This is a genomic window from Bacillus sp. AR8-1 (assembly GCF_008042345.1).
In the GTDB taxonomy this organism is placed as follows: Bacteria; Bacillota; Bacilli; order Bacillales; family Bacillaceae_G; genus Bacillus_A; species Bacillus_A cereus.
This window is the reverse complement of the sequence record NZ_QNUB01000008.1, coordinates 123,046-180,716: the sequence shown is the minus strand read 5'-3', so window position 1 is coordinate 180,716 and position 57,671 is coordinate 123,046. Positions and strand designations below refer to the sequence as shown.

The window sequence follows — 57,671 nt, the reverse complement described above, 5'->3', positions numbered from 1 at the left end:
TTGATTCTTCGTCTTGTGAATTTAATGAAAGGGAGCTTAAACTTGCTTGAGCGCCCCTTACACTAGCAAGGCAAGTTTTTACGCTAGCGATAACAGTCATATAAACACCTCTTATCCTTTCGGTTTGAATAACAATGCTCCAATGAAGCCGAAAATAATAGCCGCTGATACACCGGCGCTCGTTACTTTAAACATGCCGGTAATAACGCCAACGATGCCATGTTTTGCAGCTTCTTCCATTGCACCATGAACGAGGGCATTACCAAAGCTTGTAATAGGTACAGTTGCCCCGGCTCCAGCGAAATCAATTAATGGCTCATACAAATTAAATCCATCTAATATAGCTCCAGCAACAACGAGTGTTGCCATTGTATGAGCTGGTGTTAACTTGCCGACATCAAACATAAGTTGTCCGATTACGCATATGAGTCCGCCAATGACGAAAGCCCAGAAGAAAATCATTGCGTTGCACCTCCAAATTCAATCGAAACGGCGTGAGCGATACACGGAATCGTTTCTTCTTGTTGGAATGTAAGTGGAGATAGTAAAGCGCCTGTCGCAACGACAAGTATTTTTTTGAACTCTCCTCTTTTCATTCGGTTTAATAAATGACCGTACACGACTGTTGCGGAACATCCAGGTCCGCTAGCACCAGCTATGACAGGTTGTCCTTCTCTATAAATGATAATTCCGCAATCTTGAAATTGTTGGCTCGTTACTTTCGTTCCGTGTTTATGTAGTAAGTCATAAGCAATTTCGCGTCCTACATGTCCAAGGTCGCCTGTTACGATTAAATCGTAGTAAGAGGCATCAATTTGACGTTCACGTAAATGGGCTTCAATTGTATCAACTGCAGCTGGAGCCATTGCGCCTCCCATATTAAACGGATCCGTTAACCCCATATCAACCACTCGGCCGATTGTTGCAGAGGTTACTCTTGGACCGTGTCCAGTATCGCTTAAAATAGCAGCTCCTGCTCCGGTTACTGTCCACTGTGCAGTAGGTGGCTTTTGTCCACCGTATTCGGTAGGGTAGCGGAACTGTTTTTCTACAGCTGTATTATGGCTTGAAGCTCCAGTTAATAAATATTTTGCACCTTTTGCATTTACGATACTTGCCCCAAGTGCTAAACCTTCCATAGAAGTAGAGCAAGCCCCGAATAATCCGAGATAAGGAGTCCCAAGTGTGCGGCAAGCAAAGCTTGTTGGAGTAATTTGATTAATTAAATCTCCTGCGAGTACGAATTGAATATCATCTTTACGAAGCTCTGCTTTTTCAGTAGCGCGACTACAAGCTTCTTCGAATAAAATCTTATGTGCTTTTTCATAGGAATCTTGTCCGAGCCATAAATCTTCATGAAGGATATCGAAGTCTTCTGGGATGTTCCCCTTTGCTTCAAATGGTCCACCGACAACCCCTGTTGAGATAATGACTGGTTTGTTTTCAAATACCCACGTTCGGTGTCCTTGTAACATTTATAGCCCTCCCCATTGAACGAGAATAGTTTTAATAAGTGCGATGACGAAAGCGGAAAATACACCAAATAAAATAACAGAACCAGCTAGTTTAAACATATTGCCGCCAACGCCAAGGACAAATCCTTCCGTTCGATGCTCAATACATGCGGCAATAACAGAGTTACCAAATCCAGTAACAGGTACAGCTGTACCAGCACCGGCAAACTGTCCAAAACGATCGTATATACCAAATCCAGTTAGTAACATGGAGATGAAAATGAGAGTTGCGACTGTTGGATTGCCTGCTGAGCGTTCAGTGAAATCAAAATATGTGATGTAAAAAGTAGAAATGAGTTGTCCGATGAAGCAAATAAAACCACCGACGAAAAAGGCTTTTATACAATTTTTTAAGACAGGTCGTTTCGGTTCGCGTTCTTGTTCGAATTTTTTATACTCCTGTTGTACAGGGGTTAAGTTTTTATCTTTACTAGACATTGCAATCCTTCCTTTTCTTTTAAAAAGCGTTAAGTGTTAGACTCCATTTTTTTACCAATGAATTTTAATTGTTTATTAATTTCATCTTTAGATACTTCTTTCTCCTTAATTTTTCTTTCGAGTTTTTCGAGTAACATAAAGATTTTTTTATCTGTACTGACACGAACATCGAAAGTAGGGTGCTCATCACTTAGTTGCTTTTGAAGTTTGCTGCGCAGCGGCTTTAATCCAAACCTTTCGTGATGCTCAGGTGTAACTGCTATATAGAGATCTAAATTTGAATTCACTGCTGTGCTTTTTATAATTTCATCCATAGCGAGAGCTCTTTTCTTCGCTCCTTGTGATATAGATTGATTAAAGGATTCCGTACTCGTCTTTGTTAACTTTGGACCTTTTTCTTTCTCCGTTCGTTTTGCTTCTTCTTTCACTTTTTTATCTAAAGGACTATTATCACATCCGGTAAAAGAGCTAAATAGAAGTGCAAATAATGCGGTTATGAGGCCGAGTTTTCGCATAATTATCATTCCATTTCTATTGCAATATGTAATGTGATAGAAAAAGGATGACTGCATATCATCCTTTTTCTATTTCACAGCAAGACTGATTCGTTATTGCTGTGAGTATTGTGGTTCTTCTTGTTGGACTTCTTCAACGCGTGGGTTTAAAGAATCGATAATCGTTTGTGTTTGCTGCGCAGCTGTTTGGAAAAGTTGCTTAGCTTGTTGGTTATCCGTATCAAGAGCGAATCCCTCTAAGCTAGCTTGTGCACTTTTTAATCCAGAAACAGTTTGCTTTAATTTTGTAATAACAGTCATTGAATGAAGCCCCCTTTGGAATATCAATTCAAAGATTATAATTTGTGAGTTGGGGTGAATTTATGATTGGAAAATTTAGGGGTGGAATAGATTTTATATGCTTTTAGCTAAGATGCATAAGGTATTACGGGGATATTTTTATTGATTTAGATGGATTTTATTGCTATTATTATGAGAAGAAAATGAAGTGTTTTCTATAATCATGCGCCCATAGCTCAGTCGGATAGAGCGGTGGTTTCCGGTACCACGTCTTATATGACAAAGGAAACCAAATCTGCTTTAGGGTGCGGTATAAAGGTGTTTGTCGGAGTTTTTAACGCTTAACTTGAGCGGGAACAAACCGCAAACGTCCTACGAAGGCATTGGCGAATTATTGTCGCATAGTAAGAAGATGCTACGTGTAACTAAATGAAGATAATGATAGTGTATATGCGGAGAGCTTCCGTCTGAAATTCGTTTCAGATAGGGGGCTCTTTTTTATGTTGAAAAATAAACGAGTGATAAAAAGGCGAAGAGAAGTAGTTGATTCCATTGGTACTGCGGAAGAGCTAAATACAGAAGCAGCAATAACAATTGTTATACAGGCATTTCAAGCGGAAGGTTTTAGGAAACGTACTATAGATGATTACAGTAAGTTCTTTCGATATTTTATGCGGGAGTTAAATATCGAGAAAGTCGAGATTATTACAGCGGCGCATGTGCAAATGTATATTAATAAGCTGCTTAATCGAGAGTTAGCGCCCGCTACCGTAAATATCCGTATATCAGCATTGAAGTCAGTTTTTAAACGACTACATGAACGGGGCTATATTAAAGAAAATCCTGCTGTAGACTTTGTAAAGTTGCGTACCGATGAGGCGCCGATTTTTACGCTAAATCACAATCAGGTAAAGCGAATCTTTCGTGTGGTAGATAAAACAACCTACGCAGGATATAGGGATTACTGCGCCATGCTGCTTATGTTGCACTGCGGGTTACGTGTGAATGAAGTAAACCAGTTAGAGGTTAACGATATAGATTTTGATAACCTTACGATTATGTTAGCGGGCGCTAAGAATAAGAATCGTAAAACGAGGGCTATACCTATGACGAAAAAGGTAGCGGAAGAGTTACGAATGCTTATAGAAGAGAGTAGGGAGTATTTTGAAGGTGTTACAAACGTCTTTCTAACGCAGGAAGGAAAAGTAATAGATAATGATTTACTGCGTAAGCGTATGTATCGCTATGGTACGTTAGCGGGGCTTTTAAAAGAATGCCGCCCATCGCCTCATAGCTTGCGCCATACCTTTGCTACGAACTTCTTACGTAATGGTGGAAGTGTTAATGCATTAATGCGAATTATGGGGCATGCAGACATCACTACAACTATGCGATATGTCCGATTGAACGACGAGGCAGTAAAAGAGCAATATGAAAAAGTAGCCGCTAAGAACGACTACGGAATATAGAGATAAATAAAAAGTCCCCAGCGCCAACTGGAGACTCAAAACAAACTGTTTGCTATCTAATAATTAAATACTAGACAGCCGCTAGCTTCATTCTATCGAAAAAAATCGGAGGGTGCAAGTTGTCTTTAGTAATGCCTTTTTTAGGCAGCTGCGGTAAGTCAAAAAGCGGAAGCCGTACCGCTATAAAAACGTAAAAGGGGAGCTAGACCGCCGCAAACACTAGCGCTACACATTTAACGCATAACCCTTCCGTGCGTGTGTAGGTCTAGCTGGTTACGGGCATAAACGGTAAGGAGTGGACGCATGTTGTTCTTACGGGAATAGGGTGTATCGTTAGATAATCGCATTGTGGGACATGCTGCAATGTAGAAAGACGATATAGGCGAAAGTCTAAAGTCGGAAGGGGCATACTCGGCAACCTCAGCCAACGACTGACGCTAGTATTTGCGCTTTACCTCTTATTCGTATTGATAGCTTTTATCTTTGCGAGTAGGGGTGAAGCCTGTGCCACGTTTCCTAGACCTTCCTCCATCTGCTAGTAAATGCGTCAACCAAAGTCAAGCAGAAAGGCGGAAAAAGAAGCTGTTGATGAAGTGGTGTGGTATGGTGTGAAGTTCATTATCTAAATCAAAAGTTAACCTAAAGTGAACCTTAAATTAGTCAGAGATTGGTCAGAAATTAATCAGAGGTTAGTCAGAGAAGAGGTTTACTAAAAGTAAACTTTTCTTGTAACTGTGCTCTCAGTTAAGCTATAATGTTGCTATAAGGATACAAAAAGTATCGATTTTGATAAAAAAAGTTAGCATAACGATCCTGGCGGCGGTGGGATGACAACTGGTATTGGGAAAACAAAAGTTCACTTAAAGTTAACCTATTAGATTATTCTTTTAATCTTTATGTTGCCTTAGGGACAACAATGAGCTAAATGTTCTCAAAATGAAGACTTTGCATACCTAATTAGTAAGCTACAGGTTTATAAGTAATATTCTGCATTAAATGTGGAATACTATATAAAAAAAGCCTCTCAGTGCTACCAACACTGAAAGACTTTAGATAAAATATTACTTCTTTTCTTTGCTCATGTTAATCATTCCCATAACAACCATGAGTAAAGAGCAAACCGCAGTAACGGTGATTGCATCCATATGTATTCACCACCTTGCGAAGCCTATCGTACTACCAATACGGTGGGCTTTTTTCGTATACTCGTATTATAACCTATCTTGGTTATAGATTCCAAAAGTTATTTTCTATACAAAAAGATATACCTTGTGTCTCATTTTGAAACTATGGCTTACTATACTTCGTATTAGGCATAATGGTATAATATAGGAGTTAACACTTCTACTAGCATTTGTACGTCTAACATAAGCTAGGGTCTGCGTAGTTGTGGAAATTCTGCGTAGGCTAGGGGTTACGTTCCAGCGCTCTCACGTTGGGGATAGCGTAGCTCTTTTTATTTATATTGAACATCGTATAATTCTAATGTAATTATTAATGTAAACTCGTGTAATTTTAGCGATGAAACGGCGAATCCCTTGCGGCTGTAGGATTAAACTTACTTTTTGTTAGTTACATTTGTTTACGGAAGTTTACATATATACGAAAACAGGGGGCTGTACACTTGCTGCGAGGTCGGGCGGGGACGCCTTCCGAAACTCAATAGGTTATGATCTTTACGCAGATACAATAAAAAAGACGCTATCTATTTAGCGCCCCGCTGCTTTTTCTTCGCTCGTATTAATGTACTTTTACTAATCCCTGTTAATTGCTCTACTTGCGTATATGATTGCGTCTCTAGTAATCCTAACGCATGCTCTATCTGCTTCGGCGTGTACTTATTCGGTCTACCTTCTTTAAAGTCGGCACGCTGCTTTGCGATTGCCTTGCCTTCCTGCGTACGTTCTACAATCATATCTCTTTCGAATTCAGCGAATGAACTCATAATATTAAAGATTAATCGCCCCGCTGCTGTATCTTCTACTAATCCCATGTTAAGAATATGAACTCTTACGCCTCTTTCGAATAGCTCCTTAACGGTTTGTATTCCATCTACCGCAGACCTTGCGAATCTATCTAGCTTCGTAACTACCAGCGTATCGCCTGCTTCTAGTTTCGATAGTACTTCTTGGAATTGTGGGCGGTCTGCTTTCGTTCCCGTAAACTTCTCGGAATAAATTGTATCGCAGCCTTCCTTTTCTAACATTTGTATTTGCGCCTCTAAATTCTGCTGTAATGTGCTTACCCTTGCGTACCCGTATTTCATATGTATCCGCTCCTTTTTCGGTGTTCATTTACGACACTAAGTTATGACACCATTCGATATACTGATACTATCACGTTGATAAGTTGGTGTCAATACCTTTGAGTTATGACACTCTAAACCTAAAAGAGAGTAGGGTGCGTTCTGTTTAAACGTGCCCTACTTTCATTCTACGTATTGCAGTAAAGGTAACATGTGTTCAAAATATTGATAGTCTTATTGAATTTACAAGTAAGATTAATCTCTATATTTTCACCATGCTTTTTCATTTTTTATAATTTTAAAGGTTTTTTAGAACAACTTTTCAAATTAAAATGAGTAGACCTTTGCTTTCATGCTAAAAATCTATTCGAATCTTTAGCTATCTTTTTATCAATTGATCATTAACATTTTTTGTTGAATCTTTTCTCTTTCAACTCTATTAATTATAGAGGCTTTTCTTCTTTGATTATTTCTGATATTCGAAGAAGGGTTTTTAGATACTGTTAAGTCTCCAATATAATTTAATAATTTATGCTCCTCGGTTTCGGGTATATCAAAACGATGATAGTATTCAAGTACTTTAAAGAAAATCATATCTTTTAAATAGCTCGTTTTATGATTGGATAATAGATGATCAATGTACTCAAATTTCTTTTTACCCTTTAAATCAGCATATAAAAATATATATGTAAAATGTTCAAGCTCTGATTTCTTATTAAATTTCTCGTTTTCAATGATATTTTCTAAAGCAACAAGTAATTTCCCAGTTCCAATAGTCTGAGTTAATATTACCTGATGTATTAATGGTAATAATTTATACACAACTATATTTTGCTCTTCTGAAGAATATTGTTCTTCATCTTCATTTCGTTTTTTGATTAAAAATAACTTGTATAATGTCGCAAATAATGTTGCTGAAAGAACAATATCATTTAAAGCGTTAATTTTAAAATCCTTTTTCTTTATTTCTTCGCTATTTTTTAACATCTTAGCTGCTAAAACCCAATGTCTTTCTAACTTTTGTACTGGATTTAACGAATCTGGCTTTACCTCAATATTCCTGCTTGTGTGATTTTCTAACTCTCTGTCTTTAGTTTCATAATAATCATCGTTTTCTTTAACCTCTGTAGTTATAACTTCCACTTTTTCTGAAGTTAGTTGGCTAACTATTGTGTGTTTAGTTTCAAAAAAGGTATCTATCCCCGAACTTAAGACTTTTTCTTTTAAATCTTTATAATCTAGATTCATATTATCTACTATATTTTCAACTAAATCTAATTGATTCATTTTTAAACCTGTATAGTAATCTAATTCATCTACAAAATTTAAATAATTTCTATCAGTGAGGATGTATTCTTTAAATTTCTCATTAGAATCAATATTTTTCATCAAATAAAATTGAAAGAAGCAAGAGAACTTAAAGCGGACATATTTAATGCCATCGTCTGTTTCGCATGTGAATATACCTTTATTTAAAAAGTGTTCCAAAATTATATCAGCGTCAAAATCAAACATTTTCTCTTTTAGATTTTGTTCTATATAATCTCTCAAATCCCCATAACTTAATCGATAACGCAAGTATTTTTTCGAATACATTTCGTAAGCTATATCAGTTAATAAAGATTCCTTGTTTTTATAACTAAAATCAGATGAATACACTTCATATATATCTGACTTTGAAAATAGCCGTTCTAAAAAGTTCTCTAACATCTGTGCATTATTTACAGGCGAATAGTTTTCCTGTTTCTCAATAATCCATAAGAACATTGATACCGCTAAGGGAGTTCTTGGAATGTTTAAAGCATTGAAGGTACTAATCACTTTATCTAAATGTTCTCTTTTAGAAGTTACTTCTGACCTACTAGTAAACCACTTATTCATTAAATTTTGAATATCTTTTGTATTAAACTGTTTTATGTATGTAGTACAAAAATACTCAAGAATAGGATTTCCAATAGCTGATAAAGGAAGTTCACCTTCACCATTTGATGTACAAGTCACTATTAACTTTACATTTGGATTATCTATAATAAAACGTTGCAATTTTTTTAATGAAGAAGAATGTTTATTTTCAAATTGAATGTTATCAATTAATAAAATTACATCATCCATATCAAAAGTCTGATCTCTTATTTCACGAATTGAAATAGTAGTAAATCTGGAAATTAAGGTATCTATACTACTCCCATTAATATCTTCAAAATCTAAATAAACTGGTATTTTCCCATACATATTGAAATTATTCAAAAATTCTATCAATATTTTATCCAAGAGAATTGTTTTCCCTGCTTCTTTAACTCCAACAAGCATAATGTTTTCTGTTTTTTTACAAATATCCTGCATTGAAAAGTTTTTATCCGAAACTTTCGAAACATCCTCTTGTACAACATCTTCACTTTTTTGTATGATTTGTGGCATTACAAATAAATCATTTAAATTTTTCGGGGCGATTGTATCTGTATTATATGTCAATAAATGTTCATTTACAGTATCAGGGTAGACAGCTTCAAGTGTGCGAATAATTCTCTCTTTTTTTTTAAAAGTCTCTAATGATTCTTTATTCGGGCAAGAAAAGGTGGTGCTTCCTTCGTCTTTTCCTAACTGGGTATTAGTAACAAAGGCATTCTTTTTTTGAGAATAACACCGATATGTAAAAGTACAAGTATTAGTATATTCATAATCCACTAAAACATATCCATTCAGATATTCATAATCTGAATTATAACGGTTATCAGCCCATGCAGAAGGAGAAATCGAAAATATTGAAGTTCCTGTCATATCTGAAAATTGGTAAGTGTCTGTCGTATGTACATGTCCAAAGAAAAGAAGGTCAAAATTAGCATTTAATCTATTTTGAATAAGTGTTTGTTCAACCTTTGAGATTTCTTTAATTGGATGATGAATAAGTGCTATTTTCACATCGCAATCTTCTATTAACTCTAAAGAATCCATTATCTGTTTTTCACTAATTAATAAATTCCCACTATCATTTTCATCATAACAGCGCCAAGAAGAATTCAATGATGCTATCCCGATATCATATCCGTTTACATTATATCTATGAATTGTTTCAAAGTAATTAACTACGATATTTTCTTTTTCTCCGTATAATTCAGTCTCAAATTTATTATATGCGTGAATCCTTTTAGTAGAGTCTTGACATTGCTCACTGTCCTTCAAGAATTCATTGATAGACTGTAAATTGGTAAAATGTGTTTTTAAACCCATTTCCTGAAATTTATTATCTGCGCTTCTTAAAATATCATGATTACCAGGATTAATAATAAATCTTTCCTTATGTATACCCAATTCTTGAGTTAGATAATCGATAACCTCTACTTCAAAAGTTTTGAAAGCTTCTTCGATTGATTCAAACCCATATCCACCTTTATCTATTAGATCTCCTGTGAAAAAGATAAAATCGATTGGTTTTTGAGAATGTAACTCTTTTAAATCTTTTACTAAAGGCTTAAGTATATAAGTTTTTAATTCTATTAAATCACCTTTTGATATATGAAAATCAGATAAATGAATAGCTCTCATTTCACCACTCCTATTTCTTAATCCTACAGTATTATTCTTAGCTTTGCTTTTTCACAAAAAAATATAATACTGTTAAATTATACAATATTTCTTATTAGTCTACACAATCAAAAAATATTAAGTAAAGCTTTTAATACTTAAATAAATATCCAATGCTACTATCTATACCTAATTTTACGGATTGAAGTGGTATATCTCTTCGCATGGGTGCTACTATTTTATCGATAAGGCTGCATATATTCTTATTTGCTGGTACGGGATACGAAATAGGGCGGATAGGTGGCTGTACAGGGCTTTACACATGGGTTTATATGCGATTAGGTAATATAAATTAGTATTCGAATTTCCTAGGAAGTCTATACGAGTCTTGTGCGGTTTCATATGGTATCTATGCCTTTAGAGGTGGGCGCAGAATCTTATATAGATACGCTGGGGCTACATGTCATGCAGGTGCAGCGTAGGTACTATCAGCTATTACTATGTGTGTAGTCTAGCGTAGCTATAAGTATTCGAGAGTGATTGAATGCGAGGAAAGCAGCAGTGATCCTTTTCGTTACTTCTTTTAATCGCATTACTTTGCGAAGTCTTTTGCGCTGTCTTCGAAGAGTAAAGTAAAGTTAATCCTAAAAAGCAAAGCGATTAAGAAAGTTATTACGAAGCTAAGGGAAGTCTTTTGTCTTTGCATCGAAGTTAAAGCGAAGAAAGAAACGCATTGAAAAATAATTCAAGCGAAACTTATCATTGAAGTGAGGAGCTGCGAAGTCAGTAACGAGGATTTTGCGAAGACAAGTGCAGTGCAGCAATATACCGAGCCGCCAAGCTTCGAAAAAGACCGCCCCCCAAGCCACCACCGACACGCCCCGCAACTGCTGTACAGAAATTACAGATATCATTTTTCGCCTCAAGGGGTTACGCATACCAATTTCGCAAACTACCTGCGCCTAGAGAGGTGAAAGGGCGGCTAATGTTGTCCGCTCAATACAACTTCATATAACACTCTTTTCTTCGGACTGTAGCTTAATTGCTGCGGTCTCTTTTTTTACGCATTATACCAAGCCTTCGAATAATAAGCGCCTAGAGGGATGCATGGGGCATTAATCGTAAAACACTCACGCAAGTTAGCCAAGAAAGGGAAGGACGTTGCGCCTATTTTTTTGTAAGGGTTAAAAGATGGAGCCCTATATCGTACGCTATCGCTTCGAGTGTTCGCAGGCTCTCACATTAACTATTACCGCTTATGTTCTTTTTAATTAAACGCATTACTCAACACCGTTAATCGGCAACGTTAAGGAAGCCGTGACGCTATGTAGTTGCTGCGTCAAAGATGTTTCTTTATTCACACAGATAACAGAGTACTTTGATAGGTAAATCTGTTTACATCGCTTGCGGCTCTAAGGCTGAAGTCGATTTTCGGAGGTGTCAAATAAGTGACAAATTCAGTGGAGAAGGTGTCAAATAAGTGACAAGTTTATATCCAATTACACCAAATAAGGGGGAAACACAATGAAGAAAACAGGCAATCTATTCGAAGAAATCAGCGCCATTGTACACGGTGGCTCAATCGAAGGACTAACAGAGGCACAACAAACAGCATTAAAACAGGCGGTAGCAATCGCAGAGGCTCAAAGGGTACGAACCCCAGCCGAACTAGATGCGATTCGATACAAAGAGTCACGCAAGGAAGATACACGCCGTTTCGTAATGGTTAATGGTAACGAAGGAGAGCGATACAGCCACGTAACACTTAATCAGCTAGGCGTATTCTTCAAACTATCGTTATACCTGCAAATGAATGCGGGCGGTTTATTAATGCACGACACGGGGCGAGGTAAGTATGGTATTCGACCGCTAACAACGAAGGATATGCAGAAACTACTAAAGCGTGGGAAGAAATCGACCCTTAAAGCGCTAGAAGAATTAGAAAAGATCGGTGCGGTGATTCGTGATAATTCGCAGCGCCCAACGCTCTACTATATCAACGAGGATTTAGTAAGATGCGGAAACACTGGCGGCGCATTCGATAACTTTACGAAGGTATACAAAGAAGAGGCGAAACAACTTCTTTCTAAATTATCAGACCGCCAAGCAGGTGCTATTTTCAAACTAATGCCATATGCGCACAAGGATACATATGTATTATGTGCAAATCCGCAGGAGTTCGAGCCGTCAAACGTAGAGATTCTAAGTTCTCGTGATATAGCGAAGATTTTAAGAATCGCAAGCAACTCGACACGCAATCTATTATCAATGCTTATCAATGAAGGGGCAATGATATCCGTTAGTGGTGCGAAGACTGGTGTTAAGGGGCGTGGCTACGTAATCAGCCCGTATGTATGTGATAGAGGCGTATTAAATAACCCGTACGAGGTGGGTATAACAAAGCTATTCGACCAAATCACGAACAAACTAGAAAAAGACTCGCTAAGATGTGCGTAACTATACCAAAGATCATAAAGTGCTGCGTAAAAAATAAAAAAGTTTCGTATCACTATACACGAAACACATCGTCAGCCATACATATAGGTGAGGAAGTAGTTTCCGCTACTTCTTATATCCCTGTAATTTCGCAGTTCCGAAAGGCACTGGCTAACACTGGAACATATTATGTTCTATCTTCCAGTAAGAAGCGCTACCTACTACGGCGCTTTTTATTTTGGGGTAGGTGATGTATTTACATAGCGAAAAAAACGAAAGGATTTGGGAAAAGATGAAAGCTGATACTATCCGATACATTCGTACCGCTCTCGAATTAACGCAAGAGCAATTCGCACAGAGAATCGGCGTTACTGTACTTAGCGTTAATAGATACGAGAATAAAGTATGTACTCCAAGCGTAGACACATTAAAACGTATGCGAGGTGTATTAAACCTAACAGACGAAGATATTACGGACATCGAGCAACTTGTACGGGACGAGCAGCACCGCAAGTTAAAAGAGACTATTCGAAAGAAAGCGAAACTAAACTAACAAACAAAAGGGAGATAGGACAAAATGACAAATACTAAGACAGCAGTAGAGCTAATCCACGAGGCACGAGATATTCAAGCAAGTACAGCAAGCTACGTAATCCAGCTACTAAATGGAAGTAATGGTAATGGACTTAATGAAGAGTTACGTAAAGTAGGGGCAAATCAAGAATTAACATTCAAAGGCAAACAGGCGAGAAAAGAGCGCATTAAGCAAGTAGCAACACACATATTCTTAGAAGAAATGAAAGAGCGTCGAGATAAGTATAATGCGTCATTAGACAAAGCCGAGCAACAAACAATGGCATTATTAACGCCGCAGTTCGAGGAATTAAGCGAATCAGACCGTATTTTATATGATGCGGAAATCAGCGACTTAAAAACAAAAATGTTACTATCGCCTAATCAACAAACAGCTATTCAACACCTAGAGAAAATGGTAGAACTAGCGAGCAAGAACGGAAAGACGGCGCACGAATTACAAGGATATTTCACGGGGCAACTAGCGGAATTAGTCGGCAAAGGTAACAACTTGGCGCACATTCGCCCAGCTCTATTAGGAATGAGTCAGAAGTTAGCGAAGGCATCGCAAGTACCGAACTTCGACGAAATCAAAGGGCGACTAGATTACATTAATGAAATACGTTCAGCATCATTCGCAGTAGGACAGGTGCACACGGCAATCACGGAAAACCTCGGATATGTTGCTGGGGAATACGTAAACAAGCCTGCTGATTACTTTAAAGATCATACGGAGACTGCGCAGTTAGTAGAAAAGAAAATCGAGAATCATAACCGATTCGGTCATGACCTGTTTAGCGAATAATATAGCTGAAGTGTAGGCGTGGACTTAGTGTCTGCGTCTTTTTTTTATGCCTATGAACGAAGAAGGTTACGCCGAGATTAGCTCTACAAGGCTACTAGAAGTGAAGGAACGTACGGGTATGCGTCTAAGTTCGTTCTATACCGTTTTGCGCAGAGTACGAAGACCACGAAGAAAGCGAGAGAAGGCGCATTATATATAGGATAGAAGAGATTTTTATACTTGCGTATTAGGTAGACGACAGGCTATAATATCCATATGTAAAGAAGCGAACACCTAAGCGATGGAGTTCGTGTCCTACGTTAAACTTTCGGTAAGAACAAATCGAAACGAGACGGAGGCTAAACGTTGATATTATCATAATCTTCATGCGCCCATAGCTCAGTCGGATAGAGCGGTGGTTTCCGGTACCACGTCTGCCGGGGGTTCGAATCCCTCTGGGCGCGTTAAAAAGTCCTAACTTACGTTTTGTAGGTTAGGACTTTTTTTATTTATCTCATTATTTAAGGGTTAAACAAAACAAACTGATGGAAGTTTCATTTTATATGTGTACTTTCAAAATGCCTTGTCTCATTGCTTCTGTTAAAGCTTCGGAGCGTGATCCTACTTTTAATTTTTTGAAGATTTTTGTTAGGTTGTATTCTACAGCTCTTGAACTCATGTACAGTTCATCAGCAATTTGTTTATTGCTACTTCCTTTAGAGACGGATTCTAAGATTTCTAATTCTTTTTGTGTAAGAAGAGCGGTTTTATTTTCAAGTTGTTGAGTCGTTATATCGTCTGTACGTAGTTGACGTAATAAAGAAATAGGAAGTAAAGTATATCCATTTACAGCTGCACGAATTGCCATTAATAGCTCTTGCTGAGAAGCTGATTTACTAATAATTCCGCTGATACCAGAGTTTATTAATAAATTAAATTGGGATACGTATTCAAAACCTGTGTATAAAATGATTTTTGCATCTGTTTGAATATGTAATATTTTCTGGGCGAGTTCAATACCACTACAATTGGGCATATTCATATCCAAGAGATATACGTCAAAAGGTGTAGCGTCACTTTTTATAAGTGCTTCCTGTTCATTTAAAATATATTCTGCTTGCATATCTTCTTCTAATTCAATCATGTTCTTTGTTCCTTCACCTACAATTTGATGATCATCTACGATTAATACTCGAATCATTATTTACCACCTCGGAACTGTAATGTTTATTTGAAGTCCTTTTTTAGCTTCGGATACTATATGTATTTCTCCACCAATTGATTGAAGCCTTCCTTTTATGCCGGAAAGCCCCATATGCTGCTTAGGAGAGTAGGGAGTGTCTATATTAAAACCTTTGCCGTTGTCTCGGTAGTCTAGGAAAATACAGTTATTCTCTTCCCATAAAAAAATCGATACGATGGTTGCCTCGGAATGTTTATCTGCGTTTGTTAGTAGTTCTTGAATGATACGATATAAAGATAAAATTTTGTCAAAATCGTAATGATGTTCTTGAATTGATTCGTGATCAAATTGAATTTGAAACTGCACACGTAATTGTGTTTGGGCTAACAATTCTCTTAATGCACCAATTAAACCAGCATCTGATAAAAGTGATGGACGCAATTCATTACATGTGTCGCGAATTTGTTGTATTACATCGTGCATACCGAAGTGGATTTTTTTTAGTTCATTTTTTAATTCTAGTGGAACGGATTTGTTTTTTAGTAAAGAGTCTAGTTTGCGGTACCATACGATTTGATCTTGTAATGCAGAGTCGTGTAAATCTGAAGCGAGTCGGCGCCTTTCTTGTTCAGAAATTTGAAAGAGTAGGCGTGATAAGCTTGCAGAATTTGTTTTGGATTCTAAACTCTCCTGCTCTAGAGAATGAATAATTTCATTAATGGTATACAAGTTTTCGTAAATAAGACGGACGTATGTCGTGACAGTGATGAACCATGATTTTTCATGCGTATTATATTTAATATTATTCACTTTTGTTCCAATCCAGATGTAGTGTTTTATATGTTTAGTAGAGTATAAGTAAATACCGATGCATCCATCATCCTCTAATAAATCATTAATTAGTAATGCTGCCATACTCCATTTTTTCTTTTTAGAAAGTGTGAAATCTTTCGTTTGTCGATATCCGTTACAGAGTGTATATGTGTTGTCTTTCATATCATATTGAACAAATTGAATAAAAGAAGGTTTCAACATCGAAACGATTTCATTAGTGAATTTTTTCTCTAACTCTTCTGTTTTCATAATAGATGATAGCTGTGCGGTAAACTGTTCAATGTTTACGTATAAGTTTGTTTTAGTCCGAAAGAGGTGATTACGGAATGTAAAATCTAATCTTTCTTTTAATATGAGAAATAGAATGTTTAACGGAAAAATAATAATAAAACTTTGCAGTAGTCGAGAGAGAAAATTGTCTTTGTAATAAATGCTCCAGCTCGTAATGATTGCAATTAATAGAGTTGGAATTAGTGACAGAAATGCGTAATACCGTAAACGATCAAATACAAACTCTATATCAAAAATCTGCTTCGTCGCTACTAAATAAAAATACCCGATTGGAAGAGCGATTAGGAACATAGCGCCAATATCTGCTGAGAGAATAGGTGTTTTGAATATTGCATCTGGAAGAGCATAGAGTGTAACGAACGGAAAGAAGGCAATGGAATGAATCGTGAGCATTAATTTTAAAAATGGTTTATGTACTGTACTGTGATATTTGATATAGGCACGGATTAAAAAATATATACAAAAGATAATATTTATTGAAAGGTAAATTAGTTCTAATCCATCGGTATTAACTATTGGACATGGAATGAACATCGTTAAAATAGAGAGTAATAGTAAAATAATGCCGATTGTAATATCGATTTTTAGAAATCTCATAGAAATAACGTATAGTTGCTTTTTCTTGAATAATTCATTCAACAATAAAATGAGAGACATAGGTGTACCTTGAAATACAATACTTAAAATAATGAGAGCGATAAAATCACCTTTACCAGATTCAACTGCGATTAGAAGACTTGAGGAAGTCATGAATAGAAACGTGATCAAAAAGAATGTTTCCCGGTTCAAAGGCTTCTTTGTATAAAGAAAAATAGATAACCCTAAACAAATAAAAGCGAGTAGGAAGGGAAAGTATACAGAAATAATTTTGTCAAGAGAATCAATAAAATGTTGTGTTCCTTTATAAGTTTGGGTGATATCGTCTTTTTTAATTTGTATTTCAGATGCATTTAGTGATTGGTTTTGGTATCCAGGAAGTATTCCTAAATGAGGCTTTTCTTTATTTATCGAATAGATTATATCTCCTTCTTTTAAGTCCGTATGAAAAGCCCAACCGGAGGATTTAATTTTTGCTATTGTGTATGTAGTTGAGTCTGTTTTAGAAATAAGAACTCCACTATATGGTTGGTTTATTTTATATAAGATATAGCCTTGTAAACAAAAATACAGGATAGTTACACATAAAATGAAAACGAAGTTACGTTGTATCTGCAACGGTTTGAACACCTCTCTTTGTAGGTATATCGTTTAATTTCTGAATATTTTTATAATAACATTTAAGAAGTTTTCATACAATCAATGTCATCTGTTGAAATTGCGGTGAACCACATAAGAGTGGTTCGCCTTTTTTACGGTAAATACAGTACGGATTGCGGACAATAGCATCAGAAAGAAGTCTATGATAAAGATACAACTTAACAAGTAAATGAAGGAGGCAATAGTGATGAAAAAGTTTTTTTGATGATAGGCGGGATTGCATTAGGAATGGCGGTTATTTATTTCGTAAAAAGCTAAAAGGGGATGTTATATATGGCATTTGAAATTCAAGGATTAAATAAAACATTTGGTGAATATAAAGCCGTTAATGATTTAAATATACGTGTAGAAGAAGGTGGAATTTTAGGGATGCTGGGCCGAAATGGTGCTGGTAAGACGACAACGATTCGTATGATCTTAGATTTAATCAAACCGGATAGCGGCCAAATTCTATGGAATAATCGCCCTTTTTCAAAGAAAGACCTATCTATTGGCTATTTACCAGAAGAGCGTGGATTATACCCGAAAATGAATGTAGTGGAGCAATTGGTGTATTTCGGCAAGTTAGAAGGAATGCCAGCTAATCTTGCAAAAAGGCATGCGTTACAGTGGCTAGAAAAATTAGAAATGACACCACATTTAAAGAAGAAAACAGAGGAATTGTCAAAGGGAAATCAACAAAAAATTCAATTGATTTCAGCGATATTGCATAATCCAGAATTCATCATACTAGATGAACCATTTAGTGGCTTGGATCCTGTAAATGCAGAGATGTTAAAAAATGTTGTGCTCGAGTTAATCGCGCAAAGAAAAACGATTATCTTCTGTAGTCATCAAATGGACAGTGTAGAAACGTTCTGTGAGGAAATTTGTATTATGAAAAATGGTCAACTTGTATTATCGGGTGCCTTGTCAGATATTAAGAAAAGTTATCAATACAAATATATGACGTTGCAAACGGAAGGGGATATTGAACCTATTCTTAAGAAGAAAAATTTCAATTTTGAAAAAGTTAATCGTACGTTCATGATTAAAGTTAATGATGGAGAGGATGCATTTTCGCTGCTTGAAGACATTAAAACTAAACAATATATCCGAGATGTTTCTATTAAAGAACCTTCTTTACATCAAATCTTTGTTGAAAAGGCGGGTGCATAAGTAATGAGGAATTTCTGGATTGTTTTAGGGCAAACGTATTGGGATCGTGTGAGGACGAAAATATTTATTGGGATGACATTGTTATTAATAGGGGGAGGGATATTCTTATTCTCCTTTCCAACTTTAGTACAAAAGTTTTCTGGAGAGAAAGAAAAAGCAAAAGTTGTATTTATTTCCGAAGCACCTAATGTTACTTTGGATCAATCTAATCTTAGTAAAGCTCTTCCAGAATGGGATTGGTCTTTAGGTGATAAAACAAAATTAAATCAATATAAGCAAGATTTGTTAGATAAGAAAGTCGAAGCGCTCTTTATATTAAAAGAGGGTGCGGGTGCTGAACCAGTATTAGATTACTTTATGAAGGTGGATAATCCTAAGTTGATTCAAAGTGCGCAGGTATTTGTACAAAATCAGTATTTTCAAAGTGCGGTAGTTAAACAACAGTTATCAGAAGAGGCTGTGAAATCACTGACGATGAACGTGCAAGCGAAAAAGCAAAACTTAAATAACGAAGAAACAAGCTCATTCTTACTGGTGTATTTATTAGTAGCGATTATGTACTTAGCAATTACTTCGTATGGAAATGCGATTGCTACAGCGGTAGCGTCAGAGAAGGCGTCGCGTGTTATGGAAGTGATGGTAACGAAGGTGTCGCCTGTTCACATGGTCTTTGGGAAGATATTAGGAGTCGGTCTTGCTAGTTTGACACAGTTATTTATTTTCTTCCTTAGTATGGCGCTATATATTAAATCTGGAATTTTCAAGGTATCGGATTCGTTTTTTGGAGTGAATATTGATGTAAATATGATTACAGGTGAGCATGCTGCATATTTCTTGTTATATTTTGTTCTCGGTTACTTCGTTTATGCGGCACTTTTCGCAGTGTTTGGTTCTATGGTAAGCAGGCCAGAAGAATTATCCGGAACAACGATGCCGATTACTCTTATATTGATGGGAAGCTTAGTGGTGGAGTTATTAGTAGTACTTGATAACCCTGAAGGGCTAGTATCAAGGGTGACATCATATGTTCCGTTTACAGCTCCAATTAGTATGGTAGTTAGGATTATTAATGGATCCGTTGGGAGTTTAGAAATTATTACATCTATGGTTGTATTACTGGCTAGCATTAGCTTAATTGCTATGTTTGCAGCGAAGGTCTATCCGAAAGGTGTATTAAGAAGTGGTAAGAGCCTTAAATTCATTCAATTGTTAAAAAATAATTAATTGCAGGGGGGAATAAATTATGGGATTTTTTTCGAAAAGAAAACAAAAAATGATGGATAGTAATAACGAGAGAAGCGTGAAAAAAATAGTTGAGTTGTCTATGGAAGAGATGAGAGGAATTCAAGGAGCGTCTAGTGAATCGAACGATTATCTCTATGATTCCTATGTAATTAGGAATCAAAGTTCCTTAGCTTTAAATAAGAGGTTTCTTTCTTAATTAAGAATCGTAAAAGAGTAGTTAGGCATAGTGAAGTGTCACTATACCTAAACTGCTCTTTTTATTTTGGAATTGAACAGAGATAAATTTAATGTTGTTATATATAAAATTAAGGGTTACTATTAGTATGTGGTAACAAATAATTGAGTTTATTATTTTCTTTCAATATTATTCAAATTTAGGTTGTAAGTTGTAAATCTCATTAATACATATAAATTAATAATATTTTGGAATGGGTGTCTGTGATAGCATTCTCCTTTTACCAAACTTATTGTACAATAGAAACAAGGGGGAGATTAGTTTGAAGGCAAGTCTTTTACAAGAACAAAGCTTACGTTTGGCAATGACACAAGAGTTAAGGCAAGCGATTACAATGCTCCAGTATAATGTACAAGAATTATCGGAGTTTTTGTATGAGCAATCGTTAGAGAATCCCCTTATTGAGTTAGGTGGTTTTGAGAGGGAGAAGAAAAAGAGCTCTAACAACAGTAAAAGTACCAGCAAACAAGTCGAGAATCAGATGGAGATCTACAGTGTGGATTCTACAACGATTCAGCAACATTTATTAAATCAAATACAGTATTATAAAATAGATGAAGAAGAGCGAAAAGTAGCTTCTTTCATTATTATGAACATGGATGGAAATGGATATTTACAAGAAACGAATGAAGAGTTAGCAGAGCTCCTTTCTGCGCATATTCATGTAGTCGACCGCTCTGTAGAGCTTGTCCAATCACTGGAACCAGCAGGGGTAGGGGCGCGTAATATTCAGGAATGTCTAACCTTGCAATTGAAGCGCTTACAAAGACGGAATGGATTAGCAGAAGAGGTTGTAGAAGATCATTTCGCTTATTTTGTGAAGAAAGATTGGCGAAAGCTCGTTCAAGTGTTGAAATGTAGTAATGAGGAATTACAGAGTGCGGTAAATTGTATAACGTCATTACAACCAAAACCAGGTCTTGCGTTTTCTTCAGATAAACCACTTTATATTGTGCCTGATATGGCGGTGAAAAAAGATGGCGATCGCCTCGTTTTACAAATGAATGAGAGAAATATGCCGAGAATTGAAATTCATTCTGAATATAGTGCGCTTCTTAATAATAGTGAAAGTGAAGTAGCATCTTACGTATCAGAAAAGTATCAGCATGTGCAGTGGATTATGCGCAGTTTGAAGCAGAGAAAACAGACGCTGCTGCAAGTGATGAATATTATTATGGAAAAACAACGTGATTTCTTCTGGAAAGGTCCAGAGTATTTAAGACCTCTCGCTTTAAAAGAGGTAGCGGAAGAGTTAAGTGTGCATGAATCAACAATTAGTCGTGCGACGCGAAATAAATATGTGCAAACACCACACGGTTTATTTGAGATGAAATCGTTCTTTAGCAATGCCGTTTCGACGACTGAAGATGAAGCAGTTTCTACAAAACGTGTAAAACAATTTATTCAAACGCTAATTGGGGCAGAGGATAAGAAAAAGCCACTTTCAGATCAAAAGATTTCAAAATTATTAGAAGAAGAGCATGAAATTGTTATTTCTCGAAGAACAGTGGCGAAGTATAGAGAACAAATGCATATCCCAGCTTCGTCATTACGAAAAACGATCGGATAGGTGAAGAAGATGAAAGTTGTACTGTATACTAAAAAAGATTGTGGCCTTTGCGTGAAGGCGAAACAAGTTTTACAGGAAGTACAATGTGAATATTCTTTTCAAATCGAGGAAATAGATATATATGAAGATAATGACCTTTTAGAAAAATATCACTTAATGATTCCGGTTGTAGAAATGGACGGAAAACAAGTAGAATATGGTAACATTCACAAAGGTGTCATAATAAACTATATAAAGAATGCAGTTAAGAGTTGAATAAGTTTCTATCTCCTGTTACAATAATACACGTAGCAGGGATTATTTTTTTAACCTATGTGGGACACAAAATGTCACTACGGGACGTAAAGTGACCACGAAGGAAAAATGAACCAATGTAGTGAGGAGAAAAGATATGCGCTCATGGATTCAGAACACAAAAAAATTATTACCTGATCTGCTACCTGTTATGCAAACGAGAATGCAAATTCTTCAATACATTAGGCTCATGCAGCCGATTGGAAGAAGAAACTTATCAGCAAGCCTCGGTATGACAGAACGAGTATTGCGAAGTGAAGTTCAAGTTTTGAAAGAACAAAACTTAGTTCACGTCGCTTCTTCTGGAATGACTTTGACAGAAGAAGGAACAGCTTTAGTTCTTGCTTTGGAAGACTTTATGAAAGAAATTTCCGGGTTAAAGGTTTTAGAAAAGCAACTTAAGGAAACATTAGACTTGGATGAAGTTTTCGTTGTCCCTGGTGATAGTGATGAATCACCTTGGGTCAAACTGGAGATGGGCCGTGCTTGTGTGACTTGTATAAAAGACCGTCTGACAGCGAATAATATCGTTGCTGTGGCTGGAGGAACTACGCTAGCTGCTGCTGCGGACATGATGCAACTGGATTGCAAAGATTTACATATGCTATTTGTCCCAGCACGTGGTGGAATTGGAGAAGGTGTTGAATTAGAAGCCAATACCATTTGTGCCAAGATGGCGCAAAATACGATGAGTAATTATCGCTTATTGTATGTTCCAGACCATGTTAGTAGCGAAGCATATGCGTCTATTGTGACAGAGCCTTCCGTGAAAGAAGTTCTTGAGTTGATTCGATCTTCCAATATCGTCATTCATGGAATAGGTGATGCGTTAACAATGGCACGTCGCAGAAGTACTTCAGAAGCAGATTGGTTAAAGATTCAGACAAGCGAAGCAGTTGGCGAAGCTTTCGGTTACTACTTTAATGAAGAAGGAAATGTTGTTCATAAAGTAAGAACAGTTGGTATGCAACTTGAGGATTTACAAAATGTATCTCACGTTGTTGCAGTCGCTGGAGGGTCTTCAAAGGCAAAAGCAATACAGGCTGTAATAAAGCAAGGGCACACTTCAATTCTAATTACAGATGAAGGTGCAGCAAAACAATTAACAAAGGGTTTTACCCTTTAATATAATCCCCCAAGGAGGAAATTCAAATGACTAAAATTGGTATTAATGGATTTGGACGTATCGGACGTAACGTATTCCGCGCAGCTCTTAACAACTCTGAGGTAGAAGTAGTAGCAATCAACGACTTAACAGATGCTAAAACATTAGCTCACCTTTTAAAATATGACACAGTTCACGGAACTTTAAATGCAGAAGTATCTGCTAACGAAAACAGCATCGTTGTTAACGGTAAAGAAATTAAAGTTATCGCTGAGCGTGACCCAGCTCAATTACCATGGAGCGACTACGGAGTAGAAGTAGTAGTAGAATCTACTGGCCGTTTCACTAAAAAATCAGACGCTGAAAAACACTTAGGTGGATCAGTTAAGAAAGTTATCATCTCAGCTCCAGCTTCTGACGAAGATATCACTGTAGTTATGGGTGTTAACCATGAACAATACGATGCAGCTAACCACAACGTAGTATCTAACGCTTCTTGTACTACAAACTGTCTAGCTCCATTCGCTAAAGTATTAAACGAAAAATTCGGCGTAAAACGCGGAATGATGACAACAATTCACTCTTACACTAACGACCAACAAATCTTAGACTTACCACACAAAGATTTACGTCGTGCTCGTGCAGCAGCTGAAAACATGATCCCAACATCTACTGGTGCAGCTAAAGCTGTAGCATTAGTATTACCAGAACTTAAAGGTAAATTAAACGGTGGCGCTGTACGTGTTCCAACTGCTAACGTTTCTCTTGTTGACTTAGTTGTTGAACTTGACAAAGAAGTAACAGTTGAAGATGTAAACGCAGCATTCAAAGCAGCAGCTGAAGGCGAATTAAAAGGTATCCTTGGATACAGCGAAGAGCCATTAGTATCTATCGACTATAACGGATGTACAGCTTCTTCTACAATCGATGCATTATCTACAATGGTAATGGAAGGTAACATGGTTAAAGTACTTTCTTGGTACGATAACGAAACTGGTTACTCTAACCGCGTAGTAGACTTAGCAGCTTACATGACTTCAAAAGGTCTTTAATTCTTAATTATATAAGTTATCAATGACAAAACGAGGGAGAGGGTTTGTTCCCTCTCTCTCTTCTTTCGTTTTAAAAGCAAATGTGTTAAGCTTTTGAATGGGTTTTGTCAATCCTAACTAGTAGTCGGAGGGAAATCCAATGAACAAAAAATCAATTCGTGACGTAGATTTAAAAGGTAAGCGTGTATTTTGCCGCGTTGATTTCAACGTACCTATGAAAGAAGGCAAAATTACAGATGAAACTCGTATCCGTGCAGCTCTTCCTACAATTCAATATTTAGTAGAGCAAGGTGCGAAAGTTATTTTAGCAAGCCACTTAGGCCGTCCAAAAGGTCAAGCAGTAGAAGAATTACGTCTTACTCCAGTAGCAGCACGTTTAGGCGAGCTTCTTGGTAAAGATGTTAAAAAAGCGGACGAAGCATTCGGACCAGTTGCACAAGAAATGGTTGCAGCAATGAACGAAGGCGACGTATTAGTTCTTGAAAACGTACGTTTCTATGCGGGCGAAGAAAAGAACGATGCAGAACTTGCGAAAGAATTTGCAGCACTTGCTGACATCTTCGTAAACGATGCATTCGGTGCAGCTCACCGTGCTCATGCTTCTACAGCAGGTATCGCAGACTACCTACCAGCAGTATCTGGTCTATTAATGGAAAAAGAGTTAGATGTACTTGGTAAAGCACTTTCTAACCCAGAACGTCCATTTACAGCTATCATCGGTGGTGCGAAAGTAAAAGATAAAATCGGTGTAATTCGTCATCTATTAGACAAAGTAGATAACTTAATCATCGGTGGCGGACTTGCTTACACATTTGTTAAAGCTTTAGGTCATGAAATTGGTCTATCTCTATGTGAAGACGACAAGATTGAACTAGCTAAAGAATTTATGCAACTTGCAAAAGAAAAAGGCGTAAACTTCTACATGCCAGTTGATGTTGTAATCACTGAGGAATTCTCTGAAACTGCAACAACTAAAATTGTTGGTATCGACTCTATCCCTTCTAACTGGGAAGGCGTGGACATCGGTCCTAAAACACGTGAAATTTATGCAGATGTAATTAAAAATTCTAAGCTTGTTGTATGGAATGGACCAATGGGTGTATTCGAAATGACTCCATTCGCAGAAGGTACAAAAGCAGTAGGACAAGCATTAGCAGATGCAGAAGATACATACTCTGTTATCGGCGGTGGTGACTCTGCAGCAGCTGTTGAAAAATTCGGTATGGCTGATAAAATGAGCCACATTTCTACTGGCGGCGGTGCGTCATTAGAATTCATGGAAGGTAAAGAGCTTCCAGGTGTAGTTTGTCTTAACGACAAATAAGTAGCAGCCAAAGAAAAAGGACGGTGCAAAGCATGCGTAAACCAATTATCGCAGGTAACTGGAAAATGAATAAAACTCTATCTGAAGCAGTTAGCTTCGTAGAGGAAGTTAAAGGTCAAATCCCAGCAGCTTCAGCTGTTGATGCAGTAGTTTGCTCTCCAGCTCTATTCTTAGAGCGCCTTGTAGCAGCAACTGAAGGAACTGACTTACAAGTAGGTGCACAAAACATGCACTTCGAAAAAAATGGTGCATTCACTGGCGAAATTAGCCCAGTAGCACTTAGCGACTTAAAAGTTGGCTATGTAGTACTTGGCCACTCTGAGCGTCGTGAAATGTTTGCTGAAACAGATGAGTCAGTAAACAAAAAGACTATCGCAGCATTTGAACATGGTTTAACACCAATCGTATGTTGTGGTGAGACTTTAGAAGAGCGCGAAAGCGGAAAAACATTTGATCTAGTAGCAGGTCAAGTGACAAAAGCACTTGCAGGTTTAACAGAAGAGCAAGTTAAAGCAACTGTTATCGCTTATGAGCCAATCTGGGCTATCGGTACAGGTAAATCTTCTTCTTCTGCAGACGCAAACGAAGTATGTGCGCACATCCGTAAAGTTGTTGCAGAAGCTGTTTCTCCAGAAGCTGCAGAAGCTGTTCGTATCCAATACGGCGGTAGCGTAAAACCAGAAAACATTAAAGAGTATATGGCACAATCTGACATCGACGGCGCTTTAGTTGGCGGTGCTAGCTTAGAGCCTGCTTCGTTCTTAGGTCTTCTGGGGGCGGTAAAATGAGAAAGCCAACAGCTTTAATCATTCTTGACGGTTTCGGACTTCGTGAAGAAACTTACGGGAATGCTGTAGCACAAGCTAAGAAACCTAATTTTGATGGTTACTGGAACAAATTCCCTCATACAACGCTTACAGCTTGTGGTGAGGCGGTAGGTCTTCCAGAAGGTCAAATGGGTAACTCTGAGGTTGGTCACTTAAATATCGGTGCTGGCCGCGTAGTATATCAAAGCTTAACGCGCGTTAACGTTGCAATTCGTGAAGGTGAGTTCGATAAGAACGAAACTTTCCAAAATGCAATTAAAAGCGTAAAAGAAAAAGGTACTGCACTTCATTTATTCGGTTTACTTTCTGACGGTGGTGTGCACAGTCACATGAACCATATGTTTGCTCTTCTTCGCTTAGCAGCAAAAGAAGGCGTGGAGAAAGTTTATATCCATGCATTCTTAGACGGCCGCGATGTTGGACCACAAACAGCAAAAGGTTATATTGATGCAACGAATGAAGTAATTAAAGAAACAGGAGTAGGACAATTCGCGACTATCTCTGGTCGTTATTACTCTATGGACCGTGACAAGCGTTGGGATCGCGTAGAAAAATGTTACAGTGCTATGGTGAATGGTGAAGGCCCTACTTATAAATCAGCAGAAGAGTGTGTAGAAGACTCTTATGCGAACGGTATCTATGATGAATTCGTATTGCCGTCTGTAATTGTTAACGAAGATAACACGCCAGTTGCAACAATCAATGATGATGATGCAGTTATCTTCTATAACTTCCGTCCAGACCGTGCAATTCAAATTGCTCGTGTATTTACAAACGAAGACTTCCGTGAGTTCGATCGTGGTGAAAAAGTACCTCACATTCCAGAATTCGTATGTATGACACACTTCAGTGAAACTGTAGATGGTTACGTGGCATTCAAGCCAATGAACCTTGATAACACTTTAGGTGAAGTTGTTGCGCAAGCGGGATTAAAGCAACTTCGCATCGCGGAAACTGAAAAGTATCCGCACGTTACATTCTTCTTTAGCGGTGGTCGTGAGGCTGAATTCCCAGGAGAAGAGCGTATCTTAATTAACTCACCAAAGGTTGCAACGTATGACTTGAAACCTGAAATGAGCATTTACGAAGTAACGGACGCTTTAGTAAATGAAATCGAAAATGATAAACATGATGTTATCATTCTTAACTTTGCAAACTGTGATATGGTTGGCCATTCTGGGATGATGGAACCAACAATTAAAGCAGTAGAAGCAACTGACGAATGTTTAGGAAAAGTTGTAGAAGCAATTCTTGCAAAAGATGGTGTAGCACTTATTACTGCTGACCATGGTAATGCTGATCAGGAGTTAACTGCTGATGGCGGTCCTATGACAGCTCATACAACTAACCCGGTTCCTTTCATCGTTACAAAAAATGATGTAGAGCTTCGTGAAGGTGGTATTTTAGGAGATATCGCTCCAACAATGCTTACACTTTTAAATGTGGAACAACCGAAAGAAATGACAGGTAAAACAATTATTAAATAATTTGCTTATATAAAAAGGAGAGAATTTATTATGTCAACAATTATTGATGTTTATGCTCGCGAAGTCCTTGACTCTCGTGGTAACCCAACTGTAGAAGTAGAAGTTTACACAGAAAGCGGCGCTTTCGGACGCGCTATCGTACCAAGTGGTGCATCTACTGGTGAGCACGAAGCAGTAGAATTACGTGACGGTGACAAATCTCGTTACCTTGGTAAAGGTGTTGTTAACGCAGTAAACAACGTTAACGAAATTATCGCTCCAGAAATCGCTGGTTTCGATGTAACTGACCAAGCTGGTATCGACCGTGCTATGATCGAATTAGATGGCACTCCAAACAAAGGTAAACTAGGCGCTAACGCTATCCTTGGTGTATCTATGGCAGTAGCTCACGCAGCAGCTGACTTCGTAGGTCTTCCATTATACCGTTACCTTGGTGGATTCAATGCAAAACAATTACCAACTCCAATGATGAACATCATCAACGGTGGTTCTCACGCTGATAACAACGTTGACTTCCAAGAGTTCATGATCTTACCAGTTGGTGCTCCAACATTCAAAGAATCAATCCGTATGGGTGCTGAAGTATTCCATGCACTTAAAGCTGTATTACATGACAAAGGTCTTAACACTGCAGTAGGTGACGAAGGTGGATTCGCTCCAAACCTTGGTTCTAACCGTGAAGCTCTAGAAGTAATCATCGAAGCTATCGAAAAAGCTGGTTACAAAGCTGGCGAGAACGTATTCTTAGGAATGGACGTTGCTTCTTCTGAGTTCTACAACAAAGAAACTGGTAAATATGACCTTGCAGGCGAAGGCCGTACTGGCTTAACTTCTGCAGAAATGGTTGATTTCTACGAAGAGCTTTGCAAAGACTTCCCAATCATCTCTATCGAAGATGGTTTAGACGAAAACGACTGGGATGGTCACAAATTATTAACTGAGCGTATCGGTGATAAAGTACAATTAGTTGGTGACGATTTATTCGTAACTAACACTCAAAAACTTGCTGAAGGTATCGAAAAAGGTATCTCTAACTCAATCTTAATTAAAGTTAACCAAATCGGTACTTTAACTGAGACTTTCGAAGCTATCGAAATGGCTAAACGTGCTGGTTACACAGCAGTTGTATCTCACCGTTCTGGTGAAACTGAAGATGCTACAATCGCTGACATCGCAGTTGCAACTAACGCTGGCCAAATCAAAACTGGTTCTATGAGCCGTACTGACCGTATTGCTAAGTACAACCAATTATTACGCATCGAAGACGAACTAGGCGAAATCGCTGTTTACGATGGTATCAAATCTTTCTATAACATCAAACGATAATTGTAGAAAATAAACGACAGACCGTGAGAAATCACGGTCTGTTTTTTTATGTTAAAATTGTTCACCTGTCATAAGTGACATGAAATGTTTGAAGAAGCGGTTATAATCAAAATCAATTGCTATTTGATGACTCGGCCAATCAATAAATGGTTTAGGTTCTCCTAAAGAGCGAAATTCTCCAATGCTTGCCCCTTGTGCATAAGATTCTGTCATGACAACGATAGGTGATTTGTGATAGGTAAACATAGAGTTATCAAGTAAAGCGAGTATTGGCATTGTGTCATGGAAGGGGCTGCCCTTTAAATGTGGTAGGGCTTCTTTATAATATCCGTAGTAATAATGCTCGAATAACGGTTTGACAAGTGGGGCTTTTCCTTTTGCCTCAATGTATTCGGCCATTTCTGGTGTAATGATGGAATATTGGGTAACGTTTAATGGGTATATGTACATGTTAGCTGCGGATTGAAGGACTATATTAGCTGCAGTAGGGTCGCCATAAAAGTTTGCTTCGGAAATAGGGGTAACATTACCAGGATGTAAAAAGGCACCGCCCATTACGTAGTAGGATTTAACTTGCTCCATTAATTGTTTACATACGATAAATAAAATTGCTAGGGAGGTAAGTCTTCCTAAGCTCACAATAATTAATTCATCTTTATACTGTTCAATAAGAGGAATAACTTCAAAAAAATTCTCCATTTCTTCGTTAGTTACATTCACCTTTGGAATAATTGGCCCGAGCCCTTGTTTCCCGTGTACATCTGTAAAAAAAGCAGGAGGAGCACCAGTAATTGGACGTTCTGATCCACCAAAGATTTTGATATTTCTACCCTTTACTTCGCTTGTAAGAAAATGAGCATTTTCTAAGGCCATTTTTTTTGGAACATTGCCGTAATCAGCAACGATACCGACGATTTCTATTTCATTGATAAAGAATGCTAAGAGGAGAGCCATCGTATCATCAATCCCAGGATCACAAAAAATAAGAACTTTTTTGGGCATATGTTCACCACCTATATTGTTTATCCCGTACAAACCCGCTTGGTGAAGGCTAATAATCAATGGGGATGAGGAAACCCTCAATGATTAAAGTTTCACTTTATATATATGTAAGTTTAAGGATAAAAAGATTATTTTATTGAAATAACAGTCTTGTAAATTCAGAAAATAAAAACTTTTTATATTAGGTCAAGGTTTTTGACGTAATTTTTGTTTGAAAATGCAGTCATATCAAGGTTGTAAGCGTATAACATAGGCTGTTTTTGCTGTCAAGTTGATAAATTGCAGCTTTTTACAATTTATACTATGATAAAGATATTAACAGAAGATCGTATAAACATGAGGGATGATGAACATGAAATTTACAAAGATTCTTGTCCAAATTGCTGCTCTTTACGTGTTTTATATGGTTGGAACTTGGGTGCAAGAAATGTTAAACATTCCAATTCCAGGAAGTTTGATAGGGATGTTCCTCTTACTTGTTTTACTTAGCCTAAAAGTTCTTCCAGTGAAATGGTTCGATTTAGGAGCAGAAACACTCGTTGCTATTATGCCGTTTTTATTAATTCCGCCAACGCTTGGCCTAATGAATTACGGTGCTTTTTTTATGAGTAAAGGAATTTCTCTTTTCATTACAGTTGTAGCGAGTACATTTTTAATTATTATTGTCGCAGGACATACAGGACAATATCTTGCGAATAGGAAGGAAAGAGAGTCGCGATGAGCCAAATATTAATCGGAATCGGTTGGGTTCTTTTTACGTTGCTATTATATCAATTATCTAAAAAAATCTATAAATTATTTCCAACACCATTCACCATTCCAATGCTTGTAGCAACAGGATTAATGGCTTTCCTATTTATCGTGCTTGATATACCATATCAACATTATATGGAAAGTGGTGGTGGCTGGATTGCAAAGCTACTTGGACCCGGTGTTGTAGCATTTGCAATTCCTCTTTATAAACAACGTCATGTTCTGCAAAAATATGTTGTACCGATTGCTGGCGGGGTATTAGTAGGTACAACAGTCGCAATCGCTAGTGATTTTGCTATTGCTTCACTTATGGGAACAGATAAAAGCTTAATCTTATCGTCTTTACCAAAATCGGTGACAATGCCAGTTGCGATGAGCGTTTCTGAACAAGTTGGTGGTGTACCTTCCTTAACAGCAGCTTTCGTTGTTATCGCAGGTATTACTGGAACAATTACAGGACCTCTCTTATTAAAATGGAGCCGTGTTACAAACTCAGTTGGTAAAGGTATCGGATTTGGATGTGCTTCTCATATTATGGGTGTTATGAGAGCGATGAAAAATAACGAACATGAAGGTGTTATTGGATCGGTAACAATGACATTAACAGCAATTTTGACATGTTTACTTGGACCGTTATTTGCAATGATGTTTATGTAATAGAAGAAAAGCGAGAGCGACTCTATAGCTCTCGCTTTTCTATAGGATTTATGCTACAGTTACAATAACTGAATCTTTGTAGGAGGTACGCCAAGTGCATACGTTATTATCCGTTTTACTTATTACTGTATCGATTTTAATGATTGTTATGGTACTTATGCAGTCTAGTAATAGCTCAGGCCTTTCAGGTGCAATTTCAGGCGGTGCAGAGCAATTATTTGGTAAGCAAAAAGCACGTGGAATTGAAGCAGTATTAAACCGTATTACAATTGTTTTAGCTGTATTGTTCTTTGTATTAACAATTGCTGTTACGTACTTAAACTTATAGAATTGAAAGAAGAAGCGTTAGTAAGATGTACTAATGGTTCTTCTTTTTTGTTTTGCCATTTGAAAGATGTTTCTAATTAGATTATAGAAATGTAAATATGGTACACTAGATATAGAAAGAATACGACTAGATTACAGAAGAGAAAGAGGAGAAGTACATGATGAAATTAGCATCTCCGAAACCATTTACATTTGAGGGTGGAGACCGCGCTGTTTTATTACTACATGGATTCACAGGGAACTCAGCTGATGTACGTATGTTAGGGCGTTTCTTAGAAAAGAAAGGCTATACTTGTCATGCGCCAATTTATAAAGGGCACGGTGTACCACCAGAAGAGCTTGTTCATACAGGCCCTACAGATTGGTGGCAAGATGTAACGGAGGCATATCAGCTTTTAAAAGATAAAGGTTTTGAGAAAATTGCTGTTGTTGGATTGTCACTTGGCGGCGTATTTTCTTTAAAATTAGGTTATACAGTACCGGTTTTAGGTGTAGTACCAATGTGTGCACCGATGTATATTAAGAGCGAAGAAACGATGTACCAAGGTATATTGGCATATGCCCGCGAATATAAAAAACGTGAGCAAAAATCACCAGAACAAATTGAACAAGAAATGTTGGAATTCCAAAAGAAACCGATGAATACATTAAAAGCATTACAACAATTAATTGCTGACGTACGTAACAATGTGGATATGATTTATGCACCAACATTTGTTGTACAAGCACGTCATGACGAAATGATTAATACAGATAGTGCTAACATTATTTATAACGGTGTAGAATCTACGTTAAAAGACATTAAATGGTATGAAGACTCTACGCATGTCATTACACTTGATAAACAACGTGACGAGCTACATGAGGATGTATATAACTTCTTGGAGCAACTAGATTGGTAAGATCTAGTTGCCTCTTTTTTTCATAAGGAATTTTTTGTGAAAACTGTAAAAATCATAAGGGGAGTATTGAAGTTTCGCTTTATACATCCCCTATCTTTCGGATACACTAAATAATATAAGGTTTTAAAGGAGGTATTTTTGCTTGGAAGAAATTACACAAGAACATATTGATAAGTTGTTATTATTTATGAGAGAAGAAGCGTATAAACCGCTAACGATACAAGAGTTAGAAGAGGCATTTGGAATTGAAGGTTCTGAGGGCTTTAAAGATTTTGTAAAGGCACTTGTAATGATGGAAGAGAAGGGACTTGTTATTCGTACACGTAGCAACCGTTACGGTCTTCCTGAAAAGATGAATTTAGTAAGAGGTAAGTTAATTGGACATGCACGTGGTTTTGCATTCGTTGTACCAGACGAGAAGAAAACGGGAGACGATGATCTTTTCATCCCTCCTACAGAATTAAACGGTGCACTTCATGGCGATACAGTATTAGCACGACTTAGTTCTCAATCGAGCGGTTCACGTCAAGAAGGTTCAATTGTACGCATTTTAGAGCGTGGAACGAAAGAACTTGTTGGTACATATACAGAATCGAAAAACTTTGGCTTTGTTATACCTGACAATAAGCGCTGGACGAGTGATATCTTTATCTTGAAAAGTGCATCAATGGGTGCTGTAGAAGGTCATAAAGTAGTTGTGAAAATTACGAGCTACCCAGAAAACCGTTTAAGTGCAGAAGGTGAAGTTATTCAAATTCTAGGTCATAAAAATGATCCAGGAGTAGATATTTTATCTGTCATTCATAAACATCATTTACCTTTAGCATTCCCTGAAGAAGTGATGGAGCATGCAAACAGTGTACCAGAAACGATTTCAGAAGAAGATTTAAAAGATCGCCGTGATTTACGTGATCAAATGATCGTAACGATTGATGGTGCAGATGCGAAAGATTTAGATGACGCTGTTACAGTAACGAAGCTTGAGAACGGCAATTACAAGCTAGGCGTTCACATTGCGGATGTAAGTCATTACGTTCAAGAAGGTTCTCCAATTGATGTAGAAGCAGCGGAAAGAGCGACAAGTGTGTATCTTGTTGACCGTGTAATTCCGATGATTCCACATCGTCTATCTAACGGTATTTGCTCATTAAATCCGAAAGTAGACCGTCTGACATTATCTTGTGAAATGGAAATCAACAACTTAGGTGATGTTGTTAAACACGAGATTTTCCAAAGTGTGATTAAAACGACAGAGCGTATGACGTATGCTGACGTAAGAAGCATTTTAGAAGATGAGGACGAAGAGTTAATTAAGCGTTATGAGCCATTAGTACCGATGTTTAAAGAGATGGGGCAATTGGCACAAATTCTACGTGAAAAACGTATGCGCCGTGGTGCAATTGACTTTGACTTTAAAGAAGCGAAAGTATTAGTAGATGAAGAAGGAAAACCGACTGATGTTGTTATGCGCGATCGCTCTGTATCAGAGAAGTTAATTGAAGAATTTATGCTTGTTGCGAATGAAACAGTAGCAGAGCACTTCCACTGGATGAACGTACCGTTTATGTACCGTGTCCATGAAGATCCGAAAGAAGATAAGCTTGAGCGTTTCTTCGAGTTTGTAACGAACTTCGGATATGCGGTAAAAGGACGTGCGAATGAAGTGCACCCTCGTGCGCTGCAACAAATTCTTGAAATGGTTCAAGGACAGCCAGAAGAAGTAGTTATTTCAACAGTTATGCTTCGTTCTATGAAGCAAGCTCGTTACGATGCGGATAGTTTAGGACATTTCGGTTTATCAACTGAGTTCTACACACATTTCACATCACCAATTCGTCGTTACCCAGATACAATTGTTCATAGATTAATTCGTGAATACATTATTAATGGTAAAGTCGACAATGAAACGCAAGCAAAATGGCGTGAAAAATTACCTGAGATTGCAGAGCACTCTTCTAATATGGAACGCCGTGCTGTTGAAGCAGAGCGTGAAACAGATGAGATGAAAAAAGCAGAGTATATGGTTGATAAGATCGGTGAAGAGTATGACGGTATGATTAGCTCTGTAACAAACTTCGGTTTATTCGTAGAGCTTCCAAATACAATTGAAGGTCTTGTACACGTTAGTTATTTAACGGATGATTACTACCGTTATGACGAGCAACATTTCGCTATGATCGGAGAGCGTACAGGAAACGTATTCCGCATCGGTGACGAAATTACAATTCGCGTTATTAACGTAAACAAAGACGAGCGTGCAATCGACTTTGAAATCGTTGGCATGAAAGGTACACCTCGCCGTAAGTTCAAAGATCGTCCAGTCGTTATCGAGCAGCCAAGAACAGGCAGAAAGAAACGCGGTGGACGTAGCGAGCGCAGTAATGAGCGCGGCGGTGAACGTGGCACAGGTAGAAAATTTGACCGTGGTGGCAAAGGAAAAGGAAGAGGATCCGCATCTGCATCCACATCCACATCCGCAAGTCAGCCAGGGAAAAAAGATGGTAACGGCAAGAAGAAAAAAGGATTTTTCGAAAACGTACCAGGATTCAAGAAGAAAAAGAAAAAGCGTAAGTAAGAAAAGGATGGCTTCGCTTTGATGAAAAGCGGGGCTTTTTCTTTTTTCTTGGTGGCTTGAGAGCGAGCCACTTTCGCTTTTTATGGAATCCAGCTACAGTGGCTAGAATGTTCGGCGGCTTCACTTCTTCCCGAGAGGCAAAGAGCGCCTCAAGGTCAGAAGCTCCATCCACCTCACATTCTGAACGAGCCACTTTCGCTTTTTGTTTACATTTGTTACAATAGTAAAAATAGAGGAGGGACGTTATATGCCAAAAGGTACAGGTAAGGTTATTGCACAAAATAAAAAAGCGTTTCATGATTATTTCATTGAAGAAACATACGAAGCAGGGCTTGTCCTTCAAGGAACGGAAATTAAGTCGATTCGCGCTGGTCGCGTGAACTTGAAAGATGCGTTTGCACGTGTACATAATGGTGAAGTATGGGTTCATAATATGCACATTAATACGTACGAACAAGGGAATCGTTTCAACCATGATCCACTTCGTACGAGAAAATTACTTCTTCATAAAAAAGAAATTGATAAGCTAGCAGGCGCTGCAAAAGAAACAGGTTACGCATTAGTTCCACTTAGAATCTATTTGAAAAATGGATTTGCAAAAATGGCACTTGGTTTAGCAAAAGGTAAGAAACAATACGATAAACGTCACGATTTAAAAGAGAAAGAAGCGAAACGTGAAATTGCACGCGTGTTCCGTGATCGCCAAAAGATGTAATACAGATATTTACATTTGTAAAACGGCGCGCGTATGATATAATAACTTATGTAAGGTTGTTGCACATTGAAAAACAGCTCTTAGTAGCTATCACGATATTTTCTTCGTATGCTCCATTTTTATCATGGGGACGTTACGGATTCGACAGGGATAGTTCGAGCTTAGGTTGCGAGTCGAGGGGATCGGCCTCGTTAAAACGTCAAAGCCTATAATTGGCAAACAAAACAATCTTTCTTTAGCTGCTTAATTGCACTAAAGGTTCCTCCCTCCATCGTCCATGTGGTAGGGTAAGGGACTCAAACTAAGTGGACTACGCCGGAGTTCGCCGTCTGAGGACAAAGGAAGAGAACAACCAGACTAGCAACTTGGAAGCCTGTCGATAGGCCGAAGAGTTCGCGAAATGCTAATATATCGACTACACTCGTAGAAGCTTAAGTGCCGATATTTTTGGACGTGGGTTCGACTCCCACCGTCTCCACCAATACATATTTGGTGGTTTTTTTATTTTGTATAACAAGAAGCATAAGATGGCCGTTTTGGCCAACTTATGCTTCTTTTAGTTTACGGCCAACTTATGTTTCCAGGATTTGAAGAATATTTTTAATGTCGCCTTTAAATAAAGTCGCGACTTTTAGGGATAGCATCACATCATCATCAATCTAAGAATAGCAAATACCCCAAAACGAAAAAAATGTACATTTTTTTCGTTTTGGGGCGTTATAAAATCCTTAAGTTGATGGGCATATGGCGACTCATTTCTAGAATTGTTTTCATGTGTCAATGATAGAAATATATTTTTAATTATGGCTACTTTTCAACTAGTACGATATCATCAAGATAGGCATCACCGATGTTAACATATCCATTAATTTGTAAGATGACCTTATATGGATTATTAGTATTTAGAGTAGTAAATTCAACCGATTTTTGTTCATACTGTGTGGAAGTAAACGTCATAACAAATGTGTTTTCTCCCCCAGGAGACTGTGCTCCTACAAATAAGGTTTTTTCAGGACCCGATACTTTTCCAGATGCGGACATGATGTATGTAGTATTAGGCTTCAAAGTTACGTCTCCCTTAAGATGACCAGCTCCTGAACTAAAATGAAGTCCTTTAGAATTATTTACTCCTGCATGCTCTTCAATATTGTAAATTAAAGAGCCATATGCTGGTTTAAAAGGTTCTAAACTTGAATTGTGGTCAAAATCAATATTTAAAATATAAGGGTTCTCCTTCTCCTTTAATTGTACATTATCAAACTTAACCCTCCCATTTGCTGTAGAAGCAAGTTTGACAGCAAAGTTTGACACATCTTCCCCTGTTTTAAACTTCATCTCATGATGTTCCGGCTTAAATCCTGAATATTGCTTTTTTGTTAATGGAACGATTTCTTGATGGGCATTCAGATTACCTACTGTTACTTCTGATGGAGAACCTATACTTCCCGCTATATCAAATGTTAATGTATATTCTGTATTCGGCTTTACAGTAACAGGCTGATAGGCTGTGTCTGCATGTATTAATTTGAGATAATGATTGGCTGGTTCAGAAGTGCCGATATTCTCGGTAGAAGAATTAGGATTAGATAAAATCCAGTTATTTAGCCCATCCTCAAAATCTCCATTCTTAACTTGTTCATTTGCAGATGAACTATCTGCTGATACAATACCTGAAAAACCTATACTGGCACTTAATACAATTGCTGTAGAAAAGACTCCTATACCGACTTTTTTTAACAATTTCTTCATCTCCTTTGGTCAGATTAAAATTTACTTTTTCATATTTCTATATATGTTTGGATAAACCTGCCAAAGAACAACTTTAACAATAAATAATTTATGTATCCGAGATTTAGGTTATTTTCATTTGAAGGGGTAGAGGGAGCAACCGTGCCGTGAAGTGTAAAGTAACTTACAGAAAATGTAATACACGATGCGTCGACAGTTGCAAAAATTAACATTTATGCAACACTCCACTTGGGCTTGATTTTTATGGCGCCATAACGTTGCATATATTGTGTTGCAAATTAATTTTCGATAATACGGTGATATTCGTAGCGAAATAGAAAATAGATATTTGCAACACTATGAATACCTTAACGTACTGCAAAATGATTACCAAAAACCTTTTTAAAAAGTGCACCGTACACTTTTTATCCTTTTACTGAAATCTACTTTGCACTTCCCAGCACAGGTGCCCCTTCTAGCCCTTGAAAGATCTTCAATATATATAAGGACACCTCGCTCAAATTGAACGGGTAAAGAAAGCATATCAAGAGAGCAAAGTGACCTATTAACTAACGAAAGCGTCACTTCCACTTGCTCGTTTATTAAGGTTATTAGTATCAATTTGGCCAAACATTATTCCAAAGCTACATTAATAAAACACACGGCAAGCTTATGGTTTTTTTTGTTTATGGAAAAGTTATGGTTCTAAAAATAGAATGTATCTAATTTCTTGGTTCTTTCAATTGCATCCTCAATGTACCTTGTGTGTTATCCCTTAAATATCACAATTTTATCCAGTCAAAGCTCGATTGGTGAGGACTGATATTCAGTGGGGGATGAACATCTCCGCTCATTTAATTATAAATTCGTTTTATTCGAATATTCATATGTTTTGTGTTTTTAACCATACCTATTGTAAGATTATATAGAGTTCTCCTAATAAGCTGTTTTAATGGATTATTTAGGGATTTTTAATTTATAAATCTTAAATTGTTTTTTCAGGATAATTTTTTATCTAAATAAGTTATATTGAAGTAGAGGTGAACCATCGGTGAAGCAGGTGTTGGTGATTAAAAATGAACGGTCTTCAGCAAAGAAAATTGTAAGCGGTCTAACGCAAGAAGGCTATTTCATTTTAAAACTTCACAATGAAAACCAAGGTTTAAATATAATATATGAACAAGATTGGGATATTATCATATTGGATTGGGACTCATTAAGTATATCGGGACCAGAAATTTGCAGACAAATACGACTTGTTAAAACGACACCGATCATTATTGTGACCGACAATATTTCTAGTAAGGATTGCATAGCAGGGCTACAAGCAGGAGCAGATGATTATATAAGGAAACCATTTGTGAAAGAAGAATTAGTAGCAAGGGTTCAAGCGATTTTAAGGAGAAGTGACTATATCCAGCAAAATGAGATGAAATTTTTTCAGTTTAAAGATCTCTTTGTTGATGCATCTAGCAATATTGTGAAAAAAGGTGGCGAAAATCTCTCACTTACTAAGCGCGAGTATGATTTACTTGTATTTTTAATCAAAAACAAAAACACAATATTGAGCCGTGAAATGCTTTTGAATCAAGTATGGGGATATAACGTAGTAGTAAATCCAAATGTAGTAGACTTATATATTGGGTATGTAAGAAAAAAGTTAAAGTGCGAGAAGAAAGACAGATATATTCAAACGATACATGGCAGAGGCTATTCAATGATTGACTGATAAAAATAAGATAATAAAAAAATGAGTAAAACTATTTCATTCAGTTTTACTCGTTTTTTTATTAAATGTGATAATCAAATAGTTTCTGAGAAGTATTAAAAGATGTAAAAAAATATTTCTATCAGGTAATGGATTATGAAAACATTAGCTATTAATGAGCATTTTTTGCAGGGGAAATTATGGTTTATAAGGTGCTCATCTTTTGGGTATTGTGTAGGGGACGATTCTAGCGCGCATTAGTTGAGACCGGATCTAATGAAAGTGTCTACTCGAAAAAAATCGACACGCTCTGAAGAATAAAGGTTAATCAACACGCCCGACTTCATATATTACTTTGTTTGCCTGATTTTATGAATTCACACCATTCACAAGATTTTCACAGAATTAATGACTATACTAATTAACAGGATGTTCAAATGAAAATGATTATCAATAGCGATTCAATTGAATAAAAGTTACCTTCTAATTCAATCTATGGATGTCATCATTTTCGAAATAAATCACACTATAAGGAGTATACATATGAAAAAATCTATGCTTTTAAAATTAGTGAGTATTCTAGCAATTTTCACTTTAATGTTAGTAGCTTGCTCAGATTCAAGTAAAGAAACTTCGAAGGCTAATAATAAAGATAATGGTAGTGATAAGCCAAAAACGGTTGAAATCACTGATGCTCATGGAACTGTTAAAGTCCCTGTAAACCCAAAGAATGTAGTTGCTTTGGATAACAGAACTTTTGAAACTTTATCTGATTGGGGAATTAAATTAGCGGCTGCTCCAAAGGATATCATGCCTGCTGATTCAGCATATAAAAAGGATGAAAAAGTTCAAAATATTGGGAATCACCGTGAACCAAATCTTGAAATTATTGCAGCGGCAAACCCTGACCTTGTAATCGTTGGTCAAAGATTTGCTGACCATTACGAAGAAATCAAAAAATTAGTACCAAATGCAGCAGTTATTGATCTTAATTTTGATGTCTCTGAGAAAGCTACTAAGCCTGGCGAAAACTTAGTAAAAGGACTTAAAGATTCTACAGTTACTTTAGGAAAAATCTTTAATAAAGATAAAGAAGCTAAACAATTAGTAGCTGATTTTGATAAATCTATTGAAAAAGCAAAATCTGCTTATAACGGAAAAGATAAAGTTATGAGTGTTATCGTTACTGGTGGTAATATTGGTTTTGCTGCTCCACATTCTGGGCGCGTTTGGGGACCAATGTATGAAATTTTCGGTTGGACTCCAGCGTTAGAAGTTTCAAATTCTACTGCAGGTCATAAAGGTGATGACGTTTCTGTTGAAGCTATTGCACAAACAAATCCTGATTGGATTTTCGTATTAGATCGTGATGCTGCAACATCTGATGCAGCTAAGTCAACACCTGCTAAGGATGTTATTTCTAAATCACCTGCTCTTCAAAACACAACTGCTGTTTCTAAAAAACAAGTTATTTATGCACCAGAAGATACTTACACAAATGAATCAATTCAAACTTATATAGAGTTATTTGGAAATATGGCAAAAACTTTAGCTAAGTAGTGTAAAGGAGTACGAAACAGTGTCAAAAAATATAATTTCTAGGGTTGAGAATATTTCTCAACCCCAGTTTTATAATCACAATAAATTATGGACAAAACCTTTTATAATAGCAGTTATAGTTGTTATAATTTTAGGGATTATATCACTGTTTACTGGAGTTTATGATATACGTGGACAAGAGGACGGGACAGAGATGTTTTTCATAACTCGTGTTCCGAGAACAGCTGCATTAATGCTTACTGGAGCTGCGATGGCGATGGCAGGGCTCGTAATGCAACTCATTACACAGAATCGCTTTGTTGAACCTACTACAACGGGGACTATTGAATGGTCAGGCTTAGGCCTGCTTTTTGTGTATTTATTATTTCCTGCCCCGACTTTAGTTCAAAGAATGACTGGTGCAATCATTTTTTCTTTTATAGGAACTATGATTTTCTTTCTATTTTTAAGAAGAGTTAAGCTTCGTTCGTCTTTAATTGTTCCGATTATTGGATTGATGCTTGGAGCAGTAATTTCTGCAGTGTCTACTTTTTTAGGACTCCTTTTTCAAAAGACGCAAAGTATTGAAACTTGGTTTGTAGGTTCATTTGCTAACATTCAGGTGGGAAGATATGAATATTTATGGCTGATTGTTATCATTACTTTTCTTATTTTTATGTATGCTAATAGATTGACTTTAGCTGGACTAGGAGAAGATGTCGCAACAAGTCTTGGAGTTAATTACAATAGAATTGTTCTTTTTGGGACTGCTCTTATCTCTGTTGCAGTTGGAATTGTTGCAGCTGTTATTGGACACTTACCTTTCTTAGGATTAATTGTGCCAAATATCGTTTCAATGTTTAGAGGTGATGATCTTAGGAGTAATTTACCTTGGGTTTGTGTGATCGGAATGGGATCAATAACTGCCTGTGACATCATTTCTCGAACAATTATACAGCCTTTTGAATTACCTGTTTCTTTAATACTTGCAACAGTGGGAGCAGTCGTGTTTATTACTATTTTATTGAGACAAAGAAAACCAAGGAGGCTACGATGATCACATTAGAATATAGAAAAAAAGAAAATGTCGAAATCGATTCTAGCCTTCATAATGAAAGTAGATCAGCTAGCGCTTTTCGGTCTAAGAAGGAAGCAAGACGTTATTGGATTTTACTGATAACATTGATTGCTTTAGGTCTTCTTTCTTCATATGGACTTTTAGTTTATAACAATCCAGTTCCGATAGATTCACCTTCTTTTATCCCAGTCGTTAAGAGAAGGATAGTAGCTATTGTTGCAATGATTATTGCTGCGGTTTGCCATAGCTTGTCGACAGTTGCTTTCCAATCTATTACGAATAATAAAATTATTACTCCATCGCTTTTAGGTTTCGAATCACTTTATTCAGCAATTCAAACGAGTACAGTATTCTTCTTTGGTGCTAGTGCGTTAATAAATTTTAATGGAATTGGATCATTTTTATTCCAAGTTGTTGTTATGGTCTTCATGAGTTTGATACTTTATGGATGGTTACTTTCCGGTAAATACGGGAATTTACAACTTATGCTTTTAGTTGGAATTATTATTGGTACCGGGCTAAATTCAGTGTCAACTTTCATGAGAAAACTACTTGCGCCTTCAGAATTTGATATTTTACAAGCAAGATTATTTGGTTCTGTTAATCATGCAGATCCTGCATATTTTCCTATTGTAATTCCTATGATCATAATTGTAGCAGTATTAATTTTTGCTCATTCTAAGAATTTGAATGTTTTGTCACTAGGAAAGGATGTTGCTACTTCTTTTGGAGTTAAATACCAACCTAGTGTAATTTATACGCTTGTATTAGTAGCTATTTTAATGTCCATTTCAACAGCTCTAATTGGGCCACTTACTTTCTACGGCTTTTTAGTGGCAACTTTGAGTTATCAGGCAGCGTCAACTTATGATCATAGATATATTTTTCCGATGGCTTTTGCTATAGGATTTTTAATAATGACGAGCGCATACTTTTTAATGTATCATGTATTCCATGCTCAAGGTGTAGTTTCAGTTATTATTGAATTATTCGGTGGAATCATATTCTTAACTATAGTTTTAAGGAAGAGGGCTTTATGATAAAAATTGATAATGTTAAAAAGTTCTATACTGATAAGGTAAAAATAGGACCTTTGGATATTGAAATACCAAAAGCAGGCTTTACTTCTTTAATTGGACCAAATGGCGCTGGAAAGTCAACGACACTTTTGATGATTGGCAGACTTTTAGATATGGATGAAGGTCAAATTCAGGTAGCAAATATGGATGTTTCTGAATCCAAATCAAAAGACTTAGCAAAAGTTTTGACTATATTGCGACAAGAAAATCATTTTGTAACTAGGCTTACTGTGAGACAACTAGTTGGATTTGGGCGCTTTCCTTATTCAAAGGGAAGATTGACTAAAGAAGATGAGGCTATCATCTCTAAATATATCGATTTCTTAGATTTAACTAGTTTAGAGAATAGATATTTAGATGAGCTTTCTGGTGGTCAAAGACAAAGGGCATATGTAGCGATGGTATTGTGCCAAGAGACGGAATATGTACTTTTGGACGAACCTTTGAACAACCTTGATGTTGCTCGTTCTGTTCAAATGATGGAGCATTTGAGACGTGCAGCTAATGAATTTGGACGAACAATTTTGACTGTCATGCATGACATAAATTTTGCAGCTAAATATTCGGATAAAATTTGTGCTATGAAAGATGGACAAATTGCTGCTTTTGGAACAGTAGAAGAAGTTATGGACCCAACACTTTTGACAGATATTTTTGAAACAAAAATAGAGATTATTAATGGTCCTTATGGGCCAATCGCTGTTTATTAGTTATAAAATGTCTTGCGTAGATTATGCAAGACACTCTAGTTGAAGTTGCTGTCTGTATTTTATAGGCAGCAGCTTTTTTTATGTGATTACTCATAAAATGCAAAAGAATGCTTCACCTTTTCAAGTATGTACCAAGTGGAAAAAATATCTCTGTATAATTTTTCAAAAGAATTCAGCTTGTTTTTTGTATATGTAATATTGCATATCAGAGTGTATTGATAAAAGTGTAAGGGGTCACTATAATGAGGGCATAAAGATAAATCATATTTTCGTAGCAATAAAAAGGAGGAAATAATATGGAAATCGCAATGGCAGTTTTAAAATTTGTAGGTGGCGTAATCCCGTTAATTCAAGAACTTTTAAAAGCATTTATGTAAGTTTATTAGTTAGCTATCATTTATCAATCATTATCATATTTTACTAAAAAAAGAACGGGGTGATTTTTCTGAATATTAAGAAAAACACTAAAAGAAGAAAGTTCCTTACATGTTTATTAGTTAGTCTATGCACTATTAATTATTCATCTATTTCCTTCGCAGAAACACAAGCCAGTAATGTAACTGATGTAACCAAAAATGCTAGTGGCATTAATACTGGTATAGCAAATCTTAAATATAATAATCAAGAGGTTTTAGCTGTAAATGGTGATAAAGTAGAAAGTTTTGTTCCGAAAGAAAGTATCAATTCAAATGGTAAATTTGTAGTAGTGGAACGCGAGAAAAAATCACTTACAACGTCACCAGTCGATATTTCAATTATTGATTCTGTAGTGAATCGCACGTATCCAGGAGCTGTACAACTTGCAAATAAAGCTTTTGCAGACAATCAACCAAGTTTATTAGTGGCTAAGAGAAAGCCTTTGAATATTAGTATAGACTTACCGGGCATGAGAAAAGAAAATACAATCACTGTCCAAAATCCGACATATGGTAATGTAGCTGGAGCAGTAGACGATTTAGTATCTACTTGGAATGAAAAGTATTCTACAACACATACGTTACCTGCAAGAATGCAGTATACGGAATCTATGGTTTATAGTAAATCACAAATAGCAAGTGCTCTTAATGTTAACGCTAAATATCTTGATAACAGTCTAAACATTGATTTTAATGCGGTTGCAAATGGAGAGAAAAAAGTGATGGTAGCGGCGTATAAGCAAATATTTTATACGGTAAGTGCTGAACTACCTAACAATCCATCCGACCTTTTTGATAATAGCGTTACTTTTGACGAGTTAACTCGAAAAGGCGTAAGTAATTCGGCTCCACCTGTTATGGTTTCAAATGTAGCTTATGGTAGAACGATTTATGTAAAATTAGAAACAACATCTAAGAGCAAAGATGTACAAGCTGCTTTTAAAGCCTTACTTAAGAATAACAGCGTTGAAACAAGTGGACAGTATAAAGATATTTTTGAAGAAAGTACCTTTACTGCTGTAGTATTAGGCGGAGATGCGAAAGAGCATAACAAGGTTGTTACTAAAGATTTCAATGAAATCCGAAATATTATTAAAGATAATGCTGAATTAAGTCTTAAAAATCCAGCATACCCAATTTCATATACAAGTACTTTCTTAAAAGATAATGCAACTGCTGCTGTTCATAACAATACAGATTATATTGAGACGACAACTACAGAATATTCAAGTGCTAAAATGACACTTGATCATTACGGTGCTTACGTTGCTCAATTTGATGTATCTTGGGATGAATTCACATTTGATCAAAAGGGTAACGAAGTACTAACACATAAAACGTGGGATGGTAGTGGAAAAGACAAAACGGCTCATTACTCTACAGTTATCCCTCTTCCGCCGAATTCAAAAAATATAAAAATTGTAGCAAGAGAATGTACAGGTCTTGCATGGGAATGGTGGAGAACAATTATTAATGAACAAAACGTTCCATTAACAAATGAAATAAAAGTTTCAATTGGAGGAACAACATTATACCCAACAGCTAGTATTAGTCATTAAGTATAAAAAAGCGCCCTATAAGTAGGGCGCTTTTTACTCTTTCCAAAATTGTTCTAATAGAATGACAAGCATGGTACCCACAAGTAAGCCATTACTTAAAACATATTGTAAGGAAGAAGGAATTCCGCTAAATGCACTTTCTGGAAGAAACAATATTCCTAAACTGATTAATAATGAAATTCCTAATATAGTTAATCGGCGTTGATTTACTGCTTCACGTAAAATGGATTGAAATGAAATGCCTATTACTTGGACAAATGTTGCTAAAAGTGCAGCATTAGCAATAGGTCCTGGTAGCAAGGATATAAAGTTTACAATTGAGGGAATAAAAGAAATTCCTGCTAATATAAGACTTGCTATAAGGAACGACTTCACTTTTCTTTGTCCTGTTAGTTTGATAAATCCTGCTGATGCAGGTAATGGTACAATTCCAATTGTAGAGAACAACGACGAGATAATATGTGATATACCTCCGACCCATACACCACGGTTCAGTGTTTGCTTTTCATTTTCTTTAGATAATGGAGCCACTTGTTTTACAGCCGAAATAGCAGCGATTGTATTTGCAACTAAAAGAAATGTAAATAAAGTTGCAGTTAGAGTCATTCCAATATCGAATCTAGGTGTGCCCCAAGCAAATATCTCTGGTAACTTAACTAGTGTTGTGTGCGAAGGCATATGAGATGATTTTCCTAATACTGCATACAAAAGCCAACCGCATGAAATTCCAAGTAATACAGCGTAACTTTTCATCCATCCTTTCCCTTTAATTGATAAGAAAGTAATAAGGGCAAAAACAAAGAGAGCAATAGTAGCTGTTGTATAGTCAGGATGGGTTGCAGATCCTTGTAATCCTATCATTCCTTTTACTAACACACCACTAAGCTGAAGTGCTAAGATTAAAAGAAAAGTTCCTGTAACTAAAGGGGTAAATAAACGTAAGATTCGATGTACAAGCCCTGTTATACCAAGTATGAAGAGTAATATACCTGCAATAATTAACCCGCCTTCTAAAAGTTGCAACACGTCTTTTGCACTTTGTCCCTGATGCATAGCGATTTGTCCCGATATGACAAATATACTTACCCATGAACCGGCTGGCCCATCCGCGATGGGATAGCGATGCCCAAACCATACTTGTATAAATGAACTTATTCCTACCACTAAAAAAGTTTGCTGCATTAATGTTGAGACATCCTCTATTGGTAAATGGAATATGCCACCAATAATTATAGGTAATGCAATTGCATTTGCTAATAGAAACACAAACCATTGTAGAATATTAAAGCTCGTATCAAAGTATTCTTTATTCATATTATTCTCCTTTGCCGAAAAAGAATCTCATATTAAAAATCCATCCTTTCTACACAGTTAGATTAAAAAGGATGGATTTTGTAAATCTATAAAATTAATTTAATGATATAGATAGATTTTTAATTAATTACCATGCACGAAATGGTAAGAATTTACCGTTAAGTGTAATTACGATGCGAGGATCGCCACCTTTTGGATCTTCTTGTGTATCCACACCCAAGTTGAAGTTAATTGCACTCATTACACCTTCGCCGGATTTTTCTAAGATTAATTCTCTAATAGTTGGTGCATATTGTAACATCATTTCATATAAACGATATGCAATCGGATCCGTAGGAGGCATTTCCATTACTTGGCCGCGAAGTGGAACTACTGTTAATGCTTGAACTACTTCTTCATCTAATTCTAATAGTTTACCAATTTCTTCTGCTTCTGGACGTGTCATTGTAGCTTGTCCTAATAACGCTGTTACAACCCAAGTCTCAGAGTGTTCACTTACTTTTGCAATTTCTTCCCAAGTTAACCCTTTTTTAATTTTTGCCGCTAAAATTTTTTGCGTAGCTTCTTGTCTATTCATATCTAATACTTGTTTTTTCATATCTCATAACTTCCCTTCATATACGTGATAATTATTATTTTGTTTTACTATTTAACGCTTTATATCCATCAACCACTACATCTAATTTACCTGTGTGAGGGTCAATAACTAAACCATGTACAGGAACATCTTTTGGGATAAGTGGATGATTTCTTACTAAATCAACATTAGCTTGCGTTGAGTCGCAAACATCATCGAATCCGAATAACCATTTTTCAAGGTCAATACCAGCATATTCAATCGCTGATAAAATTTCTGATGAAGCTACTCCGCGATCTAATATTTTTTGAAGTGTTCCTTTTGGATTCGTTTGGCTCGCGCCACATCTATGGTGTCCAATAAGGAAGATTTCATCTGCATTTAAATCGTATACTGACGCTACAACACTTTGCATAACACTATCGAAAGCAGAAGCAATTTTACCACCTGCATTTCTGATAACTTTTGCATCACCATCGTGTATATCTAAAGCTTTTGGAAGTAGCTCAATTAAACGAGCATCCATGCAAGAAACAACAACCATACGTTTTTTAGGCATTTTTGTCGCTTCACGAGGAGCGTATTCCTTATTTTCTACAAAATGTTCATTGAACGATAGAATTTCTTGTAATAACATATTTGTAACCTCCTTTAAATCTAGATGTATTTTTTTGTTGTGTCCTCTGTGTTATAAGTAAATATAGCTGATAAATAATGTGATGTAAGAGGATAAACTAAGTATAGTGAATTGTATCGATAAGCAGAATAAGTTGGCGAAACACTTTCGGGCTTTCTACTTTCACGGTGAAAGGATTGGTTTATATCATTGATCAAACAGATTTTGAGATACTGAAATTATTAGGAGAAAACTCAAGAATACAATGGAAAGAACTTGGCCAAAAAATACATATGACGGGGCAAGCTGTAGGAAATCGAATTCGAAGATTAGAGGATTTAGGGATTATTGAACAGTATACAATTGCAATAAACCGAATCAAATTAGGACAAGTAGTGACTGCATTTGTTACTTTGTTCGTAACAACAGCTAATCACCAAGAGTTTATGAATTTCTTTCAAGGAGAAGAAGGGATTTCTGAAGTACACCGTATAAGTGGTGAGGGGTGTTATTTATTAAAAACACATTTTGCTTCCAACGAAGACTTAGATAACTTTCTAGGACGACTATTAAAATATGGGAACTATCGTGTTAACTTATCAATAGGAAAGTTGAAATAAGGTTTCTTTTCTTTGGAGGAGATAGTAACATTATTTGCTAAACTTTATTTGTATAGAGATAATGAAGTCGTTTAATGTTTATCTTAAATAGTCAGAGCCTTACTACAATTTATGTGTAGTAAGGCTTTTTAAAGTTGTTATATTCAACAATTAAGCTGAAGAGTTGTGGGTGGATATGAGAAGATTTCTTTCAAGAGAATCGTAAATGATTTTGTCTTAAGAAAGATCCTGCAACTCAGTACAGGATCTTTAATCAAACGTTTTTAAAAACTAAATTGTGGTTTCATATCACCTTTATAAGGTTCATGTTCAACGAATATAGTTATATCCTTACCAGCTTGGTCTTTACCAGTTCTTTTATACGTAAATTTATTCTTATTTAGTTCAGTAAGCTCAAGAGCAGCACCGTATTTATTATTTCCAATGGAAACATGGGCTCTTATTTTATTTTCGTGTACAACATCGAAGTAGCCATAATCACCGCGGCTTTGACCTGTTTCGCTATTGAAGAACTCATATTTATTAGATTTGTCATCAAATTTTGCTAAACTTATAAAATTCGAATTAAACTGTGTTACATCGTTACCAGCTTTGTCTAATACCTTTGTTCCGTGCCAAAGGGTACCGCCTAAAATTTTATCTCCATCAACGTTTTTAACAATATCGCCTGTAGTCGTGTTCAGCTGCTTGTCCGGATCAGTGAAAGAAAGTTCTTTTTCTTTATATGGGACATGTTCAACGAAAACTTCTACATCTTTACCGTTAGCGTCTTTCCCCATTCGTTTATAAGTAAATACATTTTTATTTAGTTTTGTCATGTCAACGACAGCTTGATACTTCATTGATTCTGAAATTAATATTCTCTTCTTCCCATCATTTGTGACAAAGAAAGTTCCTTTATCGCCACGACTTGCACCTGTTTTAGCATCAAAAAATTCATATCTGCCTGACTTCGCATCATATTTTGCAAGACCAATGAAGTTTGCATTTTCTTTTGTTAAGTCATTCTTATCTTTGTCATACACTCGTGTACCTTGCCAATTTGTCTCGCTAAGAATATTAGTCATTTTTTGCCCTTTAGTTAATTTATTTTCCTTTTTTGTTTCTTTAGCAACTTGTTCTTGTTTTTGTTTCCCATGATTTTCTTCAGCTTTAGTACCAGCACACCCTGTTAATGCTAATGTGAATCCGAGCAATACGGATGATAGTGCTTTTGCTTTTTTGTTCATGTTTTATCGTCTCCTTATTTTATGATTTCAAGTAGTACGGTTAGCGATTATAGTAGCAGTGCGTCATATATGAACTTAGTTGCTACGTTTCTTATGTTAATACCCGACTATAAACTGCCTCTAAATAAAACATTAAAAAAAGATAAACTAATTCCTAAAATTTGTTCATATTTATAAAAAATCGCTAGATTACTGTAGTGGCTACGAGTAATCCAAAAAATACATTGTAAAGAAGAAGGAAAGCCACTAACAATAATGTAATTGCTAATAGAGCTAATCGATTGTAGTGCAAAACTTTTGAGAAAAACTGTAGGAGAAATGAAGATTTTATAGAATTCGTTTCGTATAGGAAGGGGATGTCCATGTTTGATTCAACAGATTTTAAGATTATACAATTACTACAAGAAAACGCTAGAATGAACTGGAAGGAAATTGGGGAGATAGTACATTTGACTGGCCAGGCTGTTGGGAAACGAATTAATAAATTAGAAGAAGCAGGTGTCATTCAAAAATATACGATAAATATCGATAGGGCGAAGCTAGAAGGTTCTATTATGACCTTTGTTACACTATTTTTGCATGCACCGCACTATCATAATCAAATTCAAAACTTTTTTGAAAAAACGGACGTAATTACTGAAATGTATCGTATAAGCGGCGATGGATGCTATATCATGACTCTTCACACATCTTCGCATCAGCAATTAGAAGAGGCTCTTGCAGATGTTTTACATTATGGTGATTATCGTATAAATACTGTCATTAAGACAATGGAAAAAAAGAAAGAATAAGATACTTATCCTTTCTTTTTTTTCATATGGAACTGTAATTCTTTATTTGCTTTTGTTTATAAAACAGTTTGCTGACATGACTGTTGCATAAATATCACCAAACTCTAATGCACTCATGAACGATTGATGAGCGTGTACTGCGGGGATTAGATTTCCTTGGAATTCTAAATCTTTTGTTGTACAAGCATCTTCAATTACAATACATTGAAATCCGAAGTCACTGGCAGCGCGCACTGTTGCATCAATACATACATGAGTCATCATACCGCAAATGACTAGTCGGTCTATTTTCTCTGTCTGTAATGTTTCTAATAAATTTGTTCTTAAAAAACTGTTGGGGTGGTGTTTTTGTAGGATTCTTTCGTTAGCAATCGGTTGTACATCATCATAAATTTGAACACCTATTGTATCGGGTAAGAAGAAAGTAGCTCCTTCATTGTTCGCAATATGTTGTACGTGAATAACTGTTTTATGTTTTTCACGAAATGCTTTCAAAACTTCTTTCGCTTTTTGTGCGGCTTTTTCAGGTTGATGTAATTCCATATTGCCGCCTTCAAAGTAATCATTTTGTATGTCTACTAATAGTAACGCTTCGTTCATCGTTATTCCCCCATACTTAGTGATTCAGCACGTTATTTGTACTGTACCGTTATTATATAAATTGTAGCTATGCGGAAGTAATAACGTTATGAAACGATTTTAACGGATATAGTTTCAGTGTGAAAAAAGTGAAAGTTGGTATAAGTACAAATGGATTTTGTGGAATTCACAGCAAGGTTATAGATAGAGTGGCATCACAGGGTTAAAAACCATACCTTTGCTGGAGGAGCGGGTTATGTTTTTTTATGAGGAAATGCGATTTTAAGTTTTTGCTGAAGATGTTTTTCATAGGATATGCTGTGAGTGATTGGAGTGAGGTAGTGTCAGATATTGTCGACCAATCGATATACTGGAAAAATCGTTGATATATTGTGAGTTGTGATAGATATATTGAAAAAATCGTTGATATATTTGTAAAGGGGTGTTTGAGGTGATTGTGAAAGAGAGAAAAATGCCGATTTATATAAGACAGTTAGAAGCACTTCTTAGAAGGTTACCTGTACATCATCCGAAACGAAATTTAATTGGAGAAAACTTGGCAAAACACATGGCGGGGTATAAAGGAGAGCAAGCGATTGATTATCCGCTTAGTTTTATTTCTGAGAAAGAGTATAGTGTTTTACATGATGTTCGCTTATGTAATTATGATAAATACTTTCAAATTGATACTATTATCCTTTCCACAAAGTTTCTTCTTTTTCTTGAGATAAAAAATATAGCAGGTACATTAATGTTTGATGCAAAGTTTAATCAACTTATCCGAATAACAGAAGGAAATTCAGAGGGATTTCCAGATCCGGTTTTACAAATAAAAAGGCAAGAAATACAACTAAAGAAATGGTTAAACTCACATGGATTTTCCTCTAGTCTTCCAATTGAGTCCCTCGTTGTTATTAGCTCGCCTCGTACCATTATAAAATCTTCAGATGACAATCTTCTTCATACAATTATTCATAGTGCCAATTTACCTCATAAAATAAAGTGGTTTGAAAGTAAATATAAGAGAAAAGTTATAGATAATGTAGATAGGCTCATTCATCAAATAATAGCGGAGCATTCTCCACTTCAACAAAATATACTTGAGCAATATAAAATAGAAAAAGAGGAGTTGCTAAATGGAGTACAATGTGAGAAATGCTTAGTTATTCCAATGGTTAAAGTTAAGAAGGGTTGGCGTTGTACAAGTTGTAAAGATTTTTCAAAAGTGGCACATGTGGATGCTATACGAGATTATGCATTGCTCATTAGTAAGACATGTACGAATGGTAATTTGAAAGAGTTTCTCCATGTTTCGTCGGGTATGGTTGTAAACAGAATTCTCCACACACTAAATCTTCCCTACACTGGAAACAACAAAGGACGAATATATGATTTAACTTCTTTCCAATCGTAATTTTGCTATAATAAATAAGTACTTATACGAAGGGGAGTCTAAAGAGAAAATGAAGTCATTTAATATCGATCATGTTATAGCTAGTGTTTTGCAATGGATATTAAATATAGCCTTAATTATATTATCCATTGTGTTATCAATTTTCTTAGTGAATGAGACAATTACGTTCGTGCAGTATATTTTTTCGGCAAAAGAGTATACGTCTTATAAATTGGTTGAAAGTATCATCGTCTATTTCTTATACTTCGAGTTCATTGCATTAATTATTAAGTATTTTAAATCGAATTATCATTTCCCGTTACGCTATTTTATTTATATCGGAATTACGGCCTTAATTCGATTGATTATTGTGTCTCATGAGGAACCGATGGAGACGTTATTATACGCAGGAGCAATTCTTGTTTTAGTTATTGCTTTATACATATCGAATATGAGAGATTTGAGAAAAGAGTAGTAGTGCAGACGTAAGTTTGCACTACTTTTTTACATCTTGACCTTCAAGTTGCTTGAAAGTTTACAATGAAATTAGGGCGTTTGAAATCGAAAAAAATTGAGAAATTAAGTGAAGAGGTTTCTTTTACTTGGAGGTTATAGGAATGAATCAGGAATTGAAGTTACGTCCATTGGAACGAGAAGATTTAAAGTTCGTACACGAACTGAATAATAATGCGCATATTATGTCGTATTGGTTTGAAGAGCCATATGAGGCATTTGTGGAGCTGCAAGACTTATACGATAAACATATACATGATCAAAGCGAACGCCGATTTATCGTTGAGAAAGACAATGAAATGGTTGGATTAGTTGAGTTAGTAGAAATCGATTATATTCATCGTAGAACAGAATTCCAAATTATTATTGATCCGAATTATCAAGGATATGGTTATGCAGTAGAGGCGACGCGTTTAGCAATGGATTATGCTTTCGCTGTATTAAATATGCATAAGATATATTTAGTTGTGGATAAGGAAAATGAAAAAGCAGTACATGTTTATAAAAAGGTTGGATTTATGGTAGAAGGCGAACTTATCGATGAGTTTTTCGTTGATGGTAACTATCATAATGCGATAAGAATGTGTATGTTTCAGAAGCAATATTTTGAAAACAAGTAGTTGAAAGATTCGGAAGTAATGTTGACGCTTCGTAAAACCGTATGCTAAAATCCCTTTTAAGTATTAAGGAAGGTGCAGAATATGCTTTATATAAAATTTGTAAAACTCATTAGAAAACTTTGCTCCGCACAAATGTATACGGTGAAGCGTTGTACGGAGCTTAATCAAGGGGTATAAATCCCCTATATTCATCGGCTGAATAACTTTTCTAAAAAAGTATAGTTTATCTATGCTTATTTCGTTATGGTTTTTCAGCTGGTGTATAAAATAGATTAAGGGGCCATAGACAATGCTTTGTCTATGGCCCTTTGTGTATATTATTCCGATGAGTCTTTACTGTAAATTGGAGTAGTATAGAAAAAACCACGAAGCAGAGGGCTAGTGTCGAATGACGCTATCTCTCTGCTTTTTTTAATTTCAGGAAAAGAGGAATAAAAATGAGTTTACTTAAAGTTGAAAGTTTATCACATAGTTTTATAGATAAAGTATTATACGAAAATGCTTCTTTTGATTTGCATAAAGGGGAGCATATGGGAATTGTTGGACAGAATGGTGCAGGAAAAAGCACATTAATGAAAATATTGGTGGGGGAAATTATTTCTGATAAGGGAGACATAAAGTGGCAACCTAATATTCAAATTGGGCATCTTGATCAATACGCTGAAATTGATGAGGTTTATACCATTTCACAATATTTAAAGAGAGCTTTTTATGATTTGTATGAAATGGAAAAGAGAATGAACAAGTTATATGAAGAAAGTGCGATGACTGGAGATGAGAATCAACTACTAAAAGCAGCTGAAATGCAAGAGCAGCTTGAGGCTCGTGATTTTTATTCAGTAGACAGTATTACGAATAAGGTGGCAGCCGGTTTAGGTATTGATGCGATTGGGATGAATCGTGTTATTGGTGAATTAAGCGGAGGGCAGCGTGCAAAGGTAATTTTAGCGAAGCTCTTATTAGAAGAGCCTAATATTTTATTACTAGATGAACCGACGAATTTTCTTGATAAGGAGCATGTGGAGTGGCTTGCTAATTATTTAATGAATTTTGAAGGAGCGTTTATTGTAGTGTCACATGATTTTGATTTTCTGGAAAAAGTAACTTCTTGCATATGTGATGTAGAGTTCGGAACAGTTAAGAAGTATTACGGTAAATACTCAGATTTTGTAAGGCAGAAGGAGCATTTGCGAAAAGATTACATTCGCCAATATTATGCACAGCAAAAGAAAATTGAAAAAACGGAAGAGTATATTCGTAGAAATATTGCTGGGGTGAATTCAAAAATAGCGCAAGGTCGTCGAAAACAATTGGAGCGTATGGAAAGAATTGCGCCACCAAGTTTTACTCATAAACCGTCTATTCATTTTCAGGAACTTCCCATTTCAGTTCAGACAGTTTTTGAAGTAAATAACCTTGAAGTTGGTTACGACTTCGCTCTCTTACCAAAGTTGAATTTTTCAGTAATGGGTGGGCAAAAACTTGTTATTACAGGTTTCAATGGAGTAGGGAAATCTACTTTATTAAAAACAATCGTTGGAAATATTGCTAGTATTTCTGGAGAGTTTCACTTTTCAGAGCAAATAAAGATTGGATATTATGAGCAAGATTTAAATTGGAGCAATGATTCTCTAACGCCACTTCAAATTATTTCAGAGCAGTTTCCTAAACTGAATATGAAGGAAATACGCCATCATTTAGCTGCGTGTGGTGTGAAAGATACGCATGTTTCGCAAGAAATTCGTACGTTAAGTGGTGGTGAACAATCGAAGGTGAAACTGTGCGGATTATTACTATCACCTTGTAACTTCTTAATTTTAGATGAGCCGACAAATCATTTAGATGCAGAAGCGAAGGAAGCTTTGCAAAAGGCGCTAATTCAGTTTAAGGGCAGCATTATCCTCGTATCTCACGAAGCGAGTTTTTATCTTGATTGGGCAGATAGCATCTTTCATATAGAGACAGGATTAGTTAAGGGGGTGTGAAACATATGAGTGAAAACAATTGGAAAACGAAAATTATATTATTTTTGACCGCTCAAACTATTTCGTTGTTCGGTTCCTCTCTCGTGCAATACGCGATTATATGGTATATCACCCTTACAACATCATCAGGAGTGATGTTGACCATTTCAACTGTTTGCGGTTTCCTACCACAAATTACGATATCTTTGTTTGCAGGTGTTTGGATTGATCGTTATGACCGTAAAAAGATGATTATGTTATCGGATGGGATTATAGCGATTGCGACGTTAGTTTTAGCAATTTTATTTTTAACAGGATATAAAAGTATTTGGTTACTTTTTATTGTATTACTCATTCGTTCAGCTGGAACAGGAGTACAAACGCCAGCTGTAAATGCATTAATTCCGCAAATTGTTCCGAAAGAGTATCTTATGAAAGTAAATGGAATAAATAGCAGTATTACATCTTTAATTATGTTTCTTTCTCCAGCAGCAAGTGCGACGATTCTTTCTATTGCCAGCATTGAAACAACATTTTTTATTGATGTTATTACGGCTATGATTGGAATTAGTATTATGCTTATCATTCAAGTAGAGGGACATGTGAATGCAGAGAATAAGCAAAAATCTAATCTACAAGGAATTAAAGAAGGATTCTCTTATTTAAAAGAAAATGTATTTATTAAAAGGCTAATCGTTTTATTGATTATCATCATGATTTTAATAAGTCCAGCTACTTTTTTAACACCTTTAATGGTAACTCGTTCTTTCGGGGCCGAAATGTGGAGACTTACTGCTAGTGAGATGACCTTTAGTGCGGGTGCGGCAGCTGGTGGCGTATTGATTGCGGCGTGGGGTGGCTTTCGTAATCGTATGTATACAACAGCGCTAGCTTGTGCATTATATGGACTGCTTATGATTGGACTCGGAATAGCACCGATATTTATTATGTATTTAGTATTTAATTTTTTAATTGGTATAACAATGCCGTGCTTCAATACACCAGTTACTGTGTTATTGCAGGAGAAAGTAGAACCATCGATGCACGGACGGATGTTCAGCCTTTTACAAATTGCGAATTCATGCGCGCTTCCTTTAGGAATGATAATATTTGGTCCGTTGTCGGATATGTTTAGTGTAGAGATTTTGTTAATTTATGCTGGGATATTCGTGTTATTTTGCGCAATGTACATTGTATTAAGCAAGAGATTTGAAGTGTAAATATTTATAATTTAGAAGGTTTGTGAAGGAATTTAATATGCTTCGCAAACCTTTTTTTATTAGTCTAGTAAATAATTATTTATTGTTAAACGATAAATAATTATTGACTGTTAATGTTATTTTAGATAATATGATGTTAACGATTTAAGAAGAATTACATAAGTAGAGGAGAATGTGAAATGAAAAATAAATACGTAGTAGCTATTTCTTTCATGATTTTAGCGATTATTTCTTTAACTATACATGCTTCAAACAGTAAAGTAGGAGCGGATGGATTCCTTGAAGAACCTTTCTTTTTCCTAGTACCGATAAGTTATGTATTGTTCCTTAGTGGTATTGGTGTATTATTATTTGGATTTATTATTTCAAAGCTGAAAAAGGGCAATAGATAGGGACAAAATACTCACTATGAAATAGAAACATACCATATGGAAGAAAAAGAATAAGTGAGATGAATCATGATGAATCATCATTTTTATAATGGAAGACAAGTAGGGGCAGCTATTACACTGGCTGGGGCACAG

At 36.3% G+C, this 57,671-nt stretch carries 54 protein-coding genes, 1 tRNA gene and 1 other RNA gene (2 of these 56 only partly in view); 38 read left to right on the top strand and 18 right to left on the bottom strand.

Annotated elements, in window-relative coordinates:
• The 6 genes from DN400_RS04645 to DN400_RS04620 form a co-directional block, all read right to left on the bottom strand.
• Nucleotides 1-100: the 5' portion of a DUF1657 domain-containing protein gene (locus tag DN400_RS04645; protein ID WP_016513222.1), read on the bottom strand. 107 nt of this gene lie to the left of the window's left edge; 100 of the gene's 207 nt are visible here — the first part of the coding sequence; the start codon lies at nucleotides 98-100; the stop codon falls past the left edge of the window.
• An 11-nt stretch (nucleotides 101-111) separates the two neighbouring features.
• Nucleotides 112-462 carry a stage V sporulation protein AE gene (spoVAE, locus tag DN400_RS04640; RefSeq protein WP_000575919.1) on the bottom strand — a complete coding sequence of 117 codons (351 nt, stop codon included), beginning with the start codon at nucleotides 460-462 and terminating at the stop codon, nucleotides 112-114.
• Nucleotides 459-1,475: a stage V sporulation protein AD gene (gene spoVAD / locus DN400_RS04635; RefSeq protein ID WP_016513221.1), complete on the bottom strand. Its 1,017-nt coding sequence runs from the start codon at nucleotides 1,473-1,475 to the stop codon at nucleotides 459-461. Before spoVAD ends, spoVAE begins: the two co-directional genes overlap by 4 nt.
• On the bottom strand, nucleotides 1,476-1,952 hold the full coding sequence (gene spoVAC, locus DN400_RS04630; protein ID WP_000095399.1) for a stage V sporulation protein AC: 477 nt from the start codon (nucleotides 1,950-1,952) through the stop codon (nucleotides 1,476-1,478).
• 29 nt (nucleotides 1,953-1,981) lie between these two features.
• Nucleotides 1,982-2,467 carry a YhcN/YlaJ family sporulation lipoprotein gene (locus tag DN400_RS04625; RefSeq protein ID WP_001228546.1) on the bottom strand — a complete coding sequence of 162 codons (486 nt, stop codon included), beginning with the start codon at nucleotides 2,465-2,467 and terminating at the stop codon, nucleotides 1,982-1,984.
• A 93-nt stretch (nucleotides 2,468-2,560) separates the two neighbouring features.
• The gene (locus DN400_RS04620) at nucleotides 2,561-2,767 is read right to left on the bottom strand and encodes a DUF1657 domain-containing protein (protein WP_000216166.1); all 207 of its coding nucleotides are present in this window, start codon (nucleotides 2,765-2,767) and stop codon (nucleotides 2,561-2,563) included.
• Between the two features lie 479 nt (nucleotides 2,768-3,246).
• Between DN400_RS04620 and DN400_RS04615 the strand changes: the two genes are divergently transcribed.
• Entirely contained in the window at nucleotides 3,247-4,215 is a 969-nt protein-coding gene (locus tag DN400_RS04615) for a tyrosine-type recombinase/integrase (protein ID WP_098204727.1), read from the top strand.
• 1,705 nt (nucleotides 4,216-5,920) lie between these two features.
• Here DN400_RS04615 and DN400_RS04610 read toward each other — a convergent pair.
• From DN400_RS04610 to DN400_RS04600, 3 genes are all read right to left on the bottom strand, one after another.
• Entirely contained in the window at nucleotides 5,921-6,481 is a 561-nt protein-coding gene (locus DN400_RS04610) for a recombinase family protein (RefSeq protein ID WP_098204728.1), read from the bottom strand.
• A 369-nt stretch (nucleotides 6,482-6,850) separates the two neighbouring features.
• The gene (locus DN400_RS04605; protein WP_098204729.1) at nucleotides 6,851-10,003 is read right to left on the bottom strand and encodes a metallophosphoesterase; all 3,153 of its coding nucleotides are present in this window, start codon (nucleotides 10,001-10,003) and stop codon (nucleotides 6,851-6,853) included.
• A 659-nt stretch (nucleotides 10,004-10,662) separates the two neighbouring features.
• Nucleotides 10,663-10,896: a hypothetical protein gene (locus DN400_RS04600; RefSeq protein WP_140337937.1), complete on the bottom strand. Its 234-nt coding sequence runs from the start codon at nucleotides 10,894-10,896 to the stop codon at nucleotides 10,663-10,665.
• A 610-nt stretch (nucleotides 10,897-11,506) separates the two neighbouring features.
• Between DN400_RS04600 and DN400_RS04595 the strand changes: the two genes are divergently transcribed.
• The 4 genes from DN400_RS04595 to DN400_RS04580 all read left to right on the top strand — a co-directional run bounded on the left by DN400_RS04595 (nucleotide 11,507) and on the right by DN400_RS04580 (nucleotide 14,239).
• On the top strand, nucleotides 11,507-12,439 hold the full coding sequence (locus DN400_RS04595) for a hypothetical protein (RefSeq protein ID WP_086407201.1): 933 nt from the start codon (nucleotides 11,507-11,509) through the stop codon (nucleotides 12,437-12,439).
• A gap of 271 nt (nucleotides 12,440-12,710) precedes the next feature.
• A complete protein-coding gene (locus DN400_RS04590) occupies nucleotides 12,711-12,971 on the top strand; it encodes a helix-turn-helix transcriptional regulator (RefSeq protein WP_140337941.1) in 261 nt (86 codons plus the stop codon).
• A gap of 24 nt (nucleotides 12,972-12,995) precedes the next feature.
• The gene (locus DN400_RS04585) at nucleotides 12,996-13,796 is read left to right on the top strand and encodes a hypothetical protein (protein WP_098204730.1); all 801 of its coding nucleotides are present in this window, start codon (nucleotides 12,996-12,998) and stop codon (nucleotides 13,794-13,796) included.
• Between the two features lie 367 nt (nucleotides 13,797-14,163).
• Nucleotides 14,164-14,239, top strand: a tRNA-Arg gene (locus tag DN400_RS04580).
• Between the two features lie 95 nt (nucleotides 14,240-14,334).
• Here the strand turns inward: DN400_RS04580 and DN400_RS04575 are convergent.
• Together DN400_RS04575 and DN400_RS04570 are read right to left on the bottom strand one after the other, a co-directional pair.
• Nucleotides 14,335-14,976 (bottom strand): response regulator, encoded by a 642-nt coding sequence (locus DN400_RS04575; RefSeq protein ID WP_000621763.1) that lies wholly within the window; start codon nucleotides 14,974-14,976, stop codon nucleotides 14,335-14,337.
• A 3-nt stretch (nucleotides 14,977-14,979) separates the two neighbouring features.
• Entirely contained in the window at nucleotides 14,980-17,298 is a 2,319-nt protein-coding gene (locus DN400_RS04570) for a sensor histidine kinase (RefSeq protein ID WP_065229552.1), read from the bottom strand.
• Nucleotides 17,299-17,613: 315 nt separating this feature from the next.
• On the opposite strand from DN400_RS04570, the gene DN400_RS04565 reads away from it, so the two are divergent.
• From DN400_RS04565 to eno, 11 genes are all read left to right on the top strand, one after another.
• Nucleotides 17,614-18,498 (top strand): ABC transporter ATP-binding protein, encoded by an 885-nt coding sequence (locus DN400_RS04565; RefSeq protein WP_000863493.1) that lies wholly within the window; start codon nucleotides 17,614-17,616, stop codon nucleotides 18,496-18,498.
• A 3-nt stretch (nucleotides 18,499-18,501) separates the two neighbouring features.
• Nucleotides 18,502-19,722, top strand: a complete 1,221-nt coding sequence (locus DN400_RS04560) for an ABC transporter permease (protein WP_001243601.1) — start codon at nucleotides 18,502-18,504, stop codon at nucleotides 19,720-19,722.
• A 19-nt stretch (nucleotides 19,723-19,741) separates the two neighbouring features.
• A complete protein-coding gene (locus tag DN400_RS04555; RefSeq protein WP_065229551.1) occupies nucleotides 19,742-19,939 on the top strand; it encodes a hypothetical protein in 198 nt (65 codons plus the stop codon).
• A 301-nt stretch (nucleotides 19,940-20,240) separates the two neighbouring features.
• On the top strand, nucleotides 20,241-21,548 hold the full coding sequence (rpoN, locus tag DN400_RS04550; protein ID WP_000647953.1) for an RNA polymerase factor sigma-54: 1,308 nt from the start codon (nucleotides 20,241-20,243) through the stop codon (nucleotides 21,546-21,548).
• A 9-nt stretch (nucleotides 21,549-21,557) separates the two neighbouring features.
• Nucleotides 21,558-21,803 (top strand): glutaredoxin family protein, encoded by a 246-nt coding sequence (locus tag DN400_RS04545; RefSeq protein WP_000869730.1) that lies wholly within the window; start codon nucleotides 21,558-21,560, stop codon nucleotides 21,801-21,803.
• A 136-nt stretch (nucleotides 21,804-21,939) separates the two neighbouring features.
• Nucleotides 21,940-22,968 (top strand): gapA transcriptional regulator CggR, encoded by a 1,029-nt coding sequence (gene cggR / locus DN400_RS04540; protein ID WP_065229550.1) that lies wholly within the window; start codon nucleotides 21,940-21,942, stop codon nucleotides 22,966-22,968.
• A 26-nt stretch (nucleotides 22,969-22,994) separates the two neighbouring features.
• Nucleotides 22,995-23,999, top strand: a complete 1,005-nt coding sequence (gene gap, locus DN400_RS04535; RefSeq protein ID WP_000161234.1) for a type I glyceraldehyde-3-phosphate dehydrogenase — start codon at nucleotides 22,995-22,997, stop codon at nucleotides 23,997-23,999.
• 139 nt (nucleotides 24,000-24,138) lie between these two features.
• Complete coding sequence (locus DN400_RS04530; RefSeq protein ID WP_001036331.1) at nucleotides 24,139-25,323, top strand: phosphoglycerate kinase; 1,185 nt, start codon at nucleotides 24,139-24,141, stop codon at nucleotides 25,321-25,323.
• 32 nt (nucleotides 25,324-25,355) lie between these two features.
• The gene (gene tpiA, locus DN400_RS04525; protein WP_001231038.1) at nucleotides 25,356-26,111 is read left to right on the top strand and encodes a triose-phosphate isomerase; all 756 of its coding nucleotides are present in this window, start codon (nucleotides 25,356-25,358) and stop codon (nucleotides 26,109-26,111) included.
• Nucleotides 26,108-27,637, top strand: a complete 1,530-nt coding sequence (gene gpmI / locus DN400_RS04520) for a 2,3-bisphosphoglycerate-independent phosphoglycerate mutase (protein WP_001231158.1) — start codon at nucleotides 26,108-26,110, stop codon at nucleotides 27,635-27,637. Before tpiA ends, gpmI begins: the two co-directional genes overlap by 4 nt.
• Nucleotides 27,638-27,667: 30 nt before the next feature.
• Nucleotides 27,668-28,963 (top strand): phosphopyruvate hydratase, encoded by a 1,296-nt coding sequence (gene eno, locus DN400_RS04515; protein ID WP_000103951.1) that lies wholly within the window; start codon nucleotides 27,668-27,670, stop codon nucleotides 28,961-28,963.
• 51 nt (nucleotides 28,964-29,014) lie between these two features.
• Here eno and DN400_RS04510 read toward each other — a convergent pair whose 3' ends face one another.
• Nucleotides 29,015-29,965: a nucleoside hydrolase gene (locus DN400_RS04510; RefSeq protein ID WP_098205519.1), complete on the bottom strand. Its 951-nt coding sequence runs from the start codon at nucleotides 29,963-29,965 to the stop codon at nucleotides 29,015-29,017.
• Nucleotides 29,966-30,317: 352 nt separating this feature from the next.
• Between DN400_RS04510 and DN400_RS04505 the strand changes: the two genes are divergently transcribed.
• The 7 genes from DN400_RS04505 (at nucleotide 30,318) to ssrA (ending at nucleotide 36,375) form a co-directional block, all read left to right on the top strand.
• On the top strand, nucleotides 30,318-30,686 hold the full coding sequence (locus DN400_RS04505; RefSeq protein WP_000673222.1) for a CidA/LrgA family holin-like protein: 369 nt from the start codon (nucleotides 30,318-30,320) through the stop codon (nucleotides 30,684-30,686).
• Nucleotides 30,683-31,375 (top strand): LrgB family protein, encoded by a 693-nt coding sequence (locus DN400_RS04500; RefSeq protein WP_072940916.1) that lies wholly within the window; start codon nucleotides 30,683-30,685, stop codon nucleotides 31,373-31,375. Before DN400_RS04505 ends, DN400_RS04500 begins: the two co-directional genes overlap by 4 nt.
• 94 nt (nucleotides 31,376-31,469) lie before the next feature.
• A complete protein-coding gene (gene secG, locus DN400_RS04495) occupies nucleotides 31,470-31,703 on the top strand; it encodes a preprotein translocase subunit SecG (RefSeq protein WP_000557266.1) in 234 nt (77 codons plus the stop codon).
• A 160-nt stretch (nucleotides 31,704-31,863) separates the two neighbouring features.
• Complete coding sequence (gene estA / locus DN400_RS04490; protein WP_179953498.1) at nucleotides 31,864-32,604, top strand: carboxylesterase; 741 nt, start codon at nucleotides 31,864-31,866, stop codon at nucleotides 32,602-32,604.
• Between the two features lie 142 nt (nucleotides 32,605-32,746).
• Nucleotides 32,747-35,179, top strand: coding sequence for a ribonuclease R (gene rnr / locus DN400_RS04485; RefSeq protein WP_071713833.1), 2,433 nt, complete (start codon nucleotides 32,747-32,749; stop codon nucleotides 35,177-35,179).
• A gap of 247 nt (nucleotides 35,180-35,426) precedes the next feature.
• The gene (gene smpB / locus DN400_RS04475; protein ID WP_001123920.1) at nucleotides 35,427-35,894 is read left to right on the top strand and encodes an SsrA-binding protein; all 468 of its coding nucleotides are present in this window, start codon (nucleotides 35,427-35,429) and stop codon (nucleotides 35,892-35,894) included.
• Between the two features lie 126 nt (nucleotides 35,895-36,020).
• Nucleotides 36,021-36,375, top strand: a transfer-messenger RNA (tmRNA) gene (gene ssrA / locus DN400_RS04470).
• Between the two features lie 326 nt (nucleotides 36,376-36,701).
• On the opposite strand, the gene DN400_RS04465 is transcribed toward ssrA, so the two are convergent.
• Nucleotides 36,702-37,634, bottom strand: a complete 933-nt coding sequence (locus DN400_RS04465; RefSeq protein ID WP_000915083.1) for a carbohydrate binding domain-containing protein — start codon at nucleotides 37,632-37,634, stop codon at nucleotides 36,702-36,704.
• Nucleotides 37,635-38,673: 1,039 nt separating this feature from the next.
• Between DN400_RS04465 and DN400_RS04460 the strand changes: the two genes are divergently transcribed.
• The 6 genes from DN400_RS04460 (at nucleotide 38,674) to alo (ending at nucleotide 45,711) form a co-directional block, all read left to right on the top strand.
• Complete coding sequence (locus tag DN400_RS04460; protein WP_025118102.1) at nucleotides 38,674-39,351, top strand: response regulator transcription factor; 678 nt, start codon at nucleotides 38,674-38,676, stop codon at nucleotides 39,349-39,351.
• A gap of 522 nt (nucleotides 39,352-39,873) precedes the next feature.
• Nucleotides 39,874-40,890, top strand: a complete 1,017-nt coding sequence (locus DN400_RS04455) for a siderophore ABC transporter substrate-binding protein (RefSeq protein ID WP_097924553.1) — start codon at nucleotides 39,874-39,876, stop codon at nucleotides 40,888-40,890.
• 19 nt (nucleotides 40,891-40,909) lie between these two features.
• Nucleotides 40,910-41,926, top strand: a complete 1,017-nt coding sequence (locus DN400_RS04450) for an ABC transporter permease (RefSeq protein ID WP_025686661.1) — start codon at nucleotides 40,910-40,912, stop codon at nucleotides 41,924-41,926.
• Nucleotides 41,923-42,987 carry an iron chelate uptake ABC transporter family permease subunit gene (locus tag DN400_RS04445; protein WP_000631245.1) on the top strand — a complete coding sequence of 355 codons (1,065 nt, stop codon included), beginning with the start codon at nucleotides 41,923-41,925 and terminating at the stop codon, nucleotides 42,985-42,987. Before DN400_RS04450 ends, DN400_RS04445 begins: the two co-directional genes overlap by 4 nt.
• The gene (locus tag DN400_RS04440) at nucleotides 42,984-43,736 is read left to right on the top strand and encodes an iron ABC transporter ATP-binding protein (protein WP_000590061.1); all 753 of its coding nucleotides are present in this window, start codon (nucleotides 42,984-42,986) and stop codon (nucleotides 43,734-43,736) included. Before DN400_RS04445 ends, DN400_RS04440 begins: the two co-directional genes overlap by 4 nt.
• 436 nt (nucleotides 43,737-44,172) lie before the next feature.
• Nucleotides 44,173-45,711, top strand: coding sequence for an anthrolysin O/cereolysin O family cholesterol-dependent cytolysin Alo (gene alo / locus DN400_RS04435; protein ID WP_000576745.1), 1,539 nt, complete (start codon nucleotides 44,173-44,175; stop codon nucleotides 45,709-45,711).
• Between the two features lie 33 nt (nucleotides 45,712-45,744).
• Here the strand turns inward: alo and DN400_RS04430 are convergent, their stop codons facing one another.
• The 3 genes from DN400_RS04430 to DN400_RS04420 form a co-directional block, all read right to left on the bottom strand.
• On the bottom strand, nucleotides 45,745-47,025 hold the full coding sequence (locus tag DN400_RS04430) for a purine/pyrimidine permease (protein ID WP_001031669.1): 1,281 nt from the start codon (nucleotides 47,023-47,025) through the stop codon (nucleotides 45,745-45,747).
• A 127-nt stretch (nucleotides 47,026-47,152) separates the two neighbouring features.
• A complete protein-coding gene (gene cynS / locus DN400_RS04425; protein WP_025118105.1) occupies nucleotides 47,153-47,602 on the bottom strand; it encodes a cyanase in 450 nt (149 codons plus the stop codon).
• 55 nt (nucleotides 47,603-47,657) lie between these two features.
• Nucleotides 47,658-48,239 (bottom strand): beta-class carbonic anhydrase, encoded by a 582-nt coding sequence (locus DN400_RS04420; RefSeq protein ID WP_000926482.1) that lies wholly within the window; start codon nucleotides 48,237-48,239, stop codon nucleotides 47,658-47,660.
• A gap of 167 nt (nucleotides 48,240-48,406) precedes the next feature.
• Between DN400_RS04420 and DN400_RS04415 the strand changes: the two genes are divergently transcribed.
• The gene (locus DN400_RS04415) at nucleotides 48,407-48,838 is read left to right on the top strand and encodes an Lrp/AsnC family transcriptional regulator (RefSeq protein ID WP_002008929.1); all 432 of its coding nucleotides are present in this window, start codon (nucleotides 48,407-48,409) and stop codon (nucleotides 48,836-48,838) included.
• 263 nt (nucleotides 48,839-49,101) lie between these two features.
• Here the strand turns inward: DN400_RS04415 and DN400_RS04410 are convergent, their stop codons facing one another.
• Complete coding sequence (locus DN400_RS04410) at nucleotides 49,102-50,067, bottom strand: DUF4822 domain-containing protein (RefSeq protein WP_147801560.1); 966 nt, start codon at nucleotides 50,065-50,067, stop codon at nucleotides 49,102-49,104.
• A gap of 356 nt (nucleotides 50,068-50,423) precedes the next feature.
• Here DN400_RS04410 and DN400_RS04405 point away from each other — a divergent pair, with 356 nt between their 5' ends.
• Complete coding sequence (locus DN400_RS04405; RefSeq protein WP_053563387.1) at nucleotides 50,424-50,858, top strand: Lrp/AsnC family transcriptional regulator; 435 nt, start codon at nucleotides 50,424-50,426, stop codon at nucleotides 50,856-50,858.
• Nucleotides 50,859-50,900: 42 nt separating this feature from the next.
• On the opposite strand, the gene DN400_RS04400 is transcribed toward DN400_RS04405, so the two are convergent.
• Nucleotides 50,901-51,458 carry a cysteine hydrolase family protein gene (locus tag DN400_RS04400; protein ID WP_098907519.1) on the bottom strand — a complete coding sequence of 186 codons (558 nt, stop codon included), beginning with the start codon at nucleotides 51,456-51,458 and terminating at the stop codon, nucleotides 50,901-50,903.
• 436 nt (nucleotides 51,459-51,894) lie between these two features.
• Between DN400_RS04400 and DN400_RS04395 the strand changes: the two genes are divergently transcribed.
• The 7 genes from DN400_RS04395 to DN400_RS04365 form a co-directional block, all read left to right on the top strand.
• The gene (locus DN400_RS04395) at nucleotides 51,895-52,851 is read left to right on the top strand and encodes a nuclease-related domain-containing protein (protein WP_072940943.1); all 957 of its coding nucleotides are present in this window, start codon (nucleotides 51,895-51,897) and stop codon (nucleotides 52,849-52,851) included.
• Between the two features lie 49 nt (nucleotides 52,852-52,900).
• Nucleotides 52,901-53,305: a phosphate-starvation-inducible protein PsiE gene (gene psiE, locus DN400_RS04390; protein WP_000834708.1), complete on the top strand. Its 405-nt coding sequence runs from the start codon at nucleotides 52,901-52,903 to the stop codon at nucleotides 53,303-53,305.
• Nucleotides 53,306-53,447: 142 nt separating this feature from the next.
• Complete coding sequence (gene speG / locus DN400_RS04385; RefSeq protein WP_001071095.1) at nucleotides 53,448-53,963, top strand: spermidine N1-acetyltransferase; 516 nt, start codon at nucleotides 53,448-53,450, stop codon at nucleotides 53,961-53,963.
• A gap of 437 nt (nucleotides 53,964-54,400) precedes the next feature.
• A complete protein-coding gene (locus tag DN400_RS04380; protein ID WP_065229537.1) occupies nucleotides 54,401-55,948 on the top strand; it encodes an ABC-F family ATP-binding cassette domain-containing protein in 1,548 nt (515 codons plus the stop codon).
• 5 nt (nucleotides 55,949-55,953) lie between these two features.
• Nucleotides 55,954-57,147 (top strand): MFS transporter, encoded by a 1,194-nt coding sequence (locus DN400_RS04375; protein WP_147801559.1) that lies wholly within the window; start codon nucleotides 55,954-55,956, stop codon nucleotides 57,145-57,147.
• A 179-nt stretch (nucleotides 57,148-57,326) separates the two neighbouring features.
• A complete protein-coding gene (locus tag DN400_RS04370) occupies nucleotides 57,327-57,539 on the top strand; it encodes a DUF3955 domain-containing protein (protein ID WP_065229535.1) in 213 nt (70 codons plus the stop codon).
• 66 nt (nucleotides 57,540-57,605) lie between these two features.
• Nucleotides 57,606-57,671, top strand: the 5' portion of a protein-coding gene (locus DN400_RS04365) for a DUF3947 family protein (RefSeq protein WP_000980931.1). Its footprint extends 174 nt past the window's final position; the window shows 66 of its 240 coding nt (coding positions 1-66); the start codon lies at nucleotides 57,606-57,608; its stop codon lies off the right edge, out of view.

Coding starts and splice junctions, on each gene's coding strand:
- spoVAE (WP_000575919.1), bottom strand. CDS start 462: ATGATTTTCTTCTGGGCTTTCGTCATTGGCGGACTCATATGCGTAATC.
- spoVAD (WP_016513221.1), bottom strand. CDS start 1,475: ATGTTACAAGGACACCGAACGTGGGTATTTGAAAACAAACCAGTCATT.
- spoVAC (WP_000095399.1), bottom strand. CDS start 1,952: ATGTCTAGTAAAGATAAAAACTTAACCCCTGTACAACAGGAGTATAAA.
- DN400_RS04625 (WP_001228546.1), bottom strand. CDS start 2,467: ATGCGAAAACTCGGCCTCATAACCGCATTATTTGCACTTCTATTTAGC.
- DN400_RS04620 (WP_000216166.1), bottom strand. CDS start 2,767: ATGACTGTTATTACAAAATTAAAGCAAACTGTTTCTGGATTAAAAAGT.
- DN400_RS04615 (WP_098204727.1), top strand. CDS start 3,247: ATGTTGAAAAATAAACGAGTGATAAAAAGGCGAAGAGAAGTAGTTGAT.
- DN400_RS04610 (WP_098204728.1), bottom strand. CDS start 6,481: ATGAAATACGGGTACGCAAGGGTAAGCACATTACAGCAGAATTTAGAG.
- DN400_RS04605 (WP_098204729.1), bottom strand. CDS start 10,003: ATGAGAGCTATTCATTTATCTGATTTTCATATATCAAAAGGTGATTTA.
- DN400_RS04600 (WP_140337937.1), bottom strand. CDS start 10,896: ATGATATCTGTAATTTCTGTACAGCAGTTGCGGGGCGTGTCGGTGGTG.
- DN400_RS04595 (WP_086407201.1), top strand. CDS start 11,507: ATGAAGAAAACAGGCAATCTATTCGAAGAAATCAGCGCCATTGTACAC.
- DN400_RS04590 (WP_140337941.1), top strand. CDS start 12,711: ATGAAAGCTGATACTATCCGATACATTCGTACCGCTCTCGAATTAACG.
- DN400_RS04585 (WP_098204730.1), top strand. CDS start 12,996: ATGACAAATACTAAGACAGCAGTAGAGCTAATCCACGAGGCACGAGAT.
- DN400_RS04575 (WP_000621763.1), bottom strand. CDS start 14,976: ATGATTCGAGTATTAATCGTAGATGATCATCAAATTGTAGGTGAAGGA.
- DN400_RS04565 (WP_000863493.1), top strand. CDS start 17,614: ATGGCATTTGAAATTCAAGGATTAAATAAAACATTTGGTGAATATAAA.
- DN400_RS04560 (WP_001243601.1), top strand. CDS start 18,502: ATGAGGAATTTCTGGATTGTTTTAGGGCAAACGTATTGGGATCGTGTG.
- DN400_RS04555 (WP_065229551.1), top strand. CDS start 19,742: ATGGGATTTTTTTCGAAAAGAAAACAAAAAATGATGGATAGTAATAAC.
- DN400_RS04545 (WP_000869730.1), top strand. CDS start 21,558: ATGAAAGTTGTACTGTATACTAAAAAAGATTGTGGCCTTTGCGTGAAG.
- cggR (WP_065229550.1), top strand. CDS start 21,940: ATGCGCTCATGGATTCAGAACACAAAAAAATTATTACCTGATCTGCTA.
- gap (WP_000161234.1), top strand. CDS start 22,995: ATGACTAAAATTGGTATTAATGGATTTGGACGTATCGGACGTAACGTA.
- DN400_RS04530 (WP_001036331.1), top strand. CDS start 24,139: ATGAACAAAAAATCAATTCGTGACGTAGATTTAAAAGGTAAGCGTGTA.
- tpiA (WP_001231038.1), top strand. CDS start 25,356: ATGCGTAAACCAATTATCGCAGGTAACTGGAAAATGAATAAAACTCTA.
- gpmI (WP_001231158.1), top strand. CDS start 26,108: ATGAGAAAGCCAACAGCTTTAATCATTCTTGACGGTTTCGGACTTCGT.
- eno (WP_000103951.1), top strand. CDS start 27,668: ATGTCAACAATTATTGATGTTTATGCTCGCGAAGTCCTTGACTCTCGT.
- DN400_RS04510 (WP_098205519.1), bottom strand. CDS start 29,965: ATGCCCAAAAAAGTTCTTATTTTTTGTGATCCTGGGATTGATGATACG.
- DN400_RS04505 (WP_000673222.1), top strand. CDS start 30,318: ATGAAATTTACAAAGATTCTTGTCCAAATTGCTGCTCTTTACGTGTTT.
- DN400_RS04500 (WP_072940916.1), top strand. CDS start 30,683: ATGAGCCAAATATTAATCGGAATCGGTTGGGTTCTTTTTACGTTGCTA.
- estA (WP_179953498.1), top strand. CDS start 31,864: ATGAAATTAGCATCTCCGAAACCATTTACATTTGAGGGTGGAGACCGC.
- smpB (WP_001123920.1), top strand. CDS start 35,427: ATGCCAAAAGGTACAGGTAAGGTTATTGCACAAAATAAAAAAGCGTTT.
- DN400_RS04455 (WP_097924553.1), top strand. CDS start 39,874: ATGAAAAAATCTATGCTTTTAAAATTAGTGAGTATTCTAGCAATTTTC.
- DN400_RS04445 (WP_000631245.1), top strand. CDS start 41,923: ATGATCACATTAGAATATAGAAAAAAAGAAAATGTCGAAATCGATTCT.
- DN400_RS04440 (WP_000590061.1), top strand. CDS start 42,984: ATGATAAAAATTGATAATGTTAAAAAGTTCTATACTGATAAGGTAAAA.
- DN400_RS04430 (WP_001031669.1), bottom strand. CDS start 47,025: ATGAATAAAGAATACTTTGATACGAGCTTTAATATTCTACAATGGTTT.
- cynS (WP_025118105.1), bottom strand. CDS start 47,602: ATGAATAGACAAGAAGCTACGCAAAAAATTTTAGCGGCAAAAATTAAA.
- DN400_RS04420 (WP_000926482.1), bottom strand. CDS start 48,239: ATGTTATTACAAGAAATTCTATCGTTCAATGAACATTTTGTAGAAAAT.
- DN400_RS04410 (WP_147801560.1), bottom strand. CDS start 50,067: ATGAACAAAAAAGCAAAAGCACTATCATCCGTATTGCTCGGATTCACA.
- DN400_RS04405 (WP_053563387.1), top strand. CDS start 50,424: ATGTCCATGTTTGATTCAACAGATTTTAAGATTATACAATTACTACAA.
- DN400_RS04400 (WP_098907519.1), bottom strand. CDS start 51,458: ATGAACGAAGCGTTACTATTAGTAGACATACAAAATGATTACTTTGAA.
- psiE (WP_000834708.1), top strand. CDS start 52,901: ATGAAGTCATTTAATATCGATCATGTTATAGCTAGTGTTTTGCAATGG.
- speG (WP_001071095.1), top strand. CDS start 53,448: ATGAATCAGGAATTGAAGTTACGTCCATTGGAACGAGAAGATTTAAAG.
- DN400_RS04380 (WP_065229537.1), top strand. CDS start 54,401: ATGAGTTTACTTAAAGTTGAAAGTTTATCACATAGTTTTATAGATAAA.
- DN400_RS04375 (WP_147801559.1), top strand. CDS start 55,954: ATGAGTGAAAACAATTGGAAAACGAAAATTATATTATTTTTGACCGCT.
- DN400_RS04370 (WP_065229535.1), top strand. CDS start 57,327: ATGAAAAATAAATACGTAGTAGCTATTTCTTTCATGATTTTAGCGATT.